Below are 57,671 nucleotides of genomic sequence, written 5' to 3'. Positions count from 1 at the left end.
TGCGGTCAAAGTTCAGTGAAATTCCCTTCTTCATAGGAATGGATTGGCCTTCTAATCCAGATCCTGCTCCAAATGGTGTTACTGCAATTCCGTGTTCATTCGCAAGTAGAAGAACTTTTACAACGTCATCCGTATTTTCAGGGAAAAATACAAAATCTGGTTCGCGGAAAGGGTGAGAAGACTCATCTCGACTATGCCGATACAATTCAGATTCGCCTCGACTGACTTTATCTTTACCTAGTTGTTCCATACATAAGTACATTAATTTTTCTTCCATGTTTATTCCCCTAACTCTTCAATTATTAGAATATTCTACATGTATAAGAATATTTGCATTATATACAGTATACTAGATAGTAGAAAATCTATTAAGAGAAATGTTTCGTAGTCAAATAATAAAAATAGGAAGCAGGAAAAAAATCATGTCATTACGTTTAAATCCACGTGCTAAAGCGTTAAAAGTTCCAGGAACAAGACAATTTTCCAATCAATTAGTAAATTACCCCGATGCTATTAATTTAACAATTGGCCAACCAGATTTTCCAACGCCTCAGTCTGTAAAAGAAGCAGGAATTCATGCTATTAATAATAATTTGACCGGATATTCGCATAACGCAGGAATTCTAAATTTAAGAGAATCGATTAATACCTTTTTCTCGGATAAATACGGTTTTTCTTATGACCCAATAAATGAAATCATTGTTACAAATGGTGCAGCTGAAGCAATTGACTCCTTATTCCGAACAATTTTGGAAGAAGGAGACGAGGTAATCTTACCGGCCCCAATCTATACGGGGTATGTTCCAGTCATTGAGTTTTGTGGAGCAAAAGTTGTTTATTTAGACACAACAGAAACTAATTTCCAACCATCTGCTGAAAAATTGGCAGAGCTAATAACAGATAAAACAAAGGCAGTTTTGTTTAATTATCCCTCGAATCCAACCGGGGTAGTATTAACGAAGGAAACAATGGATCAACTCGTGGAAGTATTAGTAAATAAAGATATTTATGTCATTACAGATGAAATTTACAGTGAAAATACATTTTCGGGAGATCATCTTTCATTTGCTTCTTACCCACAATTAAGAGAAAAACTATTTTATATTCACGGCTTATCAAAGTCACATTCGATGACAGGATGGAGAATTGGTTTCTTAATGGGGCCAGCTGAAATTATGCAACATGTACTAAAAGTGCATTTGTATAATTCGATTTGTGCCAATTTACCAGCACAGTATGCAGCTATAGAAGCTGTAACAAATGCGAAGGATACACCAGAAGAAATGAATGTAGAATATATTAAAAGACGTGATTTTGTCTACAAACGTTTAGTAGAAATTGGTTTGCCCGTCGAAAAACCAAATGGTGCATTTTATATTTTTCCTTCCATCCAGGCATACGGGTTGAATTCGTTCGACTTTGCTACAAAACTACTTCAAGAAGGTGGAGTTGCCGTCGTACCAGGCAGTGCTTTCACGCCATATGGAGAAGGGTATATCAGAATTTCTTATGCTTATGGAATGCCAGTGTTAGTAGAGGGAATGGATAGGCTGGAGAAGTTTGTGCAGAAGTTGAAGTAAATTTAGTTTTTTGGTTCTGGTAGACTCGCCATGTGTCAGCCTCAAAGTGGAGGTATTTGAAGCGGGCACATGGAAGTCTAGAGGGATATTCTCTACTCCAAATCCAAATGACTTTTCATTTCCTTGGAAATATTTTGGAGCTCTTGTTGATCGAGCATGTAATACCAAATACCATTTATTGTGCTTCCTTCTCGATTTGAGAAAGAGAGCGAATCTACTTGGTCTAATCATTAACTTCAGCTGCAGTTAACTCTTTTGTTCCTTCGAATGGGGAATGTTATTTAATACATTGATAAAGAGTAACTTATGAAATACCATAATTGCAAGACACTTTGCTGACCGTGTTTCCCGTATAATAAAGATTGACTACGATTTGTTTAAATTCCGGGTTGTATCATTTTTGTTTCATATTGGGACAAGTCCCTCGTTAATTTAATTTTAATGACTGAATCGAGGTGTGTCTATAAATCTATATTACCCCCAATTCTAGGTTCAAAAGGAAAGTTAAGCTAAGCTAGAAAAGATGCAAAAAAAATTTCCGGAAAGATAATGTTTTTTTTTATTTATAGTATAATTAAAAAAGATTTAGAAAGAGAGGGATATACTTGAAAAAAATTATTATTTCAACAATGTTAGTTGCAATGCTATCACTTATTTTCAGTTTTTCTTTAGATGAAACAGCAAATGCTAGCTCTTTTCGTGAAGTCAAAAGTGTCAATGCCTCAAGTTTAGTGGTTAAACAAAAACCTACAACTAGCTCAACAACCATTTCAACTTTGAAAAAAGGGGATTTTGTAACGGTATTTTCACAAGAAAATGGATGGGCGTCTATTCAAAAAGGTAATATAATTGGTTATGTTAATGCTTCTTTCTTAACAACACCAAAATCAACAATTAAAATAGCAAACTCTAAAAGTGGATTAGTTGTTAAAACAGTGCCGTCTAGATCAGTTCCAACTTCAGCGACTTTACAATATAATATGATTGTTGAAGATTTTGGACCAGTTGGAAACGGTTGGTCGTTTGTACAATATGGAAATGTAACTGGATATGTTGCTTCCAACTTTATTGGTACTCCTCTAACTAAAGTGAAGTACGTAAATACTGCAAGCGGAGTAGTTGTTCGAAATATAGCAAGTACAAGTGGTGCAAATATAGGGACTATTGTAAATGGTACAGAAGTAAAGGTACATTCATCATTATTTGGTTGGTCATATGTAACTGCAGGAAACCAAAAAGGCTATGTTGTTGATAAATACTTATCTACGAACAAGCCTGTAATCATTGTTGAGACACCTTATAAAGCTATGGTTAGAAAAGTAAATGCTTTAATCTCAGAAGGCCGAGCTTTTACTGATGGTTCATATACTATAGGGGAAATTCCACAAGGCGAGTACGCGTTTATTTCTCTTGCTGATGATTTTAATTACTACTCTGAAGAGTATTTATCAGGAGAAATTATTGATAATGAAATTTTTGAGAGTTTTGGCTACGTTTATGTACACGAAGCTGGCAATATACAAACAGAAGGCCTATTGATAGACTTAGACAGTCTTTCTAGTTTGGGTGTAACGGGAGCGAAAGGAATTTATGAAGTACTTAACAATGTGAAAAATTATAATGATTCAGGGATGTACAAAGTTGGATTAGACATTCAGGCAGGTTATTATGTTATTGAAAGTAGTAGTGAAGCATATGTTGCATTATTGACTGGACCAATTGGAAGAAATGATATTATAGATAATGATTTTTTTGATGGAAGATATGCTTTGAGTATTAGTGAAGGGCAATATCTGCAAATTTCTGGCGGTACTATTTTAAAATAGATAATAAGTTTTGTTAAATCAAAATGTTGATTTCAAAGAAAAAGAAGAAATAGACTCTTGATATTTACTGAAGAGTTTATTTCTTTTTTGTTAACTAAGAAATAATATCGTGTATTTTTTTAAACAGGCTCCTTAACAAATCAAAAAGCTTTGAATACATTAGAATTTGACTTCATAAATAATAAATAACTAAAATTTAGAGTTGGTGCTTTCAACTATTAGAGGAAGATACAGGTGTTTTTACGTGTAGTTTTACTCCAATAATAGACCTGGTTTTTGCATGTGAGCTACGCTAAAATTAATGCAACACTAGTAATCTATTGATAATACATGAGATTTAATTCTACTCAACAAAATAGACAAAATTTTATAATATACTTACCACATGTGAAAATGAAACTAATGTTTTTGTGACAAAGTTTAAATTTTGTTCTAAACTAAATTGTGATATAATTTAGATTGCAGTTTATGGACAAGTGTTTCCGAACGAAAGGAAGAACAGGATGAAAAAAAGCATGAGTGTCCTAGGACTATGCTATAAAACAATTCTAAATGAAATTACCAGTGCTCGTTTAAGTTTTTTTTATTTTGAGTATGTAAAATATAAGCTACCTAGTTTAGGTGGGATTAAAGATGAGTAAGTTAAAAGTAGCATCTATAATATTTCTAATTTCAACAATGATCTTGAAATTCTCTAGTATGATAAGAGATTTAGTAATAGCTGCATTATTTGCTGATTCTTACAAAGCGGATGTCTATTTTGCTGCTATGACAATACCAAATGCGATGATCTTATTCTTATTAACTGGAATGAAAGATGCTTTTTTACCTAGCTATTATAAATTTGAAGCAATTGGTAAAGGGGAAAGTCATTTAACTAACATTTTAAAGAGTACTTTTATCATCACAACAATTTTTGCAATACTAGGTATTTTATTATCCTCGCCTTTAATGAAAATAATATATCCTACTTTTTCAGAGTTTGAATATGGAACTCATATTGCAGTCTGGACAAGTATTATCTATTTCGCTTCTTTAATATTTGTTGGAGTAAATGCAGTATATGAAGGCTATTTTGATGCACAAAAAAAGTTTTCATTCTCCGTTTTTTCACAAACAATTGTAGTTCTTATTACAATCTTATTCGCAGTATTGTTTCATGAAAAATGGGGTATATTATCGGTGCCAATGGGATATTTCATTGGGACTTTCCTAAGCCTTTTAATAAAAGTTGTCTATAGAACCCCCAAAAGATTTATGAATTGGTCTCAACAAATTAATCGTGCTGAGGTAAAAGAGTTTTATGGAATTTTTTGGCCGGTAGGATTAACAATAGCTGTTGGGCAAATAAACTTAATGGTAAACACGTTTTTTGGTGCAAGATTAGGAGAAGAAGGAATTGTTTCGAATCTAAATTATGCTTTTAGACTGGTTAATATTCCACAAGCAGTATTTGGCGTAACAATTGCTACAATTGTTTTCCCAATTATTGCAAAGGCTAGATCAGAGAGTAATATGATAGATTTCCGTAAAGGAATTGAGAAAGGAATACTATATCTATTAATTTTTCTCACCCCTGCATTAGCAGGAATGTGTGTATTAATGCAAGAATTAGTTAGCTTAGTATATGAAAGAGGTGCATTTACTTCTAGTTCCACTCAAATTACAGCATCCTATGCAATCTTATACATTGGTTCGACCTTTTTCTATTCTATTCAAGCTATTGTGGCAAAAGGGTTTTACACTATGCAAAAAGGTCACTATATAATGAGAATCGGTTTGATTTCAGTATTACTTAATGTTGTATTAAATTGGACATTATCTGGAAAATTTGGTGCAGAAGGCATTGCCTTATCAGCATCGCTTGTAGCTGTTTTTTATTCTGTAATTACTTTCACAACCCTATGGAAACTTGTAGGGGGATTAAATAAGACTTATTTATTAAAAAATAGTTTCCAAGTTATAGCTGCTACAGTTACTATGATTTTTGGAGTTCTCTTTGCAGATAAATTTATAGAAATTGCAGACTTACCACCATTTCTACATATTTTAATTATTGCTGTTCCTGGAGCAATTCTATACTTTTTAGTTCTCATGTTATTCAAGAATGAATTCGTGAAAACTATCATATCAAAAGGAGGAAATAAACCATCATCTTAATGATGGTTATTATCATATGAAAAAAACTATGAAAAATTCTATCAATCAGTTGAATAAAATTGACACCTTTTCACCTTATTTCTTTTTACCTTTCATTTTAATTTTATACTTTTTTATAAGTCTATTTGATTTTCATCGTTTTGAACTTTTTAATGTAAGTAAGTCTATTTGGCCAGTAGTGATATTGGCGATTTTAAGCTATTACATAGGTGTGTACATAATAGATAAAAAGGATTGGACATTACCATCATTTGGCCTTTCATTCCTTAATAAGTATGTAACATGGATGATTTGGCTTCTTGGATTTATTGGAGCCGTTGCTTATTTTACAATGATTATTGAAGGTAGCATTGGACTAACAGACGAATCAGTTCGTAGAAATTTAGATCCAAAATTAAATTTCTTAAGCCAGCTACTTTGGTTCGGAATCATTCTTCTTTTATCGTTGAAAATAATGAAAGAGAAAAATTTGACTAAATTAAAGATTTTTTCATATGCTGCTACTTATGGAGTAATTATGGTGTTGTTTTTATTAATGGGATATAGAACTCCAATAGTTATCATGTTATTTACAGGATTAATAATTTCTCATTACGTTATAAAGAAAGTTAATCTAACTTGGTTTTTTTCTGTATTGCTTGTAATCGGAGTGTTCTTTTCGTTATTTGGCTTTTTTAGAGTAATTTCAGAAGATACTTCAATAAAATCTAATTCTCAAGAACAACCAGAAGTTGTTTTAACAGAAGTAAAAGCTAAAGAGTTAGAGACTGTTGAACAAAAAGTTAATAAAGTACCAAAATGGATTCGTTCATTAAATGGTGAAAGTGTTACTGGTCATATAGTTCTAAGTAAAATTATTGAGTATACAGATGAAAATGGATACTTATATGGGGAAATTCATGAAGGAATTTTTACAACGATACTTCCAGGAGAACAAACATCTCCTCGTATGAAAGTAACAGAAATTGTCAATTCTTTAAGTATTGAGGAAGGGAAGTTTATCACCCGACCATCTAGGACAACAACTCCAACTTACATCGGACAACTGTTCTTAGATGGGGGATACATATTAGTAGCTTCTGGATTCCTTATTTTTGGTGTTGTAATTTCACTACTTTATAATCAAGTAAAACGTGAAGGTCATAGAAGTTACCAAGCTGTAGCATATGCATTCGTTTCAACTATGTTTACTATATCTATGCATACTGGTTTGCTAGATTTGATTTTCTATTTAATGATAGGGTTTGTTATTTTGACTTCTGCAATAGGTACTAGAAAATCAACATCTTTAACTTTGTAATTGTTTATAATAAAATATAAATGAAGAAGAAGCTTTGTCTTAGATATTGACTTAATTGTCAACTCAGACGAAGCTTCTTATATCATCAGAAAAATTTATAGTCGTATGATAGTAATATTTTCGCGCGGAAAGGCAAGAAATTTTGATAATCAAATGCATTCCGCTTATTTTGCTAGCTCACAAAATGCATATAAAGTTTCTTTGGTCTGGAGTATTTGCTCTGGACCATTTTCTTTCGTTTCACTAAGTTTACGTAAAAACCTTTTTAGTATAGTGGTTATAATTGATCTCTATTACTAATAATTTGTCATATGAATTATCTGGATTGAATAGAGAAAGACGTTCATATGAGGCTGTTTTTTACTGTGAATGCAAAAGATGCAAATGGTAAAGTATATTGCTCAGTTAGGCACGAAAAAGATATCAGTTGATTTTAAAGCGGAAGAAACTCTACCAAAGAAGTTTTCAGATATAAATTTATATACGTTTCAAGCCTTCATTTCAGTGTAATGTTATACAGAGCAATTATAACGATATTATTTTGCTTCTCCATATACATGTTGGAGAGGCTTTCAATATGCTATAATCAATTAACAAATATAACAGACTGTTATATATGTTAATTAGGATTGTGTGAGAATAAGGTCATAATTGTTTTCAGCAATACCCTTAATCTTACTGAGAAATGTTTCGGAGTTAACAGTTATCCACTATATATTTTTATTCCTATAGGTCGTGGGGGATTTTAATGAATTTATACAGGGGAGAAGCCAACTGTATGATACATATGCCTTGATTACAAAAAATATCGAAGTGCCATTCTTTTCTACTAAATACCCACAAGATGTCGAGACATCTGTAAATATTTATAATAGAATGGTTTATAAAGAGAATGTGAAGATTATTGAAAAAAATCTATAGTCTTTGCAAATATTAGAATTGAATACTGATTTAGATATTGTAAATGGAACTAGAGTTACATTCTTTAATTATTGAAACGGATACACAAACACCAATAATTATAGTATCCTATCAAACAATAGTGAATGATTTTATGAATCTTGTAGAATTATGTGAATATTGTTTCTCAATGGATACAATGGCTCAAGATGAAACTATAATTACACAAGCATTTTCTAAAATGTCTTCTGATTGGCGAAATACAGTTAATTACGCGAAAAAAGTATCGAATCATTAAAAAAAAGAGATATTTAAAGGTATTTCTTAATTTCAAAAGGTAGTGAGGTAAATATGAAAAAAATATTTGTTATAAGTAATATGTATCCATCCGCAAAACATCCATCATACGGTATTTTTGTTAAAAATCAAGTAGAGGCTTTGAAAAAATCTGGTGTTGAGGTTAACATTGGCGTAAATACAAATCCAGCTACGGGGATCAAAAATGCATTGAAAAAGTACGTAATTTGGGCAATTCGTGTGCTGAAAACAGCTTTGATACAAAAAGGGCGTATTTCCGTAACGCATGCTCATTATGTATTTCCATCGGGAATGTTTTCATTATTGTTAAAAAAAATGTTTGGCATACCGTATGTCGTGACGGCTCATGGTGGCGATATTGAAAAAATGGCAAAAAAAAATGAACGAATTCGTAAATGGACGGAAACTATTTTGAAGGAAAGTTCTCATGTTATTGCAGTTGGTCCAGTACTTGCAAAACAAATGGAAGAAGACTTCCATATATCTAAAAGTAAAATAACGATCATGAGTATGGGTGTAAACCGAGAAGTTTTTAAACGTGGAGATATTACGGAAGCTCGTACTATTCTAGGTTTACCTCAAGAAGAATTTATCTTTACGTTTGTTGGAAATGTAATTAAACAAAAAGGTATAGAAGAACTACTTTTAGCTTTTCGACAAGTCAAAGAGTTGACTAACAGACAAGTTAAGTTAGTTATCATTGGCTCAAGAAGAGATCTTTCATTTATAGATAAGATTACACCTCTATTAAACGAGGATGTTCTATTAATTGCTCCAGTTAAACAATCTGAACTTGTTACTTGGTTTCAAGCTAGTGACGTATTTGTCCTACCTTCGCATATAGAAGGATTTGGTTTAGTAGCTCTAGAAGCAATTGCTACTGGAACGTCAGTTATTGCATCTAATGTCGGAGGACTTGTTTCTTTATTGGAGAACGGAGCAGGGCATTTAGTTGAGTCTCAAAATGCTGAAGATTTAGCCAGGGAAATGTTGCTTGCTTTATCAACTTCTAACTTAAACTATTTTAATGAAGAAAGTGCTGAAGAAGTTTTACATATTCATGATGAAAAGAATATTACGCAAAAATTACTTTCTATATATGAAGATGCCATAAAACCGTGAGAATGAATGAAAAAAAGTTTTAAGGTTAATGGTTAACTTTCGTTTTGTGGATATTCCTTTTACTGGGAATGAAAGAAGTGAAATTAATCTTAATAAAACTAAAAAGTAGTATAAAACGTTTAATAAAGTAGAAAATAAAAATGAAAATTAATTTTATTCATGCTATAATAAACTTAATTTGATCCTAGAAATAATTTGATGAGGAGGAGAGACATGTTTGCCTTTACACTGGTTTTGGCATTTGTCGCATCCGTACTATTTACTCCACTTGTGAAACGATTAGCGTTTCGTGTAGGTGCAGTCGACAAACCGAATTACCGAAAAGTACATGCTAATGTCATGCCTAGATTGGGTGGACTAGCTATATTTTTTGCTTTTCTTGTAGCTTTTGCAGTTTATCGTCCTGATGGACAATACGATAAAGCGATGCTATTAGGTGCGTTGATCATCATTATTACAGGTGCTTTAGATGATATGTTTGAGATTACAGCGAAAGCAAAATTACTTGGTCAACTATTGGCGGCCGGAAGTATTGTTATATATGGTGGGTTACAAATTGAGTTTATCCATTTACCGTTTGGTGGAGATTTACAATTTGGTTACTTTGCAATTCCATTAACCATTCTTTGGATTGTTGGAATTACAAATGCAGTAAATTTGATCGATGGGCTTGATGGTTTAGCGGCTGGTGTTTCTTCGATTGCGTTAATAACGCTATCAGGAATGGCCTTTATAATGGGAAATCCATTCGTAGCAGCAATGGCAGCAATTTTAGCTGCTAGTACACTAGGATTCTTAGTATTTAACTTCTACCCAGCGAAGATATTCATGGGAGATACAGGAGCATTGTTCTTAGGCTTTATGATATCGGTTCTGGCGCTACTAGGATTTAAAGGTGTTACAGTTGTGGCGTTAATCGTTCCAGTTATTATGCTAGGTGTTCCGATTTCGGATACATTCTTTGCGATTGTCCGTAGATATAGAATGAAACAACCATTATCTGCTCCAGATAAATCACATTTACATCACTGTTTATTAAATGTAGGATTTACACATCGTCAATCTGTATTGATCATTTATGCAATTGCAGCAATGTTCGGTATCGCAGCTTTAATCTTCTCGCAAGCAACTGTATGGGGAGCAATTCTATTAATTAGTGTTATGTTAGTAGTTATAGAATTATTCGTGGAAGTTATTGGACTTGCTGGTAAAAACTATCGACCTCTTATTAACTTTGTAAAAACAATAGGTAGTAAGTAAATAGATAAAGAGATAGATAAATAAATAGAAGCCTTTGATTCTGTTCTTGGAATCGAAGGCTTTTCTTGTGGACGGAGAGAGGGGGCAGTTCCACTAAAGTCTTTTGCGTTCCACACAACCCCCTCTAAAATACAAAAAAAGCTGCGAAGAATTTTCTTCGCAGCTTTTAACTTTATATTAGGAAGATGAATCATCTGCAGCGAGATCTGTGGATGTATCAGATGTGCCATCGGATATATTGCTTGTATCTGGTTGTAGCCCAAGATGGCTTTTTAGAATATCTCTCGTTTCATCTAAGCTCTCTTGTTCCAACTGCCAGTAGTATATGCCAGTGGACATATCATCTTCACCTTCAAGTGAAAGTGTATCAACTTCAGGAGCTCCAGCTTTTAAATACGCGAAGAAGGATTTCATTTCATTGAACGTCATATCTGTTTTCATATTATCGCCCATTGCATCAATAACTTCACCGTATTTTGTAAAGGAACTTGCAGAACCAGCTTTTTCGATTATTGCAGAAAGAATCATTTGTTGACGTTTTCCACGTTCGATATCACTATCTAGCATTCGAGTTCTTGCTAATGCTAGTGCTTCACGTCCATCAAGTTCTTGAAGCCCTTTTTCTAATTGAACTGTTCTATTATTATTTTCATCTTTTTCTAAATAATCAAACGGAACTTTTGCTTCTATACCATCAAGTGCATCTACTACATCGATGAATGCATCGAAGTTCATCTTCACATAATAATCAACGGGAATTTCCATTAATTCTTCGACTGTTTCAATAGCTGCTTTCGTACCTCCATAGGCATGTGCGTGGTTAATCTTATTTTTATATCCAACTTCCGGTATATACACATACGAATCACGTGGGATACTTACAAGTTTTACGGTCTTGTCTTTATTGTTTAAAGTGGCTAGCATCAAAGCATCAGATCGACTATTTTCATCATCTTGTTTTCTAATTTCACTACCATCTATCCCGATAAATAAGACAGATACATTGTCAGTTAGTGGTTTCACTTTTTCATCGCGAAGAGCAGATTGATCTCGATTTCCGATCGCTTCATAAGAATTATTTGCTGCAACTTCCGCTTTTATTGTCAAATATACTGCATATGCGGATAAGGAGATTAATATAGAGGCTAATATTATTAAAGAACCGACTGCTATTTTTCGCTTCTTAGATTTCTTTCTCACTACTTTTTTATATGATTTTCTCTTCATTTTTTATAATCTCCTTAAATCTATGTAATATCTAGACGACGTTTGGACTAAATAAGTTTCAAAAGATTTGACATATCCTTTATTATACAACCAAATAGCTTTTCGGTAAATTAAATTCTATTCAAAGTCTAAAAACTCTTTTTCGACAATGTCGATTTTTGCTTGTCCATTCGTAATTTCTGTTATCCATTCTGCAAATTTTGTCTGATTTTCTACTTCGCTATAAACAAAAACTTCGACTAATTCTGCATAATTTATTTCTTTTAGCGGATATTCGGAGTTACGCACTTCATTTTCCACTTTTCCAAGCCATGTATAGTCAATTGAAATTTTTATCAAATTATGAAGTTTTCGTTCTACCACTTTGGCAGCGTCGATTCCTTCTGTTGTTGCTTTTCCATATGCTCGTATTAGTCCACCACCACCTAGTTTAATACCACCAAAGTACCTAGTGACTACAACTACTGTGTCTTTTAGCCCTTGTTTTTTTAATACTTCGAGCATTGGAAACCCTGCAGTTCCACTAGGTTCTCCGTCATCATTTGCTTTTTGGATTTGGTCATGTTCTCCTATTATATAAGCAGAGCAATTATGAGTAGCGTCTCGGTGGTTTTGTTTGATCGTTTGGATAAAATCCTGGGCTTCCTTTTCGGATTCCGCTCTATTCACATAGGTGATAAACTGAGATTTTTGAATGATAATTTCACTTTCCCCATAACTTTTGACTGTTCTATAATTATTTCGCATGTTATTATTGTCCTCCTGTATTGTTTGCAACATAGTTGTAAAGTAATTTTAATTTATTTTTGTTAATAAAATGATATAATAAGTATTGTCAGTACATTTATAACGCGGGTTCAGTTGAATTTAATTTAAGGAGAAAACAAACAGATGACGAATATCAAAATGGATAATCCTTCGTTAGATGTTATTTTCAATCGAATGGTTGAGGTGATAGACCATTCCAAAAAGGATATATTTATTATAAGCGAACAAAGTCGTCAAAGCTTCGAAGAAATGAAAGTAGAGTTAAAAATAATTCGCGGAAAAATAGAAACCGCTATTGTCGAAGGAGACGAGTTAGAGACAAAATCTAATCTTGCACGAAGAAGATTAGCATATGTATCTAAAAACTTTGACACATATGATGAGCCTGACATACGAAAAGCATATGAAACAGCAAACGAACTTCAAAGCAGTCTTCTCATGATACGACAAGATGAGCGACAACTAAGACAACGAAGAGATGAATTGGACCGTCAATTACAAGGTACATTAGAAATGATCGAACGGGCTGACCATCTTGTCAGTCAAGTAAATATTATTTTAAACTATTTAACAGCCGACCTAAAAGATGTAGGAACAGCTCTTGAAAACGCTAAACTCAAACAAAACTTTACGTTGAAAATTATTGAAGCTCAAGAGGAAGAACGTAAGAGACTTTCTCGTGAAATACATGATGGACCAGCACAAATGTTAGCAAATGTTCTGTTACGGACAGATATAATCGACCTTGCGTATCATCAAAAAGGTCATGAAGCGGCAAAGAAAGAGATTAATGAATTAAAAGTAATGGTTCGTAATGCACTTTCCGAAGTTCGCAGAATTATTTATGACCTCCGTCCCATGGCACTCGATGATTTAGGACTTATTCCAACGCTTAGGAAATATATATTAACGACTGAAGAATATAATCCAACTAGTAAAATAAATTTCCAAATATATGGAGAAGATCAGCGACTACAACCCAATTTTGAAGTAGCCATCTTCCGACTTGTGCAAGAATGTTTAACAAATGGAACGAAGCATGGGAAGTTTTCAGAAGCGTGGGTTAAAATTGAATGGCTGAAACAAAAGATTAATATAATCGTCAAAGATAATGGTGTAGGATTTGATCCTAACATCGTGAAAGAAAAATCATTTGGTTTAATTGGAATGCGGGAACGAGTTGAATTGCTCAATGGAACGATGAAAGTTATTTCATTTCCAGGAAATGGAACGACCATTTTGTTTAGCATTCCAACAAAAGAGGAATAGCATGGTATAGTGTTCTATGTTTATAGGAGGAAATAAATGATGACAACAATAATAATTATAGATGATCACCAACTTTTCAGAGAAGGCGTCAAACGAATTTTAGATTTTGAAGATAGCTTCGACGTTATCGCTGAAGGCGATGACGGAAATGACATACTAAGTTTATACGATCAATATCTTCCAGACGTAGTGTTAATGGATATTAATATGCCTACTAAAAACGGAATAGACGCAACTTCTGAATTGCTTGGCAAATATCCAGATGCAAAAGTAATCATGCTTTCGATTCATGATGACGAGTCTTATGTAACGCATGCATTAAAAACAGGTGCACTTGGCTATATGTTAAAAGAAATGGACGCAAATGCCATCGTCGCTGCTATTAAAGTAGTTGCAAAAGGTGGTTCATATCTACATCCAAAAGTAACAAAAAACTTAGTATCAGAGTTCCGTCGCTTAAGCGAACGCGAAAACAAAGGCAATTTCCATCAAACCGAAATTCGCCGTCCATTCCACTTATTAACGAAGCGTGAATGTGAAGTTCTACAATTACTAACAGACGGACAAAGTAACCGTACAATCGGAGAAACACTATTCATCTCCGAAAAAACAGTAAAAAATCACGTCTCAAGCATCCTTCAAAAAATGAGCGTAAACGACCGTACCCAAGCAGTAGTAACAGGCATCAAAAACGGCTGGGTAGAAGTACGCTAATACGAATATATAAAACCTCTTGCCCCTGGGCGAGAGGTTTTTTGTCCTAACAAATCGTGAATCTTGCGCGAACCGAGAGAGACCTTGCGAATAAAGCGACCGACCTTGCGCAAATGGCCCCCGATCTTGCGAAACCCAGCCTCGACTTTGCGAGTAACCCAAAAAGTATCCAATCAAGCTCTTGACCTTGCGCGAACCGAGAGGGACCTTGCGAATAAAGCGACCGACCTTGCGCAAATGGCCCCCGATCTTGCGAAACCCAGCCTCGACTTTGCGAGTAACCCAAAAAGTATCCAATCAAGCTCTTGACCTTGCGCGAACCGAGAGAGACCTTGCGAATAAAGCGACCGACCTTGCGCAAATGGCCCCCGATCTTGCGAAACCCAGCCTCGACCTTGCGAGTAACCCAAAAAGTATCCAATCAAGCCCTTGATCTTGCGCGAACCGAGAGAGACCTTGCGAATAAAGCGACCGACCTTGCGCGAATGGCCCCCAATCTTGCGAATAACCCATTCTCACTCAACCATCAATCTTACCTTCGTGTATAATATCTTCCTGATCCATTACCATGTGCCACCAAATCCATTTTACTCAACATTCGTGATGCGGAATACATTGACTCAAGTCCACAAAACTTACGGAATTCTCGATTTGTGATTTCCTTTTTAATCAACCATAAATATTCATTTGCTGTATTAATATGTGCATATCGATGATTTTGCTTACAGAATAAGCATGTCCATGTTGTCGCTACTCTTTTCATCCCCAACACCCCACATCCTGGACACGCCACGCCTGTCCTTAATTCTGTGGGAGAGATTTGATAACGTTCACAAAGGGGGGCATAAGTAAACGTCGATTGTTTCGACATAATCATTTGTTCGATTTCGACTAATTGGGATTCCGAAAGTTGTAAAGGTGGGAAGTTGTGATACATTTGCATTACTTTTTCGATGATGCTTTCCAGCTTAAATATGGGGTATTTAGCTGGTTTTTTTCGGATTCTGCAGGATTTGGCTGTCATGAAAACGGAGCCTGTTACTTTTATTTCTGGGTTTATCTGGTGTAGGAATTCTTTCATGAAGCGGATGTGTCGCAGGAGTTGGTAGTATGGATTCGGATAAGGTATTTCTTCTCCGTTTTGATCAACTTTGTAAAAATCTTCTGAATCAGACTCAAAATACAAATCGCCACTCATATTTTTAGATTCAATCACGATACAGCAACGATCTGTTAAAACTAAGCAGTCAATTTGTACTTTCCACTCTCCTAAATGCAATCTTATATCGGAATAAACTTTGTAAGGACCGGACATCCTTAATTCATGAAGCTTTAGCAAAATACGGTCTTCACCTCGAACTCCAGCTTCCATTTTCCGAATATCTTCTAAAATACTCTCTGACTTAACATGCACTTCCGGTAATCTCTTTAACAAAGCGCGGTGCTCTAAAAACAATGTTTCGATAACGATACCTCCTTATTTTCGTTTCATATCATACAAATTTAATCATACAATATAAAACGGAATATTCCATTAAAATTTGATTTTTCCTCCCCGGGAACCAATCAATTGAGTTTTCGTCTAAGTTATGACAAAATAACCTCTAGCAGGAGGAGAGACAGAAATGAAAATTATTCAAGCAATTATACTAGCTGCATTCGTCTTACTATTAGCTGCATGCGGCAATAATGAAGATACAAACGAGAATGCCAATTCAGTAAACGACGTAGCTCCAACAGATACAGAAACAACAACTGATCACGGTGCAACAGACAAATCAGATGTTGGCTTTGAAATGGCTGGTGGCAATATCGAAGAAGTACAAAATGTGCCTGAAGCAGAAAAAAAGGCACTAATGAATGCGTTCAATGAATACATGGGAGCGTTCAACGAAGAAGATATCGATCGCTACATGAAGACGATTTCGAAAAATCCAGAAGGCTTTAATTATGAAAATGAAAAAGTCGTTGTCGAAGATACATTTGCAGAATACGACACTGTACGCACTGCCGAAAACGTAACGATCATTGAATACGATGAAGCACAAGCACAAGTGTATGCGGACATTGAAGTCAAGCTTTCACATCCAACTAGTGGAGCAGAGCTTGATCGAAACGGTCGTCAAGTAACCGTATTTGTAAAAGAAGACGGAAATTGGCTCGTTACAAGTGTCTATTTCATAGGAGAAACAACTGAATAATAGACAACAACCCTCGCATATATGATAAATATCATGTCGGGGGTATTTTTGTGCTATCTTTTAGCCAGTTTTTTCAGTAAACTAGCGATAGGAGTGTGATTTTTTAATGAAAACAGCAGTAGTAACAGATAGCACGGCCTATATCCCTCAGGAAACGCGGGATCGCCTGAATATTCATATGGTGCCACTAAGTGTTGTCATTGGAAATGACACTTTTAGAGAAGAAATCGACATTGATGCAACTGAATTTTACGATAAAATACGAAATGATAAAGTACTTCCGAAAACGTCTCAGCCACCAATCGGAGTGTTTGTTGAAACATTTGAAAGACTAGCAAAAGAGTACGATGCAGTCATTTCCATCCATCTCTCAAGTGGAATCAGCGGAACTCTCGACGGAGCAGTCCAAGCAGGTGATATGGTGGACGGTATTGAAGTGAACACGTTTGACTCAGAAGTTTCTTCCATGGTGCAAGGATTTTACGCTATTCGCGCAGCTGAAATGGCAAATGCCGGAGCGGGGCCTACTGAAATCATGCAAGAACTGCACATGATGAAGAAAACAATGCGTGCTTATTTTATGGTGGACAACCTAGAGCATCTTCACCGCGGAGGCCGCTTGAACGGACTTGAACGTGTCATTGGCTCCGTCCTTCAAGTGAAACCTATCCTACACTTTGACAACAAAGTCATCGTTCCTTACGAAAAAATTCGTACACGTAAAAAAGCGATGAAACGTATGGTAGAGCTTCTTCAAGCAGATGCAAAACAGCATGAAAAATTGCAAGCAACCATCATTCATGCAAACAGAGAACAAGAAGCAATCGCATGGAAAACTGAGTTAGAAGCGCTTCTACCGAATGTTCAATTCACTATTAGCTACTTTGGACCAGTCATCGGTACACACCTAGGCGAAGGTTCCATGGGTCTTGGCTGGGGGAAATGAAGCAAATGTCATTCTAAGTATCAAATAACTTAAACAGTTAGGAAGATGCCCATGCCCGATCAACAAGTAACAGAATTTCTCACTGGCCGCATATGGCTTCGCGAACATGCACCATTCCCACGCGAAGTCATCGACGCCCACATCGAAAGTGGCCATATTCACCTCAAACCCGGCATCGACTCGAGCCAAAGCACTTTCTTGTTTTGGCAATTAAATAAGTACGTCTGTAACCGATGCCACAATTCTAACCAAACCTTATTCCACACATTTGACTGTGCACGATGTAACAAAAAATGCGTCTATTGTCGCCATTGTATTCGAATGAATCGAGTGAGTAGTTGTTCCGAGTTAATCCTTTGGAACAAAGAGCCTGCGCGCGGCGTGAAACTGCATGAATTTAACTGGAGCGGAACACTCACACCTCTTCAGCAAAAGGCAAGTGAAGAACTCCTAAAAAGCGTCGAACGAAACGAATCCCATTTATTGCATGCCGTGTGCGGAGCAGGAAAAACCGAGCTCTTATTTCCTGCTATATTTGCTAGTTTGCTAGAAGGAAAGCGAGTGTGTGTCGCAGCTCCTCGAACAGATGTAATCCTGGAACTTTTTCCGCGTTTTCAGAAAGTATTTCCGAAAACGGTTATTCATGCATTGTACGGAGGAGCTCCTGATCAAGAAGGATTTGCTCAGCTCATATTGTCCACGACACATCAACTGTACCGATTTGAAGAAGCATTCGATGTTGTATTTGTCGATGAAGCAGATGCATTTCCTTATTATGCCGATGAAACATTGCAAAGAGCCGTAGTGAAAGCAGCGAAACAGGGAGCAACCATTCACTACGTAACTGCGACACCAACAGATTCATTGAAAACCACGAACAAATCTTTCCTATCCAGAAGATATCATGGGCATGACCTGCCAGTTCCAATGTTCGAAAGTCTCTGGGGATATAATCGACGTTTGAATAAAGGAAAAGTCCCTCAGAAGTTACAAGAGTGGATCGAAGAAAAGCAGAAAAATAATATTCCATTCCTCGTATTTTTACCGACAATAGATATGCTTGAAAACTTTCCAGGCGACCTACCACGCGTACATGCAGAACATCCCGAACGAAAAGAAATCGTTATGCAGCTTCGGGAAAAGAAAATCCCAGGATTACTCACAACAACGATTTTAGAACGAGGAATTACGATTGAAAACGTACATGTTGCAGTAGTTGGAGCAGAACAGAAAATCTTCACAGCAAGCGCCCTTATTCAAATAAGTGGACGAGTGGGGCGTTCCTTTAACTATCCAAGCGGAGACATTGTCTTTTTCCACCACGGCATCACACATGAAATGGATGAAGCAAAATCCTCCATCGAAAGGTGGAATAAGCTATGAATTGTCTCATTTGTGGAAGTCCCTTTCAATCCGCACCCACCTGGAAAAGCTTAATTCTATACGAAATTCAACCCAACGCCTGTACCCGATGTCTAATAAAATTCCAAAAAACAGACCACGCAATCGATTTTTCCGATTTCCAAGGGACCGTGTATGAAGGAATGGTCGATGAAGTGACCGGTTTATATACGTATAATGCAGCGATGAAAAACTATCTCCATCAATATAAATTCATGCAAGACGTCGCGTTATCTCAAGTATTCGCAGAACAATTACGACATGTATTCAATCAAACAGAAGGAATAATCGTCCCAATCCCAATGCATCCAGAAAAGAAGCGTATTAGGACATTTGCGCAAGTAGATGAGTTACTAAAAAGTGCCGGTATTCCTTTCCAACACCTCCTAACCAAAATAGCAACAAGTGAACAAGGAAAAAAATCCAGAAAAGAAAGATTAGAAGCATCCACCTTATTTGAAGTAATCGGCAAAGTGGAAGCAAAAACATATATTTTATTCGATGATATTTATACAACCGGTGCAACCATCCATCAAGCTGGCAAAGCATTAAAAGATTTAGGAGCCACAAAAGTAGAAGCCATTACTTTAATAAAGGGATAAACAGCCGATATATACTCTATCTGGAAAAAGTATGGAGGGATCATCATGGGAGAACTTAAACATTGCCCATCATGCAACGATTTTTTTAATTACACAGGAATTAGAGAAGTATGCAATAAATGCGCATTGGACGAAGAAAAATTATACGAAGAAGTCTATCGATTCCTACGCAAACGTGAAAATCGAGCAGCAACAATCGAGCGAATTGTAGAGGTAATTGGCGTGAAAAAATCCCTTTTACACAAATGGGTACGCAAAGGCAGACTACAACCAGCAACGTTCCCAAACCTAGGCTATCCATGCGATAACTGCGGAAAACTAATAACACAAGGAAAACTATGCGAAAACTGTGTAGTAGATTTGAAATCCGGACTACGCCAATTCGATGCAGCAATAGAATTCCGCAACAAAGTAAACGAACATGAAGCAACCTATCGAAAAGACAGAAGATAACTTCCACTTAATGTGGGAGTTTTTTTATGTGATGGACAGTAAATCCACCCCAAAAACAACTCCCACCAAAAAATACTCACAAACTACAAAAACGCCCAAAATCCACATACGACATAATTAAAAATAAGTACAATAACAGGAGAAAAGTCTCTTTTTTGTACTTATTTACGGTTAAGTCGTATAGCCATTTTGCTATATTTTAAAAACCATGAAAAATAATTTAAACAGAAAAATTTAACGTGTAGTAATGGAGGGTCTATCTAGTCATAGTACTTGGGTTGGTTTCAAGGAGCGCACCCAGGAGAGTTAGCCACAAATTGAAGGAGCATTTGTGTCGAACTCCTGTGCGCTGAGTGCGTTTTCTAGCTTTAGTAACCTTTCCCTGTGTCAGCCACAAATTGAAAAAACATTTGAGTCTGACACAGGGAAAGGACGCAGTTTCGTTTGGGCTGCCACAACTCATGAAGTAATTCCATCTCCATCAAACAGTCACCCAAACAGAACCGCTGCCCCGCCCCTGTGTTAGACTCAAATGCACTCCAATTTGTGGCTAACACCGGGGCGGGTCACAAAACAAAATCGACCCAAACCAACCAAGCTTTCTTTTTTTAGACTCAAATGTACCTCAATTTGTGGCTAAAAAAAGAAAGTGCTCCCCCAAACCAACCCACTAAACTTCTGTTCCAGTAGCAGCGCGCCCAGGAGTTAGCCACAAATTGAAGGAGCATTTGTGTCGAACTCCTGTGGGCTGAGCATGTTTTTCTAGCGGGATTTAGTAACCTTTCCCTGTGTCAGCCACAAATTGAAAAAATATTTGAGTCTGACACAGGGAAAGGACGCAGTTTTGTTTTGGTTGCTAGCCACTCAAGTGACAATTCCAACTCATTCAAACAATCACCCAAAACCCCGCACTCTCAAATATTTCATATAATTCCCTCTAAACACTTCCCAATCGCAACCGAAATAACCAATAGACACTTCACACAAAAGAACGGAGGAAATCATCTTATGAAAATCACAAATATCGGACTAAACCAAGTGAATCCATATAAACGCAACCAACAACAAACCGAACAAGCACAAAAAGCATCAAAACCAACAGCCGATCAACTAGAAATTTCAGCCGCTGCAAAAAGCATGCAACAAAAATCACCCCTAGAAGTAGAACAAGCAGAACGAGTTGCTTCTATCAAATCAGAAATCGATGCCGGCACATATAAAGTAGATGCCAAAAAACTAGCATCAAACTTACTAAATTATTACCGAATTTAAAAGGAGTTTTCCAAAATGTCCATAGAAAAAATTCTGCAATCCCTAAACAAGCTCGACATGCTACACAAAAGCTTATTAGAGGTTGCCTATAAAAAAACAGAAGCCATCAAAACTTCCGACATGGACAATCTAAACCAACTGCTCAAGGACGAGCAAGCGCACATAGCAGGTATCTCACAACTTGAACGACAGCGTCAGCAAGAGGTAACGGATTACCTACGAGCAAAAGGAATTGCTCCTACTGACAACCAAACTGTTGCACTCGTCTTAGAAAATACCAACATACTAGAAGAAAAAGAGTTACTAACAGAAGCACGCAAAAAGCTTCTACGAACGATTAAAACACTCAAAAATCAAAATGATCTCAACCAAAAAATGACGTTTCAATCACTGCAATTCGTCAATATGACATTAGACATGCTACGACCAAAACCAGATCAAATCAACTACTCAAATAGCGAAGTAAAAGGTCCAACACAAAACAAAAATTACTTCGATACACAGGCATAAGGAGGCTCACCCATGGCATCTACATTTATGGGACTAGAAACAAGCAAACGCGGACTTACTACACAACAATCTGGACTGTATACAACAGGACATAATATAGCGAATGCAAATTCCCTTGGCTATACGAGACAGCGGGTCAACTTGGAAGCGTCTAAAGGCTATCCAGCAACAGGCTTAAATGCAGCAACAGGAGTTGGTCAGATAGGTACTGGAGTACAAGCTGGATCTGTACAACGAGTGCGCGACCAATTCATCGATCGCCAGTATCGTCAAGAAACAAGTAAACTCGGCTACTGGGATGCAAGATCGACTGCCATTTCACAAATGGAAGATATTATGGCTGAACCATCCGATTACGGTCTAAACGAATCACTGAACCAATTTTGGAGCTCACTTCAAGACTTAAATACAAGCCCAGAAAGCGAGGCAACACGTAAAGTTGTCGTACAAAAAGGGATTGCAATTGCAGAATCATTTAACTATATCAGCTCCCAACTAATCCAAATTCAAGGTAATATTGCGAATGAAATTGGCGTGTTATCTAGCGATAGCAATTCGATTTTAAAACAAATAGTATCGATCAATGAACAAATTCAAACGATCGAGCCTAATGGCTATATGCCGAACGATTTATACGATGCACGAGATGTCTTAATTGACGAATTAGCAGCGTACTATCCAATAGACGTTTCTTATAAAAAAACAGGTGGAAATTCACAAGCTGTCGCAGAAGGAATTGCAACGGTCAGTTTAAAACTGGCGGATGGCACAAAAGTAGAACTTGTGAATGGTAAAGAGTATAAACAATTTCGCACAACGCCATCCACCGCTATTCCAGCAGGAGATGGCACCTCCCCAACAGGTCCAGTAGAAGGCTTTCAATTAGTTAAGTTAAATACAGATGGAACAGACGGAGCGGTAACAGATACAATCAACGTATCCAAATTATCGGACTTAGGCGTACTGAAGTCACTGATCAATTCATTCGGCTATAACGATGGAGGAGCGGCAAAAGGTGTCTATCCAGATATGCTTGCAAAACTAGATAAGTTAGCACTTGCTTTTGTAAATGAATTTAATTCGATTCATGGAGCAGGAACGGATTTAAAAGGAGTATTAGGCAAGCCATTTTTTGTAGCATCAGACGGCGCTGCAATTACAGCAAGTTCTATTTCCATTGACTCTATCTTCGAATCCAATTCATCATTACTCGCAGCTTCGAACTCTCCAGTTGGAGCAAAAGAAGAAGGTAATGGTGCAAATGCGCTATTACTATCCAATTTAAAATTTAATTCACTCACGGATATCGACGGTGCAACGATTCAAACATATTACGAATCCATCATTGGCCAATTAGGAGTAAACGGAGAACAAGCATCGAGACTTGCGGCTAACTCCGAAACAATTAAAATAACGGTCTCAAACAACCGTGCTTCTATGAGCTCAGTGTCGCTTGACGAAGAAATGACAAACATGATCACATTCCAACAAGCATACAACGCAAATGCACGAATGATCACAGTCGTAGACGAAATGCTAGACAAAATCATCAACGGCATGGGTAGAGTGGGATTATAAATAGAAAAGCGTAAGCGCCTGTCTCTGCTCCGACAGGCAAATGGATAATTGCGAGGAGGCAGCACCTCAGCCACCACAGCAATTATCCGTTTGACCCCGAGGAGCAACGATCTTCTGCGACGAGTAATCGCAGGAGCAAGGCGCTGAAGCTAGACAGGTAGAAAAGCGCCTGTAGACTAGACACATAAGGAGGTACAATAAATGCGCGTAACACAATCAATGCTGTCAGATAATATGCTACGAAACTTATCGAATAGCTATGGCAAAATGAGTACAGTACAAGACCAAATAACAACAGGTAAGAAAATTACAAAACCATCACAAGATCCAGTAGTAGCCATCAAAGGAATAGGCTACCGTACAGATTTAAATAAAGTAGAACAATACCAACGCAATATTGGAGAAGTAAACAACTGGTTGAATAGCTCGGACGATGCATTAGACCATGTTGGACAAGTAGTGATTCGAGTACAAGAATTAGTAACAAAGGCAGCTAACGATACGAATACTTCAGATGACCGAAAAAAAATACAAGCCGAAGTAACACAACTTCGTCAGCAACTTCAAGACTTAAGCAACACAAAAGTGGGCGACAAATATATATTTACTGGCACCAATACATTAACTCCATTGCACGATGGTACTAATTTTGCAGATGCAAAAGTTTCTACAGGGTTATTGAAAGAAGTGAAAATAGAAGTATATGACGGCGTAGAAATTAAAGTAAATATGAATGGACTTGAATTATTCACTGATATGGATGGCCTGCTTGGAAAAATCGAGACATCTTTAAGTGATGGTAGTGAGGGAACGGTAATAAGCGGTTATTTAAAAGGCATCAGTGACATGCAAAGTGCTGTGTTAGTAAACCGTGCAGATATCGGAGCACGCCAAAACCGTGTGGAAATGATGGACAACCGATTGTCGACCCAAGAAATCATCGCAACGACACTTATGTCGGAGAACGAAGACATTGACTACGAACGAGCGATTACAGATATGATTACACAAGAATCTATTCATAATGCTGCATTATCTATTGGATCGAAAATTATCCAAGCAACCTTAGTAGACTTTTTAAGATAATCATAAAAAGCGTATGGACATCCTGTTCATACGCTTTCTTTAAAGGAGGTTTACATGAGAATCCCACAAATTCAAATACGAACAACAAAAGCTGAACTCGGACTAACCGTTCAACAACCGCAGCAGCAAATAAAACAAAAACCAGCAGATGTGCAAATAGAACAACCTGCAGCTGAACTATCCATTAACACTACACAAGGACAGTTACATATTGACTCATCACAAGCAAGAAGTGAACTAGGATTAAAGACGATGATAGAACTAGCAAGAAACCATGCACAAAATGGGGCACAAGGTGTCATGGCTGGAATTGCACGTCGTGTGAGAGAAGGGGATATGCTAATGAGTATCGAAAAAGGCGGAAATGCTATGTCGTCGATTATCGATTCTAGAACTATTCCTCGACAAAAAGCACTCGGTATTAAATTCATCCCAAGTGCAAATTCTGTAAAAATGTCCTATACACAAGCCAACGTAGACATACAAGTTCAAAAAAATGATCCCAAAATAAACGTAAAAATCAATAAACCAATTCATGACTATACACCAGGAAAAGTAATAGTAGATGTTGCACAAGAACCTTCCATAGAAATAGACTGGAAAGTATAAGATAAGTGAGGAGCATACCAATGAACATTCAACCAGCCTATTCAGGAGAAATCGCAATAGAAACAACTAATATAATCACTTTCGAACATGGAATTCCAGGATTCGAAGAGGAACATGATTTCGTATTACTTCCAATAGAAGATAACGAGGTATTTCATGTACTACAATCCATTCAAACACAAGCATTAGCATTTATCGTAACAAATCCATATACCATTACAACAAACTATACCTTCGATCTAGAAGAAGCAACTGTACATTCTCTTCAAGTAAAAGAAGAAAAAGAAGTTGCCGTATTTGCAATCGTATCATTAAAAGAATCAATAGCTGAATCGACCATTAATCTAAAAGCACCAATCGTATTAAATACAAATAACAATAAAGCAAAACAAGTCATCTTAAACAATGACGATTACTCGATTCGTCACCTCATTTCAACAGAAAGTCAAAAGGGGTGAGCATATGCTAGTACTATCTCGTAAAGTAGGAGAAACAATCTGGATCGGTGAAGACGTAGAAATAATCATTACAGAAGTAAAGGGTGACCAAGTAAAAATTGGGATTCAAGCACCTAGAAGTATTGATGTTATTCGAGGTGAACTAAGACAAGATATATCTGACTCTAATGCAGAATCTGTTATTAAAAACTTAGATATTTTCAAATTGAACAAATAAGTTCAATAATTCGCCAAAATAATTCTTATTAAACTATTAAACAATCAATAACGACTCCGATACTAAGTATGTAACCAAGAAAAACTGTGTCCGGCCGGCTCAGTTCTCTGGCCTACATACTAAAAACACTGCTCACAAGGACGTGAGCAACACATTCCAAGGAGGAACTTATAATGAGAATTAATCACAACATCGCAGCCCTTAACACACATCGTCAATTAGGAGCAGCTAACAACGCTCAATCTAAATCAATGGAGAAATTATCTTCAGGTCTTCGTATTAACAAAGCTGGAGATGACGCAGCAGGTTTAGCGATCTCTGAAAAAATGCGTGCACAAGTACGTGGTTTAGACCAATCTTCAGCTAATGCTCAAGATGCAATCTCAATGATTGCAACAGCTGAAGGTGCATTAAACGAAACACATTCAATCTTACAACGTATGCGTGAATTAGCAGTCCAAGGTGGTAACGATACAAACGTAACTCAAGATAGAGAAGCTATCCAAGAGGAAATGAACGAGCTAAAAAAAGAGATTGACCGTATTGGAGATACAACAGAGTTTAACAAACAAACATTACTTAACGGTGGTCTCGGTGGTACTGTTGACCAAGATGTTTTAACAACAACTGCATTAGATGTTACAGGTGTTGCAACTGTTCAAACAAATGGTTCAGCAGCAGACACTTACTCAATTACATCAGGTGCAGCTGGAGAACTAACTATGGAAAATTCTGCTGGTACAAAATCACAAACTATTGCAAATGTTGATGGGGCACAAGAATTAAACTTCTCTGAGTTTGGAATTACTATTAAAACAAATGCTGGATATTCAGAGGACGGTTTAGCTGCAAAAGATGTTGTTGTGGATGCTGGTTCAGTTACATTCCAAATTGGGGCTAACGAAGATCAAAATCTAAGCTTAAATATTAGAAATATGAAAACATCTGGTGTATTGAATCTAGATGCAGCTGGACGTGTTGATGTTTCTTCACATGATGCTGCTAAAGCTTCAATTACAAATATTGAAAATGCGATAACTGAAGTTTCAAAAGAACGCTCAAAACTAGGTGCTTATTCAAACCGTTTAGACCACACAATCAATAACTTAGGAACATCTGCTGAAAACTTAACTGCTGCGGAATCTCGTATCCGTGACGTAGATTATGCTTTAGCTGCTTAAGCTAGTAACAAGCACAGTCGTCCTAGCTGGTAACGGCTAGAGATCATTATCGGGTGAATTGCTGGAAACCCCTAAAACTCACTTCCCTACAACGTAGCTAGAAATGGCAAGCGTGAATGGTTGAAAAGAAGCGAGATTGGGCAATCAGCAGCCAAGCTCCTGTCTCGAAAGAGTGGAGAAGGTTCAACGACTAGGATAGACCATCTAAGGCGAAAGCTATGGTGATGAAATCCGTAGGTGAAACAGTATACATCAGTACTGCGAATCCGAAGTGCCCGACCCCTACTAAACTAGAGGGTGAAGATATAGTCTAGTCATTTATGAAAGTAAATGTTTCGCACGATGGCGAAAGAAATGATGAACCAAACAAAAGAATCAATTCTTGCACAAGCATCACAAGCAATGTTGGCTCAAGCAAACCAAAAACCACAATCTGTTCTTCAATTATTACAATAATTTTAGAATACATGAAGGGAACCCTAGTTTTACTGGGGTTCCCTTTTTTATGTGGCAGGAAAAGCTGGTTGAAAGGAGGAAACTAGATGGATAAAGATGAACAAGAACATCAAAAGTTTCTGGAAGAACCGCTAGAGTGGTGTAAGGAACAAGACCGTATATTAGTAGATATAGATGTGAAGCTTCATGAAATGAAAGAAATAGCTGAATACACTCTGGAACATCAACTTACTTCACTTGAAATTGACCAATTGAATAGCCAATTGAACGAATTGAAAAGAGAAGTGGATTCCTTAGAGGAACAATTACATCCTGTTGCCCAATAAGCTAAAAAGATAGTATAAGCATGGATATCGCATTACTTTCGTTGGAACTGAGTCAAGGACAAGTCCTAACAACAAGCCTCCATGTAATGTCATGAAACAGCACTGGGAAATACTTGAACAGCAAGGTAAGTCTTATGGAAGGAATACCTCAATATTGAAGAAAGTTCAGAAAATTTTCAACTGCAAAATTCAATAATTATGATAATATTGGAAGAAGAGGAAGTTATTAATAAAAAATTGAATTAGAATTCACTAACGAGATATTATTTAAAGACACCGTGATATAAATGGTGAATTGTTTAAAAATCATTGGAGGGGAAGCTATGACGCTCGTCGTTGCATGGGTAGGCATTGATACAAAAGGACCAGGGTTAGCGTACTTATAGAATCAGTTGGGGAAATGGTGAGTATTTTGATTACGCTAGTAAGGTTTTTGCTTTCAATAATTATCCAGATATTCTAGGTTACTGTGGTGACGTTTTGTTTCCATCTATAGTTCTTTCTCAGATAACTGAAATGGCTGATACCGAATATTTGTATCGATTTTGTTCGATTACAATTACCTTCGTCCCGAGACCGTTAAGTGTAGCCTATTCACTCCTAATAAGTGGGAAGAGAAAAACAGAAAAAACGAATTTATAAAATGATAAAAGAAAACCGTAAAGACAAGTAAACAAGTTAAATAATAAAAAGAGTAGGTGGTTGTAAAATGTTTAAGAAACTTTTTGGAAGTAAGTCAGAGAAGGAAACAACTGAACAGGTTGAGAAAATGGATCTAATTACAAATGACAAAGATTATTATACTATTTCCTCAGAGATAATTGGCAAAGTTTTAGAATTAGCTAAATCAAGCTTAGAAGGATCCAAACTACATACTGGCAATATTCCTGAAAAAAAAATTATCTAATGTCGTAAACATATATGGAGTTGATGAAAGCAGAATCATAGCATTGTATGATACGACTGTTTTTAAGTCAGGAAAAGATGGGATTTTGCTATGCGATTATTTTATTGGTTTGAAGCATGCTTTTGGTTCAGCTATGGTAGTTAAGTTTCAAGATCTTGTAATGGCTGAAATAAGTGAAACGGAAAAGTCTCTGCAAATAAATGGTCGCAATATTGATATTGGATCAAAGAAGTTTACTGAGTTTTTCGAGCAATTAAAGGAACTTCTTATATCGGATGATTCTTACTTGAGAAGTAAATATGAAGATTATGTCTTAATTGAATTGAATGAAATCAAATTAAAAATAGACAATAACCATTATGATGCCGCTGAAAACAGATTTTTATCGCTTGAAAAAATAGTTATTAGCAACAACAAAGAATATTGCGCTTCCCTTTACTACTATGGCTGTCTAATTAGAATGGAACACTTGAATTTTGTTGAAGCGTATAGTTATTTTTCTAGTCTAGAACAGTTACAACAATGGGAAAGTAATAAAATTATTGAGTTAAAACAAACAATTGATCAAAGAAAAGCTCAGCATGAATTTAATTTGTTAGAGGAACAAAAGGACGCTTTTATACAAGAAAATCAGTATGACAGGGCCATTAATATTGTGAAACAACAAAAGACTTTGCATATAAAATCATCTGAGCAGCTGGTTCAAGAGATTAATAGAATTCAATCGATAAAAGAAGAGTATATTCAATTACTTGAAGCAAAAGCAGCAGAAAAATTAGAGTGTGAAGTATTTGAGGATGTACTTACCATTTTAGAAGAGTTAAACCAAATCAATCCAAATGTTTCATATGATGAGTATTATGTTCGTGCAAAAATTGGTACCTATGCATTTGAAGAAGTAGAACAACAAATAAATTCTATTAAAGAAGTGGATCAACAACTGGCAGAGAAACTAGAACAATACCTTCAAGCGGCAAAAAAAAATGTTTCAGGTATCATTCTAAATGCAGTGAGCAGTAAAGATTATAGTTTCTTTAGAGAGCACTCAGATTTAAAAAACATAAAAGACAGCTGGGGCATGACACCTTTAATGCACTTTATCATCCATAAAGATCTAGCTGGTATTGAACTTTTAGCTGATACTTTTGATCCGAGTGATCGAAATGCTATCGGACACACTTCTTTAAATTTAGCCAATTTAGATTATGAAAATGTTTTTTGTCGTGATGCTCTTAGGTTGCTAGATGATAAGTTGATTCAAATGATGAAAAAGTATAAAAGTAAGAGCAAATTGAATAAAATTGGAAAAGTTGCCTTAAAGGGATTGGATTCGTTAAATAGTAAGGCTCTTCTAAGTTTTGAATTAGCAGAAGCTACCTCCAATGCTGAAACTAACATGAGCAGTGCGCTTGAAGAATTAGAACGTGAAATTAAGTCTTACGAAATTAGTTTGATTACAGATAATTATAAGGAATTTGTAAAATACATAAGGAAACCAAAAAACTATAGTGAAGAATACACAAAATTGGCGGAAAAGAAACGGAATATCGAAAATGAATTAGAAAAGCTTCAAGAAAAGAAAAGTCATCTTGAAAATTCAATTGGAGTGAAGTTAGAAGAAGCTAAGAACACTAATTTATATGATTTCCTTTTTGAGGCAGCGGGAATTGAATTAGGCGAAAAAGATGAATTTGAAAAATCCTCAGAATATGAGAATCGCAAAAGGGCAAAAGCAGAAGAAATAAAATTAACATATTTGGAGAATGATTACGTCAAGGAACAACTAAAGCGTTTGGAGGAAGAAGTAGAAACAACCCTTTCTGATGAATTAAAGGAGATAGAGGGAGCGATTGGCTCAACTGCTATAGAGCTAAAGTCTATGGAAAGTAATATTAATGAGCATTATTATTTATTGAATTGTCAATCCAAATTAAATACAAATGAGATATTAGATTATTACTACCACACTTATCAATCAAAATTAGAGACAGGTCCATATGACGCAGACTTAGAATCCTTTAATATGGTCGTTAGTGGTGAGGAAAAAGCTGTGAGAGTACCACGTAAGGTTGCAAAGGAGTTCAAAACACAGCTTTCAAGTTTAAAGCCTGCCTATAAGATGGAACTTGTGAGAGATGAAGATAAAGAAAAAATACAACATAATTTTGTATATGATTTTGAAGGAGAACAGATAACGATTCCATTTATGCTCTCTTTAACAAAGTAAAAAATTATTGGTATAGAATAATAATTGCCTAAGTAAACTCTTGATAATTCAACTGTCTGAAGAAACGTGGTTTATCAAGAGTTTTAGTTTATAGCGTAGTTTTTGTTCTCTACAGCTTTTTTTAAATCTCGTCCAATGCTATAGGTTTTAAAGGACTGAATACTACTTAAGTTCGAAAGAATTTTATAATAGTTCTTTCCTTCTTTTTGGGAGTTAGATAATGCAAGAATTGCGTTTCTTAATAATTCTAGGATACTTACACCATTTTCAGGATAGGTACTAATACCAATACTTGCAGTGAGATATAACTTGTACTCTTTTATATAGAATGGTTCATTTAGACATTCAATTATCTTGTTGATTATAATTTCCAGAGATTCAATCGATTCCATTTTTCCTATTAACACCATAAATTCATCCCCGCCACGGCGGGCAAGTAGGTCATTAGATGTTAAAGGTTTTGAAAGGCGATTAGAGAATCGTCTTTTGTATAACCACTTATATACTCAATTCCCATTGAGGTGTTCAGGCATTGATCTGTCTGCACATTAACAGACCATACTCCTACAATTGGGTTGTCATTAAGAAGCGTTAACTGATTTTCTTTTTCTAATAAGTCATTAGAAATTTTACGTTCTGTGTTATCTTGAAAAAATCCAATCAACCCATCGAGTTGGCCCTTTTTATCAAGAACAATTTCTGCTTGTTCAAAAACATATAGGGCGGTTCGATCTTTTCTAAGTAATCGATATTCTATTTGATACCCAGTTTTTTCACTTATAGTGGTATAAACTGTATTTTTTACTTTATCTAAATCTTCAGGATGGACATATTGTAATTGATGTTTTAGTGAGGGTGAAAAAATTTGTTCCGTGTTTATTCCAAAAATGATGGGGAATTGCTTTGAAATATGATGAAGATCGTTGATGGCATCGTAGTAGAAATTGCAGATATCATCAAGTTCATTAAATACTACCTGAGCTTTTTGGATAGAAATAGCTCTTTTTCCTGCTCTTGAAATTCAGTAATATTTTTTATAATTACATAAATATCCATGCCAGTTTCCTTTTTTATTGGAATCAGTGTGACATTGATTTCGACGGTCTCTCCGTTTTTACTGAGACCCAATGCGTTGAATCTCTGTGTCTTGCCCAAGAGGGTCTGTTCAAAATACTGGTTTTTTTCAAATGTTTCATACGGAATGAAAATATCCAAGAAGGGTTCTTTAAAATCTTGCTCATTATATCCATACTGGTTAGAAAATGCTTGGTTATTAGAAACGAGATTACCGTTAGTGTCTAATTTAATAACGCAATTTAGATGCTCATAAATTTCATACCTCCCTCATTTTCTAAGGAGTGGATTAATTTTTCAGTATTCTTTTTAAAAAGAAAATTTATATTTTAGTTGTTATGATATGTGTAATAATGGACTTATAGTAACAACTTAATTAAAATCTATTAAATATTTTACCTTTTACCTTTTAACTATTACCAAGAGAGTGTAAAATATCTTATTTAAATGAAACACACTATAGTAAACTAGTTACATTATACATTTTTCGATGAATAAAGACCTGAATAATTGTACTCACACTCATAACAGTTAATCGGTAATTTTTTTAATTGTTACATAATTCGCTGAACTTTGTCATAGTAATATGGCTCATTTAATTGATATAGTACAACAAAAAAATACGGGAGTTTTTACTAACAGAGATAGACTACACATTATGGTAAGGGGGATATTAGTGGATCTACAAAAATATAAAAATATTTTATTCCAAAATACTAAAAATAAGTTGACGGAATGGTTGTCTTTAAATGGAGAAACAATTTTAACTGAGGAAGTATATCGATTCCTACACTCTATAAAAGGAACTTCGGGAACACTACAATTGGACGAACTAATGCAGATTTCTTCAGAATTATTATCTAAGTTGGAAAACGAAGAGATTGAGAAGTGGAGGGGAATTGACCTAAATGCTTTTCTACATCCTCTAGTTAAACTTATATATAATTACGAAAACTCTAGTAATTTAGTGAATCTTAATGGTACAGTCCTTAATTCTAGTGCTCCTCTTATTCAAATAATAGATGATGATGTTTCCATGCTCATTCTGCTTAAAGATGTGTTAGAAGAAAAAGGTTGGATGGTAATAACTAACACAAACCCAGAAATTGCAGTAAAACAGTACTTCGAAATGAAGCCAGATTGCCTCATTCTTGATATTCACTTGCCACAGAAAGATGGTTTTCAAATACTCCAAGAGATTCAGCAACATAACGAAAAATACTTTATTCCAACGATTATGATTAGTATCAATAATAATAAGGAAACACGTATAAAAGCTTATCAAAATGGAGCAGATGACTTTTTTGGAAAGCCCATTGATATGGAAGAATTTGTTGTTAAAGTTAATCGACATTTGCAACGCAAGAAAATTTTTGATCAATCCGTATTAATTGATGAATTGACACAAGTATATAATAGAAAATTTCTTGTAGACAGTTTGCAACGATTTTTCTTAGATTTTAAACGAACAAAACAGCCATTTTCAATTAGTATTGTTGATATTGACTTTTTTAAGAAAGTAAATGATACATACGGCCATCTTATGGGTGATCAAGTACTGAGGGATTTTGCTCAATATATAAAAAGGAATATTCGTAGTTTGGATATAATTTATCGGTATGGAGGAGAAGAATTTGTCATTGTCTTTCCAAACACCACTAGTGAAGATGCAAAAAGGCGCTTAAATGAATTAATTAAAGGTTTTTCTCAAATTAAATTTACCCATAACGAAGCGTGTTTTTCAGTCACATTTTCAGCAGGAACATATACCGTAAAGGATGACTTCGTTACAATCACAGAAGCTTTCAAAGGAGCAGACAGTTCGTTATACGAAGCCAAACGCCTTGGACGAGCGAGAGTTGAGTGTTTACAATTGACACCTAATGCATACCAAAAAAACATTCTTAACATATCGGTTGTCGATGACGATATCATCATTAGGACCCTATTGGCTCAAATTCTAGAATCCATAACCATTGATAATATCGAGTTAAACATTAAGGTATTTGAAAATGGACCATCCTTTTTAAACTCAGAACATGCAAAAGAGGATGTCAGCCATTTCTTAATTCTAGATGGTATCATGCCAGTTATGGATGGTTTAGAGGTCCTCCAAAAAGTCAAACAAGGAAAAAATGCACAAAAATATAAGATATTAATGCTTACTGGTAGAAAAAGTAAAGATGAGATAGAACGAGCATTAAGGCTAGGTGCCGATGATTATGTAACAAAACCGTTTAATGTAACCGAACTGCAAGTAAGAATTGAACGAATACTAAATATGATAAAATAAGTATTCTAAGAAGATTCTTTTGTATATTGCATAGCTAATAGGTTACTTGTAGGAGTCTATATTATAGAACAATTAAAAATTTTAAAATCATCATACGAATAAACAAATAATAAGAGAACTGATGAGGTGGTAAATATTGAAACAAATTTTATTAGCTGAGGATGAAGAAGTACTTCGTATGCTTATTGAAGATACGTTCGAAGATGAAAATTATATGATTGATGTAGCGGCTGATGGCGGTGAGGCAATGGAATTTTTGCAAAATAATCGTTATGATTTGGTCATTCTAGACTATATGATGCCTGTATATACAGGACTTGAAATTGTTGAAAAAATACGGCATGCCGAAACAAACAAGCATACGAAAATTCTAATACTATCAGCGAAAAGTCAGGAATTTGAACAAAAGCAGATATTGGAAACAGGTGCCGATTATTTTATGGCTAAGCCATTTAGTCCATTGAAACTTTTAGAATTAGTTGGGGATATCCTTAATGAAAATAGTTAATTATTTTAATAGTTCATTATCACGCAAAATATTAGCATTAATGGGAATCTACTTTCTCTTTTTTGCTATGGGGTGCGGGTTACTATTTTATTTTCAGGATAAAATACATGACGAATATATTCAAGAGCGCAGTAATATTGAAGAAAAACAGCAAATAATTAACTATATCTATAACCAGTTTAATTCCGATATTTTAATAATGACGGACTCTGTTGCTATTAATGCACCGGAAAATATGGAGGAAACACTGAATCTTGAAAGTGAAATCAAACGAAACCTTACTGAACTCAGTCAATTAATTGAAACCGAGAAAGAAATATTAATCTATCAGGATATTGAAAACTTTACGTCTTATTATTTTGCTACGTTGGTTCCTCTAATTATGAATGAGTATGAAAAAAATCAGGACCCTAGTATTGACCTTCAAGATAGTAATGTCATTTTTATGGCAGAAGGATTTCTTAAGCAAGCTAAATCATTTATCATTCTACTTGATGGACAACATACAGATAATTCCAACAAACTAACGGAGGAACAGTTAAACATCCAAAACTATGTAATTATCTTTTTTATATTAATCCTAATTCTCTTATTCTTTATAATTCGCAATATATTTAAGAGCATTGGAAAACCCCTTTCTGAATTTACCTTTTCTGCAAATGAAATTGCTGCGGGCAGAGATGCGGTCCTAATAGACAATACAAACAGAAAAGATGAACTCGGTATCTTATCAGTTGCTTTCCAGAAGATGGTGGGCAGTATTCAGGATAAAGAACAAGATTTGCTGGTCCATAACGAAGAACTAGTCGCTCAACAAGAAGAACTTCTAGCCCAGCAAAACGAACTTCAAACTGCACTTAGCACTGTAACGAGTAATGAACAAAAACTAATGCGGAGGAATGAGTTAATTAATAGTATTTCCGCCTCACTTGATAAAAAGGAATTTCTTAAAAGTATCATCGAAAATATGTGTAAAATCACTGAATCGGATAAAGGAATGATTTCCTTGCTTTACGAAGAGTCTTTTGCTTCATATGGAGTTTCTAATTTTGGGATCGAACAATTTAGGAATAACATGGACAACGGCTTGATTCATCGGTTAACAAATGAAAAAAAGCCATTTACAGTGAAAAGGGTACAACATCCTATGGAAAAGGGTTACCATGAAACCTTCAATTATAGCTTTGACTTATATTTGCCTATTTTATCTACTTCTCAAGTAGAAGCCGTTATAGTGTTATCTAGATATGGTGACTTTTATTCGAAAAATGAAATTACTGAGTATGAAACATTGGCTAAACAAATTGCCGTCTATCTTGAAAAAATTAAATTATTTGAACGATCAGAGGAAGATCGACGTTTAAATCAAGATATACTAAACACAGTCAAGGAAGGTATACAGTTAATTGATACTGACCGTAATATTATTCAAGTGAACAAACAGCTTTATGGAATATTTAAACGGAATGACACACCTGAACAAATGATTGAACTTCCTTGGGAAAAATGGAGTGAGATCATGGCAGCACAAATTCAAGACGAAGAGTTTATTCAATCTTTGGATGATTTGATAGACTCTGCATTTCTTTCCCCTGATGAGGAGCGTTCATTTATTTACAAAAAGACCGACAACAAGCAAGTAATTAGAGTTTATTGTAAAATAATTAAAGACTGTAATGAGCACATTGGAACATTACTAGTCCATCATGATATTACGGAAGAATATGAAATAGCACAAATGAAGTCAGAATTTGTCAGTACGGTTAGCCATGAATTAAGAACACCGTTAGCCAGCGTTCTCGGCTTCACAGAGTTGTTGTTAACAAAAGAATTAAAGCCTGAACGAAAAACAAAATATTTGCAAACCATTTATAATGAATCTAAAAGGCTAACTGCCTTGATAAATGATTTTCTTGATATCCAAAGAATGGAATCTGGAAAACAGAATTATGAAAAGAAATATATAGACTTATCATCAATTGTTCAAAATGTCATCGAACTTCAAGAAATTAACTCATCATTACACAAGATAACTTACTCAGTAGAATTAGATAATGCTATTATTCTAGGAGACAGAAATAAAATAGAACAGGTGTTTATTAATTTATTAAGTAATGCGATTAAATATTCTCCAAAAGGAGGAAATATTTCAATCCGTATTTATGGCAGCAAAGACCAAGTTATTATTGATGTAAAAGATGAGGGACTTGGAATACCAGAAGATGCAATCCCTAACTTATTCCAACAATTTTACAGGGTCGACAATTCTGACCGACGAAGAATTGGTGGTACAGGTCTTGGACTCGCTATCGTTCAAGAGATTGTGAAAGGACACGACGGAAAAATTTCCGTAAGTTCCGAGTATGGGAAAGGCAGCACATTTACCACTCACTTCTCACGAGTTACAATGAGCGCTAATAAAGAAAATGAGGATAGAGATGCTTCTATGCTTAATCACTACACAATAATGGTCGTTGAAGATGATTTAAGTCTTGCGGAACTATTAAACTATGAGTTACAAAATAGTGGTTTTCATGTAAGCCAGCATAAGAGCGGTAAAGAAGCATTGGAACAAATGAAAAAAGAAGCCCCAGATGCTGTTGTTCTGGACATTATGCTTGCAGATGAAGTTGATGGTTGGACAATTATGAAAGTAATGAAAGAAACCGAAAAATTGAAAAATATTCCGATTTTCATTTCAACAGCACTTGATGAAAAAGAACGAGGATTCTCTCTAGGAGCAAAGGACTACTTAATTAAACCATACAAACCCAGCCAATTATCCAAGCTAATTATGCATACTCTTTTAACTAATGAAAGAAACGGTCAAATTATGGTACCTGATTAAAAAACAGATTTGAAGTAGGGGAGTATGTGCTGAAATAAAAAAGTGATAAATGAAGAAACGTCCCTATATTATAAACAAACATGAAAATTAAAACATTCATGTTTGTTTGAATTAACGTGAATATTTCTAACGGGGCAGGGAGTTATTCACTGGAAATTTGTCAATCAGCAATAGCTTATTATATAATTACGACAATTATACATAGCCCTCTAGATGAAAGGAATCATATGGATAAAGAGACCCAAGAACAGAAAAAAATTCTCGAAGAATTGCTCGAATGGACTAAGAAACGAGATACTATCTTAGAGGAAATAGAACATAAACTATATGATATGAAAGAAATAGCCGAATATGCTTTTGAACATGACTTATCTCCCGATGAGGTTGCTAGGTTAAATCGTCAATTAGATGAAAAGAAAAGAGAAGTTCAGTCTCTTGAAAACCAGTTACAATCTGTTGTACATTAGAAGAAAGGTGGTGTTAGCGTGGATATCGCATTATTATCGATGGCACTGAGCCAAGGACAAGTCCAACAACAAGCTTCCATATCCGTCTTGAAGCAAGCAATGGGAAGTGCAGAACAACAAGGCGATTCTGTTCAGAAGTTGATGAGTACGACTGATGCAGCAATGCTTCAACAAGCTGCTCAACCACATTTAGGTGGGAACATTGATGTGAAACTATAATATGTATAAGTTGGAGCAGCCTTTATTTCATAGGTTGCTTTTTTGTGTGTAAATATATTATGCTAATTTATCTTTCATCCTTAAAATTCCTTCCATTTTGCCGATAAAGAATATAAGGATTATCTTAACAAGGGGGCAAGTGATGCATGGTAAATCGACTAGCTGATAGTAGTACTCGTATTCAACAAAATGTTGCTTCTAAGAGAGATAATAGCGTTAATGCAACAACTACTAATAATGTTACTGCTGTGAAAGAAAAGCAACCTAAATACGAAAATGAAGCAACTATAAAAGAAGGGTTATCCCCAAATATAGCAGAGAAAATGACCGAAAGTTTAAACAAGTTTCTAGAAACAACTAGCACAAAACTGAGGTATGAATACCATGAAAAACTAAACAAATATTATGTGACATTAGTCGATAAACAGACGGATGAAGTTGTTCAAGAGATTCCAAATAAGAAATTGATGGACATGCATGCCGCGATGTTAGATTTTGTTGGTGTATTAATAGACAGGAAGATTTAGAAAGTAGGGAGAAAGATGGCTTTACGAATCAGTGGATTAGCAAGTGGGATGGACACAGAAACGATGGTAAAAGAGTTAATGACTGCACATCGAATCCCTTTAGATAAAATAACACAAAAGAAACAATATACAGAATGGCAACGAGATGATTATCGGACAGTAAACAGAAGTTTAAATGACTTCCGTAATTTAACAAATGATAGCATGTTAAGGCAATCGACATTTATCAAAAAAACAGTTACATCTTCAGCTCCCGATGATGTTTCGGTAAAAAATATTAACTCAACAAGTGATTTTTCCGGGAAGATCAACGTAGAGAAATTAGCAGAGTCTGCTACTATGCAAAGTAAGGATAGAGTATTGGCTTCAGAAGCGAATTTAAAGGATATATTACCTGCTACGGCAGATGATTTTATTATTTCTTCTATTAATGCAGATGGTACATTGGAAGAATATAATGTAGTGATAACAGAAGGCAAATCTACGATGCAAAGTGTATTAGATGATATCAATAAAAACTCTGGAGTCAATGCTTTTTTCGATTCTTTCACTGGTAAAATCGCATTTACTGCGAAGTATAGCGGAGATATAAAAGATGATACTGTAGAACCCCCAACATATGGAAGTGAAATCGAGTTTATTGGAAATGAAGCGAACTTTGCATTTTTAAAAGTTGAAGTAAATAATACTGTTGCAGCAAAAAATGGTAGTGGAACTAAAGGGCAAAATGCTATGTTCACTTACAATGGACTAACAACTGAAAGACAATCCAACACATTCCAAATAAGTGGCTTTGAAATTTCTCTAAAACAAGCAAACCAAAAAGAAATCACGTTTAGCTCGGCTCCAGACGTAGACTCCATCCTAGGCTCTGTCACTAAATTCGTAGACGAGTACAATAAGCTAATTGAAGACTTAAATACTCAAATTCGAGAGACCAAATATAAGGATTATCAACCGCTAACAGAAAAAGAAAAAGAATCATTATCAGAAGAACAGATTAAAAAATGGGACGAAAAAGCGACGAGTGGAACACTGAAAAATGATAGTATCATTACGAGTGTTTTAAACAAAATGCGTTCGGCCATGAGTTCGGCTGTTGGAAAGTCACCTAACTCAATCTCGTTAAGTCAACTCGGTATTACCACTTCTAGTAACTATTTAGAAAATGGGAAACTTACAATTGATGAAACAAAGTTGAGAGAAGCAATATCTGAGGATCCAAACCAAGTGTATGAATTGTTTGCCGCAGGCGGGGAGACTGATTCTGATAAAGGTATAGCAAGACGATTAACCAAGGCGCTTGAAGATGCTAGAAAAAGCATTACTGCCAAAGCTGGTTCTGAGTCAGCAACTGTGAATAATAATTTTGTACTTGGTCGTTTATTAGATGGATACGATAATCAAGTTAAACGTTTTGAAGACCGTTTAGCAACGATGGAAAGTCGTTATTGGAAGCAATTTACCTCCATGGAAAAGGCAATTCAACAAGCAAATTCACAATCTACTTATCTTGCAGGTATGTTTAGTACAGGTTCATAATAAAAATAGAAATTTAGTCGAGGTGCATTCAAATGGCAGTAAATAATCCATATAAAGCCTATCAACAAAACAGTGTGACTCAATCCACACCAGGTGAATTGACGTTAATGCTCTACAATGGTTGTTTAAAATTTTTAAACCAAGCGAAAAAAGGAATTGAAACAAATAACATCGAGTTAAAAAATACAAATATCCAAAAAGCACAAAATATCCTTCGTGAGTTAATGGTGACGCTTGATATGTCACAATCCGTATCCGAATCAATGGCTAGTTTATATGACTACATGATTACTCAATTAATAGAAGCAAACATAAAAAATGATGCAGTAATCTTGGATGAAGTGTATGGACTAACAATAGAATTTCGTGATACATGGAAACAAGTCATCCAAACAAATCGTCAAAAGCAATACGGAGCACCAGGTGAAATATGATTCGTCAAAGTTTAACTAGTTGGAAAACGATCACCGAACAATTACTTCGTATTCTACATGTAATGGAAGAAGATAAACGAGATATTGTCATTGAACAAATAGATACGTTACTAAACGAGCGAGAAGCACTTCAAACATCTATTCATGCACCATTTACAGAAGGAGAACAATTATTTGGTCAAGCGTTGCTTCCACTAGAAGAAGAGTTAGACAGTCAACTAAAACTGTTTAGAAAAGCGATTCGATCAAATATTTCCGAGCAACAAAAGAAAAAGGTTTCCATGAATGCATATATGGATCCTTATAGCCAAGTATTTCGGGACGGCACTTTTTACGATAAGAAGAAATAACACAAACGGCATTAGCCCTGTGCTTCTGCCGTTTTTATAATTAGAGACTTTGCTCAAAAATACGGTTTGGAATGAATACATAGAAAAACGATAAGGAGTTATTGTATGAAAATAACAATTGCTAAAAAATTATGGATGGGTTTTTCCGTTATATTAATCGTACTTGTCGCATTGACAAGCTTGGTGTTTATGACAGGGAAAAATACCGCTGAGAAGTATAGTTTTGTATTAGATGATCAAATGGAGAAAGTTATTTTAGTGAAAGAAATTAAAATTGCTCAAAAAGATATTAATACCAGTTTATTAGATTATTTATTATTAAATACAGATACATCACGACAAGGTGTACAAGTAAATCAAGAATTAGCTACTTCATTAACTGATGAGTTGCAAAGAAGATTATCTTTTCCTGAATCTAAAGCAATGATGAAGGAATATAAGGAAAAAGAAAAAATGTTTTATGCGAAAAATACAGAGCTAATCGCTGCGAAACAAAGTAATAATGCATCTGCAGTGAGTAAACTTACTACGGAAACGAATAATATTAATACAAGTATGTTAACTCACCTAGTTGAAATGGAACAGTTTTTTCAAAGTGACATAGAAAAAGCGAGAAAAGACATAGCGAATACGGAAGCTAATACACTTATAGTCATGATTATTTTAACTGTTGCCAGTGTTGTGCTAGGAATTATTATTGCCTATGTTATTAGCAGAAGTATTGCGAATCCAGTTAAAAAAGTTACAGTGGGATTATCTGCTATTGCAGCTGGTAATTTAACGGTTGAACCAATTCAAATCAAGAACAAAGATGAAGTTGGAGATATGGCAACAGCGTTTAATGCGATGTCGATAGATTTGCGACAAATTGTTTCAGATGTACGTGATTCTTCCATGCAGCTTGCGGCAAATGCCGAAGAACTTTCTGCAAGTGCCGAGGAAAGCTTAGCTTCTTCTCAAATGGTCGCGAAATCTGCAGAAGAACAAATGGCCACTAGTGAGCAACAAGTGCAGCATATGGATATTTCTGTAGACTCAATGACGGAATTATCGCAAGGTGTTGGTTCTATTTCTGTCAGCAACGAAGAAATGTTGCATGCAACAGAAGAAGTACAGAAATTAGTGCAAAAAGGTTCTGGAGTTGTGATGAATGTTGCTGCTCACATGAATACAATTCATACGACATTTAAAGATACAACAGTCATTATGAACAATATGGCGAAGCATTCCAATGAAATTCAATCGATTACTTCCATAATTACCGATATTTCGGAGCAAACGAACTTACTTGCATTGAATGCAGCAATTGAAGCAGCACGTGCTGGTGAGTATGGTAAAGGCTTCGCAGTTGTAGCAGAAGAAGTTCGTAAACTTGCAGAGCAATCAAAAAACTCGGCTAAGCAGATCGCTTCGATGGTTCAAGTGATCCAGTCGGCTTCAGGCGAAGCAGTAAAAGCAATTACGGATGGCCGTAACAAAGTAGAAGAAGGTCTTTCAAAAACAAATGAATCCCTTGAAGTATTCAATCAAATTGAAATAGCAGTAGGGGATGTAGGATCCAAAGTAGAAACGGTTTCAGCTGCAATCGAGCAAATTCAAGCGATGGCAGAATCCGTTTCCGAAGGCTCACTAGAAGTTCAACGCTTGGCTAAAATTGCTGCAGATGGTGCAAACGACACTAGTGCAGCTACAGAAGAGCAGCTAGCTGCAAACGAAGAAATCACGGACAATGCACAATCATTAGCAAATCTAGCAGAAGCACTTCAAAATAACGTAAGTCATTTTAGACTTTAAATAGAAGGAAATGGATTCTAATCGAGTAAATCGATTGGAATCCATTTTTTTATTTCATGTCTAGCTCCAGCGCCTTGCCCCTCGGGGTCAAATGGGTAATCACTGCGGTGGCTGAGGGGCTGCCTCCTCGCGATTCCCCATTTGCCTGTCGGGGCAGTAATAGGCGCTTCCGCTTTTCTTATACGAAGAGAACTTGCGAAAAACGGGTTCGATCTTGCGAATAAACGTAATGAACTTGCGTAAAACAGCTCAGACCTTGCGAATAACACTCACAAACTTGTGCTAAAGTAGCCACATCTTGCGAATAACCCACCGAACCACAAAATACTTAAAATTTTCACACTATAACTTCATCCAATGAAGTATAATTAACTTAGAAGATTATGACAAATCACTTAGATTCAAAATGCTCTTTCTCATAAAACTAACAATAACCCTGTAGCTATAATTTCTTTTCGACAAAAAATTCACATTTATTTAATTTGTTATAAAATGCGATATATTGCGAATGTAAACGATTACATCATAAATGAATAGTCAAAACTAACAGATTTTTTAAAAAAGACTGTTGACGTAAGGGTTTAAAGGCGATATGATTACAACAATATATTAAATATTGATTGAAAATTCACATTCAAGTGAATAAGGAAGCACCTATTTGTAAGGGCTGAAATTCGACAATAGCAAAAGGCGGTTTACAACCGAACAGCTGCAAAGCTAAACGCTGATTAAAGCGGAAAGTATAGGAGCGATTTAAATTGAGAAGTGACATGATAAAAAAAGGAATCGACCGAGCTCCACATCGAAGCTTATTATATGCAACAGGAGTTAAAACAAAAGATTTAGAAAAACCATTCATTGGAGTATGTAACTCATTTATAGAAATTATCCCAGGCCATATGCATTTAAATAAATTTGCAGAAGTCGTTAAAGAAGCTATTCGTGAAGCTGGAGGAATTCCATTCGAATTCAACACAATTGGTGTAGATGATGGAATTGCAATGGGGCATATCGGAATGAGATATTCACTTCCGAGTCGTGAGCTAATCGCAGATGCTGCCGAAACAGTTATTAACGCACATTGGTTTGATGGTGTATTTTACATACCAAACTGTGACAAAATAACACCTGGTATGCTTATGGCGGCAGTAAGAACAAATGTCCCATCTGTTTTCGTATCAGGTGGTCCAATGGAAGCTGGAACATCAGCTGAAGGTAAACCACTTTCTCTAACTTCTGTTTTTGAAGGTGTTGGTTCATTTAAATCAGGTGCTATGTCAGCAGAAGAACTTCTTGATATTGAACAAAACGCATGTCCAACATGTGGATCTTGTTCAGGAATGTTCACAGCTAACTCCATGAACTCTCTGATGGAAATGCTGGGTGTGGCTTTACCAGGGAATGGTACAATCGTTGCAACATCTGATGAGCGTCACCGCCTGATTAAAGAAGCGGCAAAACATCTTGTACGCATGATTAAAGAAGATGTGAAACCAAGAGACTTAATAACAAAAGAAACAATTGATGATGCATTTGCACTTGATATGGCAATGGGTGGTTCTACAAACACTGTATTACACACACTGGCTATCGCGCACGAAGCAGAAATTGATTATGACGTAAGAGAAATAAATGTAGTAGCAGAACGTATTCCTTACTTAACAAAAATTATGCCTGCTTCTGATTACTCTATGCACGATGTACATCTTGCTGGAGGAGTTAGTGCAGTAATAAAAGAGCTTTGTGAAATACCAGGAGCTGTACATGGTGATCGCATGACGATTACAGGTAAAACACTGTACGAAAATGTTAAAGATGCAGAAATTATGAACGATCAAGTCATAAGACGTAAAGAAAATCCATATAGTCCTGTAGGCGGGCTGTCCGTTCTATTCGGAAATATTGCTCCAGAAGGTGGAGTGATCAAAGTTGGTGCAGTTGACCCTTCGATCAAAGAATTCACTGGTAAAGCAATTGTATTTGAATCACAAGAAGCTTCACAAGAAGCAATTGATAATGGTACTGTACAAGCAGGTCATGTAGTAGTTATTCGCTATGAAGGTCCTAAAGGCGGACCAGGAATGCCAGAAATGCTTGCTCCAACATCAGCGATACAAGGTCGCGGATTAGGAACAAAAGTGGCACTAATCACTGACGGAAGATTTTCCGGCGCATCTCGAGGGATTTCCATTGGACATATCTCTCCAGAAGCTGCAGACGGTGGCCCAATTGCATTAGTAGAAAATGATGATATTATCGTCATTAATCTTACTGAAAGAACTATTAATCTTCAAGTAAGTGATGAAGTATTAGCAACTAGACAAGCAAACTTAAAACCATTTGAACCTAAGATTAAAAAAGGTTATTTAGCAAGATATTCTAAACTAGTAACATCTGCCAGCACTGGTGGAGTCATGAAAATCTAAAAAATCCATATTCTAAATCATTGATGAGGCAAAGTTAAAGGAATCTTGTATTTACAGAGAGCCGGTGTGCTGGGAACCGGCAATACAACCTTTAGCAAACTCCCCTCGGAGAGAAGTATTGAACGGGAAACCTACTAGATACTTCCGGGTGTAGCACTAACTACTCTCGTTATAAATGAATGGCAGGCATTTGTCTGTTGTTTGCGAGGTAGCGATTGCGCTATGAACTAGGGTGGTACCATGAAAAGAATTTCATCCCTATACAAAAGAACGATGGATTCTTTGTGTGGGGGGAAATTCTTTTCTTTTTATATAAGAAACTGGACGATTTGAACAAAAGGAGGAAATATGATGAAGACTAGCGTTGAGGCGACAGAACAAGTGTATGAAGAACCTGAAATGCCAGAAGCTCCGAAACAAGTAAATGGAGCAGATATATTTATCCAAACACTGAAAAAGCATAAAGTTGAAGTAGTATTTGGTTATCCAGGTGGGGCCGTATTACCGATTTACGATGCACTGTATAAAAATCCAATCAGACATATCCTTGCACGTCACGAACAAGGTGCGATCCATGCAGCAGAAGGATATGCCCGCGTTTCAGGAAAAGTTGGAGTTGTAATTGCAACTTCGGGACCTGGTGCAACGAACTTAGTAACAGGTATTGCAGATGCGATGATGGATTCTATTCCACTTGTTGTCATCACAGGTCAAGTTGCTACTACAGTCATTGGAACAGATGCTTTCCAAGAAGCGGATATTATTGGGATTACACAACCAATTACAAAACATAATTACCAAGTAAAAAATGTAGAAGATTTGCCAAGAATTATTAACGAAGCTTTTCATATTGCTTCCACAGGTCGTCCAGGACCAGTCGTAGTAGATATTCCTAAAAATATGGCAACAAGTATATTTGATACAACAATTGACATTGATCAAGAAGTGTATCTTCCGGGATATCAACCAACGACAAAACCAAACTTTTTACAAATTCAAAAAGCAGCTAAAGCTATTTCTACTGCAAAAAAACCATTAATCTTAGCTGGTGCAGGTATATTGTTTGCGCAAGGATCAGATCAATTAGTAACATTTGCAGAGAAATATCAAATTCCTGTAACCAACACACTTCTAGGTCTTGGTACTATAGAAGGTGAACATGACCTATTCCTAGGTATGGCAGGAATGCATGGCACGTACACATCAAATATGGCTATTCAAACATGTGATTTATTGATCAATATAGGTGCTAGATTTGATGACCGTTTAACAGGAAACTTAAACTTATTTGCACCAAATGCAAAAGTAATTCATATCGATATAGATCCTGCAGAAATCGGGAAAAATGTACCAACAGAAATCCCAATTGTAGCGGATGCAAAAGAAGCATTAGAAGCACTATTAGCGTTAGATATTCCAAATGTAGATACTGCAGATTGGTTAGCTAGCTTAAATGCATCAAAAGTGGAATACCCATATCACTATAAAGCGGATGCGGAAAAAGGGCTTCTTGCTCAGCAAGTACTAGAGCTAGTGCATGAGTATACAAATGGAGACGCAATTGTTACGACTGATGTAGGTCAACATCAAATGTGGACTGCACAGTATTACAAATTTAATCATCCGAATAACTGGGTAACATCAGGAGGACTTGGAACGATGGGATTCGGTTTCCCAGCAGCAATTGGAGCACAGCTTGCAAAACCAGATGCACAGGTAATTTCTGTGGTTGGGGATGCAGGGTTCCAAATGACACTTCAAGAATTATCTCTATTACAAGAGATGAGAATTCCAGTGAAAATTATCATTCTTAACAACCGAGCACTTGGAATGGTTCGTCAGTGGCAAGAAACGTTCCATGAAGAGCGCTATTCACAATCATTGTTCATGATTCAACCAGATTTCGTTAAACTGGCAGAAGCTTACGATATTAAAGGTTACAAAATCGAAACTTTTGAAGACGCTAAAGTGCAGTTAAAAGAAGCATTGGCATCGAATGAACCAGTTCTGATCGATTGTCGAGTTGTTCAAAAAGAATGTGTATATCCAATGGTTACTCCTGGTACAGGATTACATGAAATGATTGGAGTGAAACCAGAATGAAACGAATTATTACTGTAACCGTGTTAAACCAAAGCGGAGTTTTAAACCGTGTAACTGGTCTACTCATGAAACGTCAGTTCAACATTGAAAGCATCACTGTAGGTCATTCTGAACAACCACAAATTTCTAAAATGACATTTGTGGTACATGTAGAAGATAAACAAAAGCTAGAGCAATTATTGAAACAACTTCAGAAACAAGTAGATGTATTGAAAGTGAATGACATTACAGAAAAACAAATTGTTGTAAGAGAGTTGGCGCTCGTGAAAGTCTTGTCGCCACCAACTTTGAGAGCAGAGATTAACAGTATTGTTGAACCGTTCCGAGCTGCTACTATTGATACTGGTAAAAACGTAGTTACATTCCAAGTAACAGGTAGCCCAGAGAAAATAGATGCCTTTATTGATTTACTTAAACCATACGGCATTAAAGATCTTACAAGAACAGGTGTTACGGCATTTGTTCGTGAAACACAAATCGTAAATTCACCACAACTATCGATTTTACATTAATAGTAGAAAAGTGAAATACGCGTACAGAATTGCGTATGAAGCTAAAAATCACTGTAATAAAGTATTTATACTTTATATATAACTTAAACCCAAATTCGAGGAGGAAATAATAATGGCTAAAATGTATTATGACGCAGATATCAACGAAGGAATTTTGAAAGATGGTAAAACAATCGCAATCATCGGGTACGGATCACAAGGTCACGCACACGCGCTAAACTTAAAAGATTCAGGATTTAACGTAATCGTAGGTATTCGCCCAGGTAAATCATTTGATCAAGCAACAGCAGATGGATTAGAAGTACTTACAGTAAAAGAAGCTGCTGAAAAAGCTGACTTAATCATGATCTTATTACCAGATGAAAGACAAAAAGCAGTATATGATGCAGAAATTCAACCAGCATTAAAAGCAGGGAAAACATTAGTATTTGCTCACGGATTTAACGTTCATTTCGACCAAATCAAACCACCAGCAGACGTAGATGTATTCTTAGTAGCACCTAAAGGTCCTGGACATTTAGTACGTAGAACTTACGAAGCAGGCGCTGGAGTACCAGGTTTATTCGCAGTATATCAAGATGCAACTGGTAACGCTAAAGAATTAGCATTAGCTTATGCAAAAGGTATTGGAGCAACTCGTGCTGGTGTTCTTGAAACAACATTCAAAGAAGAAACTGAAACAGATTTATTCGGAGAACAAGCAGTACTTTGTGGTAGTACAACTGCAATCGTAAAAGCTGGTTTCGAAACTTTAGTAGAAGCTGGATACCAACCAGAACTTGCTTACTTTGAAACATTACACGAATTAAAATTAATCGTTGACCTAATGTACGAAGGAGGAATGGCTACAATGCGTTCTTCTATCTCAGATACAGCTGAGTGGGGAGATTTCGTTTCAGGACCACGTATCATCGACGCTTCTGTTAAAGATCGTATGAAAGACGTATTAACTGACATCCAAGATGGTACATTTGCAAGAGAATGGATCAAAGAAAACGAAACAGATCGTCCAAAATACAACGCTATCAAAAAGGCAGAATCTGAACATCAAATCGAAGAAGTTGGTGCTAAACTTCGCGCTATGATGCCATTCATAAATGAAGGGAAAAAACAGGTCAAGAAAGAAGTGGTCAATAGTGCGCAAAATTGATATTTTTGACACAACACTGCGTGACGGCGAACAATCTGCAGGGATAAACTTAAATACACAAGAAAAGCTAGAAATAGCTCGTCAGCTTGAAAAGTATGGAGTTACTATAATTGAAGCAGGATTTCCTGCTTCGTCCCCTGGGGATTTCGATGCTGTGAAGCAAATTGCAGATACAGTAAGAAATTCAATTGTTACTGGTTTAGCAAGAGCACTTGAGAGTGATATCCTAACTTCTTGGGAAGCGTTAAAAGGTGGGGTACAACCTCATCTTCATACGTTTATCGCCACTTCACCTATTCATATGCAATATAAGTTGAAAATGACGGAAGAGCAAGTAATCGAAACAGCTGTTGAATCGGTGAAATTAGCAAGAAAACATTTCCCATTAGTACAATGGTCTGCAGAAGATGCATCTCGTTCGGATAAAGACTTTTTAGTTCGTATCATTACAGAAGTGATTAAAGCTGGTGCTACTACAATTAATATCCCAGATACAGTTGGATATGCGACACCGAAAGAATACGGAGCGTTATTCAAATTTATCAGTGAAAATGTGAATGGTATTGAGAAAGTTAAACTTTCTGCACATTGCCATGATGATTTAGGCTTAGCAACTGCCAATACACTTGCTGCAATTGAAAATGGTGCATCACAAATTGAAGGTACGATCAACGGTATTGGGGAACGTGCTGGAAATGTTGCATTAGAAGAAATAGCAGTAGCACTTCATATCCGCAAAGATTTCTACCAAGCGGAAACTGGAATTGTATTAAAAGAAACGAAACGTTCTAGTCAATTAGTTAGTAAACTTACTGGCTTTGTCGTTCAAAATAATAAAGCAATCGTTGGAAAAAATGCATTTGCTCATGAATCTGGTATTCATCAAGATGGCATGCTTAAAAATCCAGAAACGTATGAAATTATTACACCAGAACTTATTGGAGATGCTACTACTGAGCTTGTGCTTGGGAAACATTCTGGCCGACATGCTTTTGCAAATCGTGCAATCGAGATGGGCTTCCAATTAAGCGATGATAAGTTAAAATCTGCATTTGTTGAATTCAAAAAGCTTGCAGATCGTAAAAAAGAAATTACCGATGATGATCTTTTTGTTTTATTGACAGAACAGCAAGTAAATAGTTCTGACGTAGAAGTGTATGAATTAGAACAATTAGAAATTCAGTATGAAGATAATGTTCCATCAGCTACAATCACTGTAAAAACACCATCTGGTGAAAGTGAAGTAGAAACTAGTAATGGTGCTGGTTCGGTTGAAGCGATTTTCAATACGCTTGAAAAGCTAGTAAAAGGCGAAGTTCGCATTTTAGATTATCGTGTTTCTTCTGTATCAAGAGGACGCGACGCACTTGGAGAAGCAGTTGTTAACTTAAGTTATAACGATGTTGAATCGTCAGGACGTAATGCTTCTCAAGATGTCTTAAAAGCATCCGCAAGAGCCTATTTAAATGCGATTAACCGTCAATTAATGGACGCACATTTTAAAAAACAAGTAACAGTTAAGTAAATATTAAACGGGAGTGAATGAGATGGAAAAAACGATAACGGTATTACCAGGAGATGGCATCGGTCCAGAAGTAACAGAAGCAGCGGTTAAGGTGCTTCAAACAATTGCCAAGCGCTACAATCATATATTCAACCTGCAATATGCCCTTATTGGTGGAGCAGCAATTGATGCTTGTGAAAACCCACTTCCAGAGGAAACGGTTGAATTATGTACCCAAAGTGATGCGGTTCTTCTAGGTGCTGTTGGCGGGCCAAAATGGGATCAAAATCCATCTCATTTGCGCCCGGAAAAAGGATTGCTTGCTATTCGTAAGCAATTAGGTCTTTTCGCAAACATTCGCCCCATAAAAGCAATTCCAGCTCTACTGGATGCTTCACCTCTTAAAAAGGAAATTGCACAAGAAGTTGATTTAGTAATCGTTCGTGAATTAACAGGAGGTCTATACTTCGCTGAACCACGTAAGAAAACAAATGATTATGCGCTAGATTCACTTGTCTATACGCGTGAAGAAATCGAACGTATTGTCGATACAGCTTTCTTACTTGCAAGAAGTCGTAGAGGGAAACTTGCTTCAGTAGATAAAGCAAATGTACTAGATACTAGTAAGCTTTGGCGTCAAATTGTAGAAGAGAAAAAAGTAGGATATCCAGATGTTGAAGTGGAACATATGCTAGTTGACTCTACAGCGATGAAATTAATAACAAAACCATCTGCATTTGATGTAATTGTCACGGAAAATATGTTTGGTGATATTTTAAGTGATGAAGCATCTGTTATTACTGGATCTCTAGGGATGTTACCATCATCGAGTACTCGCGGAGACGGTTTCGGTTTATACGAACCAATCCATGGTTCAGCACCAGATATTGCAGGTAAAAACATAGCAAATCCAGCAGCAGCCATTCTTTCAGTAGCTATGATGCTTCGTGATGCTTTCCAAATGGAAACAGAAGCTTCAGCAATAGAAGGAGCAGTATTCAGTGTATTAAATGATGGTCATTTCACAAGTGATTTACAAACAAAAGGCAAACCAGCTCTTTCTACAACAGAATGGACTGCTAAAGTACTAGAAGAATTAGATTCAGAATTTGTATCCGATAGCATTATGTTTACTTATGTCTAACCAAAAGGAGAGGAACTAACATGGCAAAAACGATTATTGAGAAAATTTGGGAACAACACGTAGTATATGAGGAAGAGGGTAAACCAGACCTTCTCTATATCGATCTTCATTTGCTACATGAAGTGACATCTCCGCAAGCTTTTGAAGGGTTACGACTAAACAACCGTAAAGTTCGTCGTCCAGATCTTTGTTTCGCAACGATGGATCATAATGTGCCTACTCGTAACAGAGAACAGATTAAAGACGTCATTGCACGTAAACAAATCAGTACACTTCAAGAAAACTGTGAAGAGTTTGGTGTTCCGCTTGCCAATATGGATCACCCAGACCAAGGGATCGTGCATATTATCGGACCTGAACTTGGACTAACACAACCTGGTAAAACAATCGTGTGTGGGGATAGTCACACATCTACACACGGTGCGTTTGGTGCAATCGCATTTGGTATTGGAACAAGTGAAGTGGAACATGTTCTTTCTACGCAAACACTATGGCAAGCTAAACCTAAAACGATGGAAATCAAAGTGAACGGGAAGCTTGGCTACGGCGTTGCTGCAAAAGATATCATTCTAGCTATTATTGCGAAGTTTGGTATTGATATGGGTACTGGCTATATCGTGGAGTACACTGGAGAAGCAATCCGTGATTTGACGATGGAAGAACGTATGACAATTTGTAATATGTCCATTGAAGCGGGAGCTCGTGCCGGCTTGATCAGCCCAGATGAAACAACTGTTGAATTCCTAAGAGGCCGTAAGCATGTTCCATCTGGAGAAGCTTTTGAAAAAGAAGCAGCTCGTTGGAAAGCTTTAGCATCAGACGAAGGCGCAGTTTACGATAAAACAGTAGAAATTTCTGCAGATGAAATTGAACCATTTGTAACTTGGGGAACGAATCCTTCTATGGGTTCAGGTGTTTCTAATAACATTCCTTATACAACTGATTTCACAGAAACTAGTGATCAACAAGCGCATGAAAAAGCATTAGCTTACATGGGTCTTGAGCAAGGAATGCCTTTAGAAGACATCCAAATTAGCAATGTATTTATCGGATCTTGTACAAATGCTCGTTTAAGCGATTTAAAAACAGCAGCAAAAGTTATAGAAGGTAAAAAAGTACATGCTAATGTAACGGCAATTGTCGTTCCAGGATCACAAACGGTGAAAAAACAAGCAGAACAAGAAGGCATCGACAAGATTTTCCTTAATGCAGGATTTGAATGGCGCGAATCTGGATGCAGTATGTGCCTAGCAATGAACGAAGATGTTGTACCAGCTGGCGAACACTGTGCATCGACTTCGAATCGTAACTTCGAAGGCCGTCAAGGTACAGGAGCAAGAACTCATTTAATGAGCCCAGCAATGGCAGCAGCAGCAGCAATTGAAGGACATATTGTCGATATTCGCAAATTTCAAGTAGTGAATGCGTAAGGAGGAAAACCTGTGGAGCCTATTAATGAAATAACAAGTGTAGTAACACCATTAAACCAAAAAAACGTCGATACCGACCAAATCATTTCAAAAGAATTCCTAAAAAGAATTGAGCGTACAGGATTCGGAAAGTACCTATTCTATCACTGGAGATTCGATGCAAATGATGAGCCGATTAAAGACTTCGTATTAAACGACGAACGCTATAAAGACTCTACTATTTTAGTAGCACATGATAACTTCGGTTGTGGATCATCCCGTGAGCACGCACCTTGGGCAATCCTAGACTATGGTTTCCGTGTAGTCATCGCACCAAGTTATGCAGATATTTTCTACAACAACTGCATGAAAAATGGGATTCTTCCTATTACACTTTCAGTCGATGAAGTAGAATCATTACTTAGCAAAGACAGCTATGATGTAGCCGTAAACTTAGAGGCACAAACAGTTACAGGTGAAGACGGCGTCGTATACTCATTCGACATCGATCCTTACCAAAAACAAATGCTTCTAAACGGATGGGACGAAATTTCCCTAACATTCCAATACGACGAACAAATCACAGCTTACGAACAACGCCAAAAAGCACTATAATATAATGTCAAAAACCACTAGTCGAACGCGGCTAGTGGTTTTTTCATATGTAAATGGGTAACTTAGAGAGTACAGGGCCTGAACTTGCGAATAAAGCGGTGGATCTTGCGCAAACGAGTGTCGACCTTGCGCAAAAGGCCGATCTTGCGAGAAACGGGTTTGACCTTGCGAATAAACCAAGCGAACTTGCGCAAACCGCGTTTGAACTTGCGAATAAAGCATTAAATCTTGCGCAAACGAGCCACGACCTTGCGAAATGGCCAATCTTGCGAGAAACGGGTTTGACCTTGCGAATAAACCATTGAATCTTGCGCATATGAGCCACGACCTTGCGAAATGGCCCAGTGATCTTGCGAATTTGCACACTCATTTTGCGCATCTACATACCGCAACAACATTACTTCAGAATAAGATACTTGACTTTACTAAGTAACTAAAATATAATAACTTACTATAAGTAACTAATATAAAAAACGGGGGAATATAAAATGAAATTTCATAACAAACCATACACATTCGTAGAACTAGTAGAATTAAAAGTAACAAACTTAGAAAACTCACTAACTTTTTACCAAGAAGTTGTAGGATTTAAAGTGCTTGAAAAAACAGCAACGAAAGCTCTATTAACTGCAGATGGACAAACAGCATTACTATCAATCGAACAACCAACAGACATCATCCCGACACATCAAAAAACAACAGGCTTGTACCACTTTGCACTATTACTTCCTACTCGTGAAGATTTAGGTGCTGTATTGAGACACTTTGCTGAAACGAACATCCGCATCGGAGCAGGAGATCACTTGGTGAGCGAAGCACTTTACTTAAATGATCCAGATGGTAACGGCATTGAAATTTACAGCGACCGTCCAGATACAGAGTGGACTTGGAAAGACGGTTACGTAGGAATGGATACACTGCAAATTGATGCACAAAGTATCTTAGAAGCAGGCGCAAACACACAATGGAATGGCTTACCAGAAGGCACAGTTATGGGGCATATCCATTTATCCGTAAAAGAATTAGTAGAAACGGAGAAATTTTTCAACGCTTTAGGATTGCAAGTCGTTACTCCATACCCAGGTGCATTATTCATGGCTTCTGGAAAATACCATCATCATGTTGGCTTAAACACTTGGAACGGAGTGGGCGCATTAGCACCTGCGGAAAACGTAGTTGGACTGAAAGCATTCACTTTAGTCTTCCCAAGCACTGAAGAGTTAAATGCTGCAATTGATCAATTAAAAGCAATCGAAGTCGAAGTAATTCAAGAAGACGGTATCTTCACTACAAAAGATCCATCGCAAAATAAAATCAAAATGATCGTAAAATAAGCAATCCAATTAGTGCCTCCTTCATCACAAGGAGGCTATTTTTTATCTATAAAATTCCACTCTATTTTCCGATTCGACAATATTCATCACAACAAAACCAATGTCGAACCATAGCTTATTCTGCAATCCGCGCTCTTTCGACAGCATCACTAAATTTAAATTCACCCTCGATAAAATACTTCCTTTTTACAAGTTCTGAATTCTATTATTACAGTGTTGTAAATTTAATGTTAAGTATCTAAAAATATGCTAGCTCAAAAAGAAGCAACCATAGGCATACGCACTTTCTTAGAAGAATTTTCTATGACGTTTGGTGAAATGACTGAAAAAGCAACTTCCTTAAATAATCAAGCAACGATTGCGGTAGAATTAGCTGATGAAAGTATTGAAGCAGCTCGTTCTGGCATACATGGAAAAGGATTTGCAGCAGTCAACTTCTCGTTTTACTGTATAACAAAAGGTTAATCTACCAAGTTGATTGATAATTCATATTTTATTCGGCATAATAGGAGTAGATGTAAAAGATGTAGGGATGGGGTAATTAGCATGCTTTATAAACGTAACGAATATTTTAGATATACATTCGGTGAGCCTTGTGATGCTACCTTTCGATTAATAAAAAATGCCACTGCTACTTCTGAAATGGAGATGTCCAAAAAAGGTAATTGTAAAATTATAGATATTAGTCCAAATGGATTACGAATATATACGCAATTTCAAATTTCAATTGATCAGTTGAAACAAGTAGAAATACAATTTGTATTAGATGAATCTCCAATCCAAATAATTGGTGAGTTTGTTTGGACTAAAAGAAAAAATGATGCATTTGAATATGGCATAAGGTTAATGGGAGATCATGAAAGCGAAAAATTAATAACCGAAGAACTAAAAGCGAGACGTCATAAGGAAGTAGAAAAGAAAAAGTAAATAATACAACAAAATCCGACAATTATTAAAATTTTTATTTGAAAAAAGAAGGATAATTCAACGGCTGTGTAGAAATATACTAATAGAGTTATTATTAAAGGAGGAGTTTACATGTTGAACTTTAACATTCGAGGAGAAAATATAGAGGTGACTCCTGCAATTCGAGAGTACGTTGAGGGGAAAATCGAGAAAGTTGATCGGTACTTTAACGAAGAAATGCAAGCAACTGCCAATGTCAATTTAAAAGTGTATAATGATCGTCAAACTAAAGTGGAAGTTACAATTCCGATGAAAAACTTAACATTGCGTGCAGAAGAGCGTCATACTGATATGTATGCTGCAGTAGATTTAATCGTTGATAAGTTAGAACGTCAAATTCGTAAACATAAAACAAAAGTAAATCGTAAATTCCGTGAACGCGAAGGGATTGCTACTTTCTTTGCACAAGTCGAGACTAATGATTCTTCAGCTACTAATACTGAGGAAGAAGAATATAATATCGTACGTACAAAACAATTTGATCTTAAACCAATGGATCAAGAAGAAGCTGTACTACAAATGAATATGCTTGGCCATAATTTCTTTATCTTCACAGATGCAGATTCTAATGGTACTCATATCGTTTACAAGCGTAAAGATGGTAAATATGGTTTAATCGAAACAAACTAATTTGTTTCCCCCAAACTCTCCTCAGACACTATTGAGGAGAGTTTTTTATATAATCAATACATCCCCAATAGCGTGTACGCTCCACGAGGGGAAAATAGGCGCTTCCACTAGTAATTCTAATTTGCATGGGTTTGTTTAGGGTGGTAAAATGTAGAGTAAGTCTAAATGGGAAGTGAAAATATATGCTTGGTGTACTAAATAAGGTGTTCGATTTAAATAAACGTGAGATAAAACGATTAGAAAAAATTGCCGATCAAGTAGAAAATTTCGCAAGTGAAATGGACGCTAAAAGTGATAGTCAATTAAGAGATAAAACAGAAGAATTTCGTACACGTTTTGCAAAAGGGGAAACTTTAACTAATTTATTACCAGAAGCATTTGCTGTTATACGTGAAGCGGCAAAGCGTGTGCTTGACATGTATCCTTTCCGCGTTCAAATTATGGGAGCAGCTGCTCTTCATGAAGGGAATATTGCGGAGATGAAAACAGGGGAAGGTAAAACACTTACCTCTACTTTGTCTATTTATTTAAATGCAATACCAGCTCAAGGTGCTCATGTTGTAACAGTCAATGAATATTTGGCAAGTCGTGATGCAGCTGAAATGGCAAAATTATATGAGTTTCTAGGTCTAACTGTTGGCTTAAATTTAAATTCTTTATCAAAAGATGAAAAACGCGCAGCTTATGCATCGGATATTACGTATTCCACAAATAATGAACTTGGATTTGATTATTTACGAGATAATATGGTGCTATATAAGGAAGATAAAGTACAACGTCCTCTTTATTATGCTGTAATCGATGAAGTCGATTCTATTTTAGTCGATGAAGCGAGAACTCCATTAATCATCTCAGGGCAAGCGGCAAAAGCTGCACTGCTTTATAAACAAGCGAACGCTTTTGTACGTGTTTTAACAAAAGATACGGATTTCACATATGATGAGTCGA

55 protein-coding genes, 1 pseudogene and 1 other annotated feature (2 of these 57 running past the window's edge) are annotated in these 57,671 nt (G+C 36.2%); of the genes and pseudogenes, 49 read left to right on the top strand and 7 right to left on the bottom strand.

Going from position 1 to position 57,671, the window contains the following annotated elements:
• A protein-coding gene (locus tag C7437_RS06880) for an FAD-binding oxidoreductase (RefSeq protein WP_111438876.1) crosses the window boundary here: on the bottom strand, positions 1-277 show its start. 1,088 nt of this gene lie to the left of the window's left edge; 277 of the gene's 1,365 nt are visible here — the first part of the coding sequence; its start codon is at positions 275-277; its stop codon lies beyond the left edge, outside the window.
• A gap of 145 nt (positions 278-422) precedes the next feature.
• Here C7437_RS06880 and C7437_RS06875 point away from each other — a divergent pair, with 145 nt between their 5' ends.
• The 7 genes from C7437_RS06875 (at position 423) to C7437_RS06845 (ending at position 10,466) form a co-directional block, all read left to right on the top strand.
• Positions 423-1,580: an aminotransferase class I/II-fold pyridoxal phosphate-dependent enzyme gene (locus tag C7437_RS06875; protein WP_111438875.1), complete on the top strand. Its 1,158-nt coding sequence runs from the start codon at positions 423-425 to the stop codon at positions 1,578-1,580.
• Positions 1,581-2,185: 605 nt separating this feature from the next.
• Positions 2,186-3,406, top strand: a complete 1,221-nt coding sequence (locus C7437_RS06870; protein ID WP_111438874.1) for an SH3 domain-containing protein — start codon at positions 2,186-2,188, stop codon at positions 3,404-3,406.
• 633 nt (positions 3,407-4,039) lie between these two features.
• Positions 4,040-5,566, top strand: a complete 1,527-nt coding sequence (murJ, locus tag C7437_RS06865; protein ID WP_111438873.1) for a murein biosynthesis integral membrane protein MurJ — start codon at positions 4,040-4,042, stop codon at positions 5,564-5,566.
• 16 nt (positions 5,567-5,582) lie between these two features.
• The gene (locus tag C7437_RS06860) at positions 5,583-6,866 is read left to right on the top strand and encodes an oligosaccharide repeat unit polymerase (protein ID WP_111438872.1); all 1,284 of its coding nucleotides are present in this window, start codon (positions 5,583-5,585) and stop codon (positions 6,864-6,866) included.
• Positions 6,867-7,830: 964 nt separating this feature from the next.
• Positions 7,831-8,064: a hypothetical protein gene (locus C7437_RS06855; protein ID WP_111438871.1), complete on the top strand. Its 234-nt coding sequence runs from the start codon at positions 7,831-7,833 to the stop codon at positions 8,062-8,064.
• A gap of 53 nt (positions 8,065-8,117) precedes the next feature.
• Positions 8,118-9,206: a glycosyltransferase gene (locus C7437_RS06850; RefSeq protein WP_111438870.1), complete on the top strand. Its 1,089-nt coding sequence runs from the start codon at positions 8,118-8,120 to the stop codon at positions 9,204-9,206.
• A 213-nt stretch (positions 9,207-9,419) separates the two neighbouring features.
• Positions 9,420-10,466: a glycosyltransferase family 4 protein gene (locus C7437_RS06845; RefSeq protein WP_111438869.1), complete on the top strand. Its 1,047-nt coding sequence runs from the start codon at positions 9,420-9,422 to the stop codon at positions 10,464-10,466.
• Positions 10,467-10,643: 177 nt separating this feature from the next.
• On the opposite strand, the gene C7437_RS06840 is transcribed toward C7437_RS06845, so the two are convergent.
• The gene (locus tag C7437_RS06840; protein WP_111438868.1) at positions 10,644-11,693 is read right to left on the bottom strand and encodes an LCP family protein; all 1,050 of its coding nucleotides are present in this window, start codon (positions 11,691-11,693) and stop codon (positions 10,644-10,646) included.
• A 117-nt stretch (positions 11,694-11,810) separates the two neighbouring features.
• Positions 11,811-12,440, bottom strand: a complete 630-nt coding sequence (locus tag C7437_RS06835; protein WP_111438867.1) for a YigZ family protein — start codon at positions 12,438-12,440, stop codon at positions 11,811-11,813.
• Positions 12,441-12,584: 144 nt separating this feature from the next.
• Here C7437_RS06835 and C7437_RS06830 point away from each other — a divergent pair, with 144 nt between their 5' ends.
• Both C7437_RS06830 and C7437_RS06825 read left to right on the top strand, forming a co-directional pair.
• Positions 12,585-13,730 (top strand): sensor histidine kinase, encoded by a 1,146-nt coding sequence (locus tag C7437_RS06830; RefSeq protein ID WP_111438866.1) that lies wholly within the window; start codon positions 12,585-12,587, stop codon positions 13,728-13,730.
• Between the two features lie 39 nt (positions 13,731-13,769).
• The gene (locus C7437_RS06825; protein ID WP_111439015.1) at positions 13,770-14,444 is read left to right on the top strand and encodes a response regulator; all 675 of its coding nucleotides are present in this window, start codon (positions 13,770-13,772) and stop codon (positions 14,442-14,444) included.
• A gap of 532 nt (positions 14,445-14,976) precedes the next feature.
• Here the strand turns inward: C7437_RS06825 and C7437_RS06820 are convergent.
• The gene (locus tag C7437_RS06820; RefSeq protein WP_146249615.1) at positions 14,977-15,858 is read right to left on the bottom strand and encodes a nuclease-related domain-containing protein; all 882 of its coding nucleotides are present in this window, start codon (positions 15,856-15,858) and stop codon (positions 14,977-14,979) included.
• Positions 15,859-16,069: 211 nt separating this feature from the next.
• Between C7437_RS06820 and C7437_RS06815 the strand changes: the two genes are divergently transcribed.
• The 17 genes from C7437_RS06815 to C7437_RS06735 all read left to right on the top strand — a co-directional run bounded on the left by C7437_RS06815 (position 16,070) and on the right by C7437_RS06735 (position 30,874).
• Positions 16,070-16,645: a DUF4440 domain-containing protein gene (locus C7437_RS06815; RefSeq protein ID WP_111438864.1), complete on the top strand. Its 576-nt coding sequence runs from the start codon at positions 16,070-16,072 to the stop codon at positions 16,643-16,645.
• A 106-nt stretch (positions 16,646-16,751) separates the two neighbouring features.
• A complete protein-coding gene (locus C7437_RS06810; protein WP_111438863.1) occupies positions 16,752-17,591 on the top strand; it encodes a DegV family protein in 840 nt (279 codons plus the stop codon).
• 51 nt (positions 17,592-17,642) lie between these two features.
• Positions 17,643-18,974 (top strand): ATP-dependent helicase ComFA, encoded by a 1,332-nt coding sequence (locus C7437_RS06805; RefSeq protein ID WP_111438862.1) that lies wholly within the window; start codon positions 17,643-17,645, stop codon positions 18,972-18,974.
• A 149-nt stretch (positions 18,975-19,123) separates the two neighbouring features.
• A complete protein-coding gene (locus C7437_RS06800; protein WP_170122330.1) occupies positions 19,124-19,594 on the top strand; it encodes a ComF family protein in 471 nt (156 codons plus the stop codon).
• Between the two features lie 45 nt (positions 19,595-19,639).
• The gene (locus tag C7437_RS06795) at positions 19,640-20,047 is read left to right on the top strand and encodes a TIGR03826 family flagellar region protein (RefSeq protein ID WP_111438860.1); all 408 of its coding nucleotides are present in this window, start codon (positions 19,640-19,642) and stop codon (positions 20,045-20,047) included.
• A gap of 1,008 nt (positions 20,048-21,055) precedes the next feature.
• Complete coding sequence (gene flgM, locus C7437_RS06790) at positions 21,056-21,319, top strand: flagellar biosynthesis anti-sigma factor FlgM (RefSeq protein WP_111438859.1); 264 nt, start codon at positions 21,056-21,058, stop codon at positions 21,317-21,319.
• Between the two features lie 15 nt (positions 21,320-21,334).
• Positions 21,335-21,829: a flagellar protein FlgN gene (locus C7437_RS06785; protein ID WP_111438858.1), complete on the top strand. Its 495-nt coding sequence runs from the start codon at positions 21,335-21,337 to the stop codon at positions 21,827-21,829.
• Between the two features lie 12 nt (positions 21,830-21,841).
• Positions 21,842-23,407, top strand: coding sequence for a flagellar hook-associated protein FlgK (gene flgK / locus C7437_RS06780; protein WP_111438857.1), 1,566 nt, complete (start codon positions 21,842-21,844; stop codon positions 23,405-23,407).
• 201 nt (positions 23,408-23,608) lie between these two features.
• Entirely contained in the window at positions 23,609-24,493 is an 885-nt protein-coding gene (flgL, locus tag C7437_RS06775; RefSeq protein WP_111438856.1) for a flagellar hook-associated protein FlgL, read from the top strand.
• A 54-nt stretch (positions 24,494-24,547) separates the two neighbouring features.
• Positions 24,548-25,102 carry a DUF6470 family protein gene (locus C7437_RS06770; RefSeq protein ID WP_111438855.1) on the top strand — a complete coding sequence of 185 codons (555 nt, stop codon included), beginning with the start codon at positions 24,548-24,550 and terminating at the stop codon, positions 25,100-25,102.
• 20 nt (positions 25,103-25,122) lie between these two features.
• Positions 25,123-25,560 carry a flagellar assembly protein FliW gene (gene fliW / locus C7437_RS06765; protein WP_111438854.1) on the top strand — a complete coding sequence of 146 codons (438 nt, stop codon included), beginning with the start codon at positions 25,123-25,125 and terminating at the stop codon, positions 25,558-25,560.
• A 4-nt stretch (positions 25,561-25,564) separates the two neighbouring features.
• Positions 25,565-25,777, top strand: coding sequence for a carbon storage regulator CsrA (gene csrA / locus C7437_RS06760; RefSeq protein ID WP_111438853.1), 213 nt, complete (start codon positions 25,565-25,567; stop codon positions 25,775-25,777).
• Positions 25,778-25,950: 173 nt separating this feature from the next.
• Positions 25,951-26,958, top strand: coding sequence for a flagellin N-terminal helical domain-containing protein (locus tag C7437_RS06755; protein ID WP_111438852.1), 1,008 nt, complete (start codon positions 25,951-25,953; stop codon positions 26,956-26,958).
• A gap of 342 nt (positions 26,959-27,300) precedes the next feature.
• A complete protein-coding gene (locus C7437_RS06750) occupies positions 27,301-27,414 on the top strand; it encodes a flagellin (protein WP_281269930.1) in 114 nt (37 codons plus the stop codon).
• Positions 27,415-27,500: 86 nt separating this feature from the next.
• Positions 27,501-27,740: a hypothetical protein gene (locus C7437_RS06745; protein WP_111438851.1), complete on the top strand. Its 240-nt coding sequence runs from the start codon at positions 27,501-27,503 to the stop codon at positions 27,738-27,740.
• Between the two features lie 709 nt (positions 27,741-28,449).
• Positions 28,450-28,647, top strand: a complete 198-nt coding sequence (locus tag C7437_RS06740; RefSeq protein WP_111438850.1) for a hypothetical protein — start codon at positions 28,450-28,452, stop codon at positions 28,645-28,647.
• A 43-nt stretch (positions 28,648-28,690) separates the two neighbouring features.
• A complete protein-coding gene (locus C7437_RS06735) occupies positions 28,691-30,874 on the top strand; it encodes a hypothetical protein (RefSeq protein WP_111438849.1) in 2,184 nt (727 codons plus the stop codon).
• A gap of 83 nt (positions 30,875-30,957) precedes the next feature.
• Here C7437_RS06735 and C7437_RS06730 read toward each other — a convergent pair.
• From C7437_RS06730 to C7437_RS17445, 3 genes and pseudogenes are all read right to left on the bottom strand, one after another.
• A pseudogene (locus tag C7437_RS06730) lies at positions 30,958-31,347 on the bottom strand (diguanylate cyclase domain-containing protein); the annotation flags it as partial.
• Positions 31,326-31,784: a PAS domain-containing protein gene (locus tag C7437_RS17450; RefSeq protein WP_425450557.1), complete on the bottom strand. Its 459-nt coding sequence runs from the start codon at positions 31,782-31,784 to the stop codon at positions 31,326-31,328. The gene C7437_RS17450 and the pseudogene C7437_RS06730, both read right to left, overlap by 22 nt.
• A gap of 62 nt (positions 31,785-31,846) precedes the next feature.
• Positions 31,847-32,206: a PAS domain-containing protein gene (locus tag C7437_RS17445; RefSeq protein WP_111438846.1), complete on the bottom strand. Its 360-nt coding sequence runs from the start codon at positions 32,204-32,206 to the stop codon at positions 31,847-31,849.
• Positions 32,207-32,624: 418 nt separating this feature from the next.
• On the opposite strand from C7437_RS17445, the gene C7437_RS06715 reads away from it, so the two are divergent.
• The 23 genes from C7437_RS06715 to secA form a co-directional block, all read left to right on the top strand.
• On the top strand, positions 32,625-34,241 hold the full coding sequence (locus C7437_RS06715; protein ID WP_245909217.1) for a diguanylate cyclase: 1,617 nt from the start codon (positions 32,625-32,627) through the stop codon (positions 34,239-34,241).
• Between the two features lie 136 nt (positions 34,242-34,377).
• The gene (locus C7437_RS06710; protein ID WP_111438844.1) at positions 34,378-34,749 is read left to right on the top strand and encodes a response regulator transcription factor; all 372 of its coding nucleotides are present in this window, start codon (positions 34,378-34,380) and stop codon (positions 34,747-34,749) included.
• Entirely contained in the window at positions 34,736-37,597 is a 2,862-nt protein-coding gene (locus C7437_RS06705) for an ATP-binding protein (protein ID WP_111438843.1), read from the top strand. Before C7437_RS06710 ends, C7437_RS06705 begins: the two co-directional genes overlap by 14 nt.
• Before the next feature lie 227 nt (positions 37,598-37,824).
• Positions 37,825-38,064, top strand: a complete 240-nt coding sequence (locus C7437_RS06700) for a hypothetical protein (RefSeq protein ID WP_111438842.1) — start codon at positions 37,825-37,827, stop codon at positions 38,062-38,064.
• Between the two features lie 18 nt (positions 38,065-38,082).
• Positions 38,083-38,283 carry a YjfB family protein gene (locus C7437_RS06695; protein WP_111438841.1) on the top strand — a complete coding sequence of 67 codons (201 nt, stop codon included), beginning with the start codon at positions 38,083-38,085 and terminating at the stop codon, positions 38,281-38,283.
• A gap of 146 nt (positions 38,284-38,429) precedes the next feature.
• Positions 38,430-38,810 (top strand): flagellar protein FlaG, encoded by a 381-nt coding sequence (gene flaG / locus C7437_RS06690; protein WP_111438840.1) that lies wholly within the window; start codon positions 38,430-38,432, stop codon positions 38,808-38,810.
• Positions 38,811-38,825: 15 nt separating this feature from the next.
• The gene (locus C7437_RS06685) at positions 38,826-40,352 is read left to right on the top strand and encodes a flagellar hook-associated protein 2 (RefSeq protein WP_111438839.1); all 1,527 of its coding nucleotides are present in this window, start codon (positions 38,826-38,828) and stop codon (positions 40,350-40,352) included.
• 32 nt (positions 40,353-40,384) lie between these two features.
• Positions 40,385-40,786, top strand: a complete 402-nt coding sequence (gene fliS, locus C7437_RS06680) for a flagellar export chaperone FliS (RefSeq protein ID WP_111438838.1) — start codon at positions 40,385-40,387, stop codon at positions 40,784-40,786.
• Positions 40,783-41,136: a flagellar protein FliT gene (gene fliT, locus C7437_RS06675; RefSeq protein WP_111438837.1), complete on the top strand. Its 354-nt coding sequence runs from the start codon at positions 40,783-40,785 to the stop codon at positions 41,134-41,136. The genes fliS and fliT overlap by 4 nt, the downstream gene beginning before the upstream one ends.
• Before the next feature lie 105 nt (positions 41,137-41,241).
• On the top strand, positions 41,242-42,930 hold the full coding sequence (locus tag C7437_RS06670) for a methyl-accepting chemotaxis protein (protein WP_111438836.1): 1,689 nt from the start codon (positions 41,242-41,244) through the stop codon (positions 42,928-42,930).
• Positions 42,931-43,688: 758 nt separating this feature from the next.
• Positions 43,689-45,356, top strand: a complete 1,668-nt coding sequence (gene ilvD, locus C7437_RS06665; RefSeq protein ID WP_111438835.1) for a dihydroxy-acid dehydratase — start codon at positions 43,689-43,691, stop codon at positions 45,354-45,356.
• Positions 45,357-45,367: 11 nt separating this feature from the next.
• Positions 45,368-45,619: a binding site (T-box leader), on the top strand.
• A gap of 88 nt (positions 45,620-45,707) precedes the next feature.
• The gene (ilvB, locus tag C7437_RS06660) at positions 45,708-47,459 is read left to right on the top strand and encodes a biosynthetic-type acetolactate synthase large subunit (RefSeq protein ID WP_111438834.1); all 1,752 of its coding nucleotides are present in this window, start codon (positions 45,708-45,710) and stop codon (positions 47,457-47,459) included.
• Positions 47,456-47,971, top strand: a complete 516-nt coding sequence (gene ilvN, locus C7437_RS06655) for an acetolactate synthase small subunit (protein WP_111438833.1) — start codon at positions 47,456-47,458, stop codon at positions 47,969-47,971. Before ilvB ends, ilvN begins: the two co-directional genes overlap by 4 nt.
• Positions 47,972-48,083: 112 nt before the next feature.
• Positions 48,084-49,121: a ketol-acid reductoisomerase gene (gene ilvC / locus C7437_RS06650; RefSeq protein WP_111438832.1), complete on the top strand. Its 1,038-nt coding sequence runs from the start codon at positions 48,084-48,086 to the stop codon at positions 49,119-49,121.
• Positions 49,108-50,646, top strand: a complete 1,539-nt coding sequence (locus tag C7437_RS06645; RefSeq protein WP_111438831.1) for a 2-isopropylmalate synthase — start codon at positions 49,108-49,110, stop codon at positions 50,644-50,646. The genes ilvC and C7437_RS06645 overlap by 14 nt, the downstream gene beginning before the upstream one ends.
• 22 nt (positions 50,647-50,668) lie before the next feature.
• Entirely contained in the window at positions 50,669-51,769 is a 1,101-nt protein-coding gene (gene leuB, locus C7437_RS06640) for a 3-isopropylmalate dehydrogenase (protein WP_111438830.1), read from the top strand.
• Positions 51,770-51,789: 20 nt separating this feature from the next.
• Positions 51,790-53,199 (top strand): 3-isopropylmalate dehydratase large subunit, encoded by a 1,410-nt coding sequence (gene leuC, locus C7437_RS06635; protein ID WP_111438829.1) that lies wholly within the window; start codon positions 51,790-51,792, stop codon positions 53,197-53,199.
• Between the two features lie 12 nt (positions 53,200-53,211).
• A complete protein-coding gene (gene leuD, locus C7437_RS06630) occupies positions 53,212-53,793 on the top strand; it encodes a 3-isopropylmalate dehydratase small subunit (RefSeq protein WP_111438828.1) in 582 nt (193 codons plus the stop codon).
• A 488-nt stretch (positions 53,794-54,281) separates the two neighbouring features.
• The gene (locus tag C7437_RS06620) at positions 54,282-55,127 is read left to right on the top strand and encodes a VOC family protein (RefSeq protein ID WP_111438826.1); all 846 of its coding nucleotides are present in this window, start codon (positions 54,282-54,284) and stop codon (positions 55,125-55,127) included.
• 303 nt (positions 55,128-55,430) lie between these two features.
• Positions 55,431-55,592: a hypothetical protein gene (locus C7437_RS16935; RefSeq protein ID WP_170122329.1), complete on the top strand. Its 162-nt coding sequence runs from the start codon at positions 55,431-55,433 to the stop codon at positions 55,590-55,592.
• An 81-nt stretch (positions 55,593-55,673) separates the two neighbouring features.
• Positions 55,674-56,054 (top strand): PilZ domain-containing protein, encoded by a 381-nt coding sequence (locus C7437_RS06610; protein WP_111438824.1) that lies wholly within the window; start codon positions 55,674-55,676, stop codon positions 56,052-56,054.
• A 111-nt stretch (positions 56,055-56,165) separates the two neighbouring features.
• Positions 56,166-56,723: a ribosome hibernation-promoting factor, HPF/YfiA family gene (hpf, locus tag C7437_RS06605; protein ID WP_111438823.1), complete on the top strand. Its 558-nt coding sequence runs from the start codon at positions 56,166-56,168 to the stop codon at positions 56,721-56,723.
• Between the two features lie 182 nt (positions 56,724-56,905).
• Positions 56,906-57,671 carry the start of a preprotein translocase subunit SecA gene (gene secA, locus C7437_RS06600; protein ID WP_111438822.1) on the top strand. 1,748 nt of this gene lie beyond the right edge of the window, so the window shows 766 of its 2,514 coding nt (coding positions 1-766); the start codon lies at positions 56,906-56,908; its stop codon lies off the right edge, out of view.

Source organism: Psychrobacillus insolitus, assembly GCF_003254155.1.
In the GTDB taxonomy this organism is placed as follows: domain Bacteria; phylum Bacillota; class Bacilli; order Bacillales_A; family Planococcaceae; genus Psychrobacillus; species Psychrobacillus insolitus.
Note: the sequence above shows the minus strand (reverse complement) of the source record. Positions and strands in the feature narration are given on the sequence as shown.

Excerpts from the sequence above, each read along its gene's own strand:
- C7437_RS06875 (WP_111438875.1), top strand. The coding sequence starts at position 423 with ATGTCATTACGTTTAAATCCACGTGCTAAAGCGTTAAAAGTTCCAGGA.
- murJ (WP_111438873.1), top strand. The coding sequence starts at position 4,040 with ATGAGTAAGTTAAAAGTAGCATCTATAATATTTCTAATTTCAACAATG.
- C7437_RS06860 (WP_111438872.1), top strand. The coding sequence starts at position 5,583 with ATGAAAAAAACTATGAAAAATTCTATCAATCAGTTGAATAAAATTGAC.
- C7437_RS06855 (WP_111438871.1), top strand. The coding sequence starts at position 7,831 with ATGGAACTAGAGTTACATTCTTTAATTATTGAAACGGATACACAAACA.
- C7437_RS06850 (WP_111438870.1), top strand. The coding sequence starts at position 8,118 with ATGAAAAAAATATTTGTTATAAGTAATATGTATCCATCCGCAAAACAT.
- C7437_RS06845 (WP_111438869.1), top strand. The coding sequence starts at position 9,420 with ATGTTTGCCTTTACACTGGTTTTGGCATTTGTCGCATCCGTACTATTT.
- C7437_RS06840 (WP_111438868.1), bottom strand. The coding sequence starts at position 11,693 with ATGAAGAGAAAATCATATAAAAAAGTAGTGAGAAAGAAATCTAAGAAG.
- C7437_RS06835 (WP_111438867.1), bottom strand. The coding sequence starts at position 12,440 with ATGCGAAATAATTATAGAACAGTCAAAAGTTATGGGGAAAGTGAAATT.
- C7437_RS06830 (WP_111438866.1), top strand. The coding sequence starts at position 12,585 with ATGACGAATATCAAAATGGATAATCCTTCGTTAGATGTTATTTTCAAT.
- C7437_RS06825 (WP_111439015.1), top strand. The coding sequence starts at position 13,770 with ATGACAACAATAATAATTATAGATGATCACCAACTTTTCAGAGAAGGC.
- C7437_RS06815 (WP_111438864.1), top strand. The coding sequence starts at position 16,070 with ATGAAAATTATTCAAGCAATTATACTAGCTGCATTCGTCTTACTATTA.
- C7437_RS06810 (WP_111438863.1), top strand. The coding sequence starts at position 16,752 with ATGAAAACAGCAGTAGTAACAGATAGCACGGCCTATATCCCTCAGGAA.
- C7437_RS06805 (WP_111438862.1), top strand. The coding sequence starts at position 17,643 with ATGCCCGATCAACAAGTAACAGAATTTCTCACTGGCCGCATATGGCTT.
- C7437_RS06795 (WP_111438860.1), top strand. The coding sequence starts at position 19,640 with ATGGGAGAACTTAAACATTGCCCATCATGCAACGATTTTTTTAATTAC.
- flgM (WP_111438859.1), top strand. The coding sequence starts at position 21,056 with ATGAAAATCACAAATATCGGACTAAACCAAGTGAATCCATATAAACGC.
- C7437_RS06785 (WP_111438858.1), top strand. The coding sequence starts at position 21,335 with ATGTCCATAGAAAAAATTCTGCAATCCCTAAACAAGCTCGACATGCTA.
- flgK (WP_111438857.1), top strand. The coding sequence starts at position 21,842 with ATGGCATCTACATTTATGGGACTAGAAACAAGCAAACGCGGACTTACT.
- flgL (WP_111438856.1), top strand. The coding sequence starts at position 23,609 with ATGCGCGTAACACAATCAATGCTGTCAGATAATATGCTACGAAACTTA.
- C7437_RS06770 (WP_111438855.1), top strand. The coding sequence starts at position 24,548 with ATGAGAATCCCACAAATTCAAATACGAACAACAAAAGCTGAACTCGGA.
- fliW (WP_111438854.1), top strand. The coding sequence starts at position 25,123 with ATGAACATTCAACCAGCCTATTCAGGAGAAATCGCAATAGAAACAACT.
- csrA (WP_111438853.1), top strand. The coding sequence starts at position 25,565 with ATGCTAGTACTATCTCGTAAAGTAGGAGAAACAATCTGGATCGGTGAA.
- C7437_RS06755 (WP_111438852.1), top strand. The coding sequence starts at position 25,951 with ATGAGAATTAATCACAACATCGCAGCCCTTAACACACATCGTCAATTA.
- C7437_RS06750 (WP_281269930.1), top strand. The coding sequence starts at position 27,301 with ATGGCGAAAGAAATGATGAACCAAACAAAAGAATCAATTCTTGCACAA.
- C7437_RS06745 (WP_111438851.1), top strand. The coding sequence starts at position 27,501 with ATGGATAAAGATGAACAAGAACATCAAAAGTTTCTGGAAGAACCGCTA.
- C7437_RS06740 (WP_111438850.1), top strand. The coding sequence starts at position 28,450 with ATGTTTAAGAAACTTTTTGGAAGTAAGTCAGAGAAGGAAACAACTGAA.
- C7437_RS06705 (WP_111438843.1), top strand. The coding sequence starts at position 34,736 with ATGAAAATAGTTAATTATTTTAATAGTTCATTATCACGCAAAATATTA.
- C7437_RS06700 (WP_111438842.1), top strand. The coding sequence starts at position 37,825 with ATGGATAAAGAGACCCAAGAACAGAAAAAAATTCTCGAAGAATTGCTC.
- flaG (WP_111438840.1), top strand. The coding sequence starts at position 38,430 with ATGGTAAATCGACTAGCTGATAGTAGTACTCGTATTCAACAAAATGTT.
- C7437_RS06685 (WP_111438839.1), top strand. The coding sequence starts at position 38,826 with ATGGCTTTACGAATCAGTGGATTAGCAAGTGGGATGGACACAGAAACG.
- fliS (WP_111438838.1), top strand. The coding sequence starts at position 40,385 with ATGGCAGTAAATAATCCATATAAAGCCTATCAACAAAACAGTGTGACT.
- fliT (WP_111438837.1), top strand. The coding sequence starts at position 40,783 with ATGATTCGTCAAAGTTTAACTAGTTGGAAAACGATCACCGAACAATTA.
- C7437_RS06670 (WP_111438836.1), top strand. The coding sequence starts at position 41,242 with ATGAAAATAACAATTGCTAAAAAATTATGGATGGGTTTTTCCGTTATA.
- ilvB (WP_111438834.1), top strand. The coding sequence starts at position 45,708 with ATGAAGACTAGCGTTGAGGCGACAGAACAAGTGTATGAAGAACCTGAA.
- ilvN (WP_111438833.1), top strand. The coding sequence starts at position 47,456 with ATGAAACGAATTATTACTGTAACCGTGTTAAACCAAAGCGGAGTTTTA.
- ilvC (WP_111438832.1), top strand. The coding sequence starts at position 48,084 with ATGGCTAAAATGTATTATGACGCAGATATCAACGAAGGAATTTTGAAA.
- leuB (WP_111438830.1), top strand. The coding sequence starts at position 50,669 with ATGGAAAAAACGATAACGGTATTACCAGGAGATGGCATCGGTCCAGAA.
- leuC (WP_111438829.1), top strand. The coding sequence starts at position 51,790 with ATGGCAAAAACGATTATTGAGAAAATTTGGGAACAACACGTAGTATAT.
- C7437_RS06620 (WP_111438826.1), top strand. The coding sequence starts at position 54,282 with ATGAAATTTCATAACAAACCATACACATTCGTAGAACTAGTAGAATTA.
- C7437_RS16935 (WP_170122329.1), top strand. The coding sequence starts at position 55,431 with ATGACGTTTGGTGAAATGACTGAAAAAGCAACTTCCTTAAATAATCAA.
- C7437_RS06610 (WP_111438824.1), top strand. The coding sequence starts at position 55,674 with ATGCTTTATAAACGTAACGAATATTTTAGATATACATTCGGTGAGCCT.
- hpf (WP_111438823.1), top strand. The coding sequence starts at position 56,166 with ATGTTGAACTTTAACATTCGAGGAGAAAATATAGAGGTGACTCCTGCA.